At 63.0% G+C, this 56,587-nt stretch carries 51 protein-coding genes, 1 tRNA gene and 1 pseudogene (1 of these 53 cut by a window edge); 22 read left to right on the top strand and 31 right to left on the bottom strand.

All coding sequences use genetic code 11. The features are described 5' to 3' along the window. Positions 1-924, bottom strand: a pseudogene (locus APH28_RS29445) (cache domain-containing protein) (its annotated part extends 93 nt beyond the left edge of the window); the annotation flags it as partial. 166 nt (positions 925-1,090) lie between these two features. Here APH28_RS29445 and APH28_RS08380 point away from each other — a divergent pair. Further along, entirely contained in the window at positions 1,091-2,566 is a 1,476-nt protein-coding gene (locus APH28_RS08380; RefSeq protein ID WP_060508486.1) for a helicase HerA-like domain-containing protein, read from the top strand. A 58-nt stretch (positions 2,567-2,624) separates the two neighbouring features. Here the strand turns inward: APH28_RS08380 and APH28_RS08375 are convergent, their stop codons facing one another. Then, the gene (locus APH28_RS08375; RefSeq protein ID WP_060508485.1) at positions 2,625-4,097 is read right to left on the bottom strand and encodes an inorganic phosphate transporter; all 1,473 of its coding nucleotides are present in this window, start codon (positions 4,095-4,097) and stop codon (positions 2,625-2,627) included. A gap of 57 nt (positions 4,098-4,154) precedes the next feature. Here APH28_RS08375 and APH28_RS28580 point away from each other — a divergent pair, with 57 nt between their 5' ends. Next, positions 4,155-4,316: a hypothetical protein gene (locus APH28_RS28580; protein WP_156340874.1), complete on the top strand. Its 162-nt coding sequence runs from the start codon at positions 4,155-4,157 to the stop codon at positions 4,314-4,316. A 96-nt stretch (positions 4,317-4,412) separates the two neighbouring features. Here APH28_RS28580 and APH28_RS08370 read toward each other — a convergent pair whose 3' ends face one another. Then, positions 4,413-4,613: a hypothetical protein gene (locus APH28_RS08370; protein WP_060508484.1), complete on the bottom strand. Its 201-nt coding sequence runs from the start codon at positions 4,611-4,613 to the stop codon at positions 4,413-4,415. Between the two features lie 454 nt (positions 4,614-5,067). Between APH28_RS08370 and pcaR the strand changes: the two genes are divergently transcribed. The 7 genes from pcaR to pcaC all read left to right on the top strand — a co-directional run bounded on the left by pcaR (position 5,068) and on the right by pcaC (position 12,986). Then, positions 5,068-5,943: a pca regulon transcriptional regulator PcaR gene (gene pcaR / locus APH28_RS08365; RefSeq protein WP_027917929.1), complete on the top strand. Its 876-nt coding sequence runs from the start codon at positions 5,068-5,070 to the stop codon at positions 5,941-5,943. Between the two features lie 294 nt (positions 5,944-6,237). Then, positions 6,238-7,581 carry an MFS transporter gene (locus tag APH28_RS08360; protein WP_060508483.1) on the top strand — a complete coding sequence of 448 codons (1,344 nt, stop codon included), beginning with the start codon at positions 6,238-6,240 and terminating at the stop codon, positions 7,579-7,581. Between the two features lie 153 nt (positions 7,582-7,734). Next, positions 7,735-8,940: a 3-oxoadipyl-CoA thiolase gene (gene pcaF, locus APH28_RS08355; protein WP_177334245.1), complete on the top strand. Its 1,206-nt coding sequence runs from the start codon at positions 7,735-7,737 to the stop codon at positions 8,938-8,940. Between the two features lie 188 nt (positions 8,941-9,128). Further along, complete coding sequence (locus APH28_RS08350) at positions 9,129-10,418, top strand: MFS family transporter (protein ID WP_060508481.1); 1,290 nt, start codon at positions 9,129-9,131, stop codon at positions 10,416-10,418. 9 nt (positions 10,419-10,427) lie between these two features. Beyond that, positions 10,428-11,780, top strand: a complete 1,353-nt coding sequence (locus tag APH28_RS08345; protein WP_060508480.1) for a 3-carboxy-cis,cis-muconate cycloisomerase — start codon at positions 10,428-10,430, stop codon at positions 11,778-11,780. A gap of 11 nt (positions 11,781-11,791) precedes the next feature. Further along, on the top strand, positions 11,792-12,583 hold the full coding sequence (gene pcaD, locus APH28_RS08340; RefSeq protein WP_060508479.1) for a 3-oxoadipate enol-lactonase: 792 nt from the start codon (positions 11,792-11,794) through the stop codon (positions 12,581-12,583). Positions 12,584-12,593: 10 nt separating this feature from the next. Continuing rightward, positions 12,594-12,986 carry a 4-carboxymuconolactone decarboxylase gene (gene pcaC, locus APH28_RS08335; protein WP_060508478.1) on the top strand — a complete coding sequence of 131 codons (393 nt, stop codon included), beginning with the start codon at positions 12,594-12,596 and terminating at the stop codon, positions 12,984-12,986. Here pcaC and APH28_RS08330 read toward each other — a convergent pair. From APH28_RS08330 to ttgA, 6 genes are all read right to left on the bottom strand, one after another. Beyond that, positions 12,983-13,495, bottom strand: coding sequence for a DUF962 domain-containing protein (locus APH28_RS08330; RefSeq protein WP_060508477.1), 513 nt, complete (start codon positions 13,493-13,495; stop codon positions 12,983-12,985). The genes pcaC and APH28_RS08330 overlap by 4 nt on opposite strands. Positions 13,496-13,566: 71 nt before the next feature. Next, positions 13,567-14,490 carry a LysR family transcriptional regulator gene (locus tag APH28_RS08325; RefSeq protein ID WP_060508476.1) on the bottom strand — a complete coding sequence of 308 codons (924 nt, stop codon included), beginning with the start codon at positions 14,488-14,490 and terminating at the stop codon, positions 13,567-13,569. 209 nt (positions 14,491-14,699) lie between these two features. Next, a complete protein-coding gene (locus APH28_RS08320) occupies positions 14,700-15,956 on the bottom strand; it encodes an OprD family porin (protein WP_060508475.1) in 1,257 nt (418 codons plus the stop codon). A 238-nt stretch (positions 15,957-16,194) separates the two neighbouring features. After that, positions 16,195-17,649 carry an AdeC/AdeK/OprM family multidrug efflux complex outer membrane factor gene (locus APH28_RS08315; protein WP_060508474.1) on the bottom strand — a complete coding sequence of 485 codons (1,455 nt, stop codon included), beginning with the start codon at positions 17,647-17,649 and terminating at the stop codon, positions 16,195-16,197. Then, a complete protein-coding gene (ttgB, locus tag APH28_RS08310; protein WP_060508473.1) occupies positions 17,646-20,798 on the bottom strand; it encodes a multidrug efflux RND transporter permease subunit TtgB in 3,153 nt (1,050 codons plus the stop codon). The genes APH28_RS08315 and ttgB overlap by 4 nt, the downstream gene beginning before the upstream one ends. Positions 20,799-20,801: 3 nt before the next feature. Next, positions 20,802-21,956 carry a toluene efflux RND transporter periplasmic adaptor subunit TtgA gene (gene ttgA, locus APH28_RS08305; RefSeq protein WP_060508472.1) on the bottom strand — a complete coding sequence of 385 codons (1,155 nt, stop codon included), beginning with the start codon at positions 21,954-21,956 and terminating at the stop codon, positions 20,802-20,804. A 254-nt stretch (positions 21,957-22,210) separates the two neighbouring features. Here ttgA and ttgR point away from each other — a divergent pair, with 254 nt between their 5' ends. Beyond that, positions 22,211-22,843, top strand: coding sequence for an efflux transport transcriptional regulator TtgR (gene ttgR, locus APH28_RS08300; protein WP_060508471.1), 633 nt, complete (start codon positions 22,211-22,213; stop codon positions 22,841-22,843). A gap of 77 nt (positions 22,844-22,920) precedes the next feature. Here the strand turns inward: ttgR and APH28_RS08295 are convergent, their stop codons facing one another. Next, positions 22,921-24,372 carry an MDR family MFS transporter gene (locus APH28_RS08295; protein WP_060508470.1) on the bottom strand — a complete coding sequence of 484 codons (1,452 nt, stop codon included), beginning with the start codon at positions 24,370-24,372 and terminating at the stop codon, positions 22,921-22,923. Positions 24,373-24,725: 353 nt separating this feature from the next. On the opposite strand from APH28_RS08295, the gene APH28_RS08290 reads away from it, so the two are divergent. Then, a complete protein-coding gene (locus tag APH28_RS08290; protein ID WP_060508469.1) occupies positions 24,726-25,595 on the top strand; it encodes an oxaloacetate decarboxylase in 870 nt (289 codons plus the stop codon). 19 nt (positions 25,596-25,614) lie between these two features. On the opposite strand, the gene APH28_RS28840 is transcribed toward APH28_RS08290, so the two are convergent. Next, positions 25,615-25,788 carry a hypothetical protein gene (locus APH28_RS28840; protein ID WP_177334243.1) on the bottom strand — a complete coding sequence of 58 codons (174 nt, stop codon included), beginning with the start codon at positions 25,786-25,788 and terminating at the stop codon, positions 25,615-25,617. Positions 25,789-25,833: 45 nt separating this feature from the next. Beyond that, entirely contained in the window at positions 25,834-26,742 is a 909-nt protein-coding gene (locus APH28_RS08285) for a LysR family transcriptional regulator (RefSeq protein ID WP_060508468.1), read from the bottom strand. A gap of 108 nt (positions 26,743-26,850) precedes the next feature. Here APH28_RS08285 and APH28_RS08280 point away from each other — a divergent pair, with 108 nt between their 5' ends. Next, positions 26,851-27,465, top strand: coding sequence for an NAD(P)-dependent oxidoreductase (locus APH28_RS08280; RefSeq protein ID WP_060508467.1), 615 nt, complete (start codon positions 26,851-26,853; stop codon positions 27,463-27,465). 12 nt (positions 27,466-27,477) lie between these two features. Here APH28_RS08280 and APH28_RS08275 read toward each other — a convergent pair whose 3' ends face one another. Then, positions 27,478-28,353 carry a LysR substrate-binding domain-containing protein gene (locus tag APH28_RS08275; protein WP_060508466.1) on the bottom strand — a complete coding sequence of 292 codons (876 nt, stop codon included), beginning with the start codon at positions 28,351-28,353 and terminating at the stop codon, positions 27,478-27,480. Positions 28,354-28,467: 114 nt separating this feature from the next. Between APH28_RS08275 and APH28_RS08270 the strand changes: the two genes are divergently transcribed. Beyond that, entirely contained in the window at positions 28,468-30,105 is a 1,638-nt protein-coding gene (locus APH28_RS08270; RefSeq protein ID WP_060508465.1) for a 5-guanidino-2-oxopentanoate decarboxylase, read from the top strand. A 2-nt stretch (positions 30,106-30,107) separates the two neighbouring features. Here the strand turns inward: APH28_RS08270 and APH28_RS08265 are convergent, their stop codons facing one another. Then, positions 30,108-31,028 (bottom strand): AraC family transcriptional regulator, encoded by a 921-nt coding sequence (locus tag APH28_RS08265; protein ID WP_060508464.1) that lies wholly within the window; start codon positions 31,026-31,028, stop codon positions 30,108-30,110. A gap of 202 nt (positions 31,029-31,230) precedes the next feature. Here APH28_RS08265 and APH28_RS08260 point away from each other — a divergent pair, with 202 nt between their 5' ends. Both APH28_RS08260 and APH28_RS08255 read left to right on the top strand, forming a co-directional pair. Continuing rightward, positions 31,231-31,524: a putative quinol monooxygenase gene (locus APH28_RS08260; RefSeq protein ID WP_060508463.1), complete on the top strand. Its 294-nt coding sequence runs from the start codon at positions 31,231-31,233 to the stop codon at positions 31,522-31,524. Between the two features lie 11 nt (positions 31,525-31,535). Then, a complete protein-coding gene (locus tag APH28_RS08255; protein ID WP_060508462.1) occupies positions 31,536-31,802 on the top strand; it encodes a hypothetical protein in 267 nt (88 codons plus the stop codon). Here APH28_RS08255 and APH28_RS08250 read toward each other — a convergent pair whose 3' ends face one another. Both APH28_RS08250 and APH28_RS08245 read right to left on the bottom strand, forming a co-directional pair. Next, positions 31,803-32,408 (bottom strand): flavin reductase family protein, encoded by a 606-nt coding sequence (locus APH28_RS08250; RefSeq protein ID WP_060508461.1) that lies wholly within the window; start codon positions 32,406-32,408, stop codon positions 31,803-31,805. Positions 32,409-32,509: 101 nt separating this feature from the next. Next, complete coding sequence (locus APH28_RS08245; protein WP_060508460.1) at positions 32,510-32,797, bottom strand: hypothetical protein; 288 nt, start codon at positions 32,795-32,797, stop codon at positions 32,510-32,512. 354 nt (positions 32,798-33,151) lie between these two features. Here APH28_RS08245 and APH28_RS08240 point away from each other — a divergent pair, with 354 nt between their 5' ends. Continuing rightward, on the top strand, positions 33,152-33,904 hold the full coding sequence (locus APH28_RS08240; RefSeq protein ID WP_060508459.1) for a hypothetical protein: 753 nt from the start codon (positions 33,152-33,154) through the stop codon (positions 33,902-33,904). Positions 33,905-33,975: 71 nt separating this feature from the next. Here APH28_RS08240 and APH28_RS08235 read toward each other — a convergent pair whose 3' ends face one another. The 4 genes from APH28_RS08235 to bglX form a co-directional block, all read right to left on the bottom strand. Next, entirely contained in the window at positions 33,976-35,295 is a 1,320-nt protein-coding gene (locus APH28_RS08235; protein WP_060508458.1) for an MFS transporter, read from the bottom strand. A gap of 221 nt (positions 35,296-35,516) precedes the next feature. Continuing rightward, positions 35,517-36,845 (bottom strand): sigma-54 dependent transcriptional regulator, encoded by a 1,329-nt coding sequence (locus APH28_RS08230; RefSeq protein WP_060508457.1) that lies wholly within the window; start codon positions 36,843-36,845, stop codon positions 35,517-35,519. Then, complete coding sequence (locus APH28_RS08225) at positions 36,839-38,596, bottom strand: ATP-binding protein (protein WP_060508456.1); 1,758 nt, start codon at positions 38,594-38,596, stop codon at positions 36,839-36,841. Before APH28_RS08225 ends, APH28_RS08230 begins: the two co-directional genes overlap by 7 nt. 146 nt (positions 38,597-38,742) lie before the next feature. Next, the gene (gene bglX, locus APH28_RS08220) at positions 38,743-41,034 is read right to left on the bottom strand and encodes a beta-glucosidase BglX (protein ID WP_060508455.1); all 2,292 of its coding nucleotides are present in this window, start codon (positions 41,032-41,034) and stop codon (positions 38,743-38,745) included. Between the two features lie 178 nt (positions 41,035-41,212). Between bglX and APH28_RS08215 the strand changes: the two genes are divergently transcribed. The 4 genes from APH28_RS08215 (at position 41,213) to APH28_RS08205 (ending at position 44,049) form a co-directional block, all read left to right on the top strand. Next, a complete protein-coding gene (locus APH28_RS08215; protein WP_060508454.1) occupies positions 41,213-41,830 on the top strand; it encodes a TPM domain-containing protein in 618 nt (205 codons plus the stop codon). Positions 41,831-41,902: 72 nt separating this feature from the next. After that, a complete protein-coding gene (locus APH28_RS08210; protein WP_060508453.1) occupies positions 41,903-43,117 on the top strand; it encodes an SAM-dependent methyltransferase in 1,215 nt (404 codons plus the stop codon). A gap of 177 nt (positions 43,118-43,294) precedes the next feature. Then, a complete protein-coding gene (locus tag APH28_RS29110) occupies positions 43,295-43,558 on the top strand; it encodes a hypothetical protein (RefSeq protein WP_082432276.1) in 264 nt (87 codons plus the stop codon). Between the two features lie 2 nt (positions 43,559-43,560). Beyond that, complete coding sequence (locus tag APH28_RS08205) at positions 43,561-44,049, top strand: AlpA family transcriptional regulator (protein WP_060508452.1); 489 nt, start codon at positions 43,561-43,563, stop codon at positions 44,047-44,049. 21 nt (positions 44,050-44,070) lie between these two features. On the opposite strand, the gene APH28_RS08200 is transcribed toward APH28_RS08205, so the two are convergent. The 7 genes from APH28_RS08200 to APH28_RS08170 all read right to left on the bottom strand — a co-directional run bounded on the left by APH28_RS08200 (position 44,071) and on the right by APH28_RS08170 (position 50,938). Then, positions 44,071-45,081, bottom strand: coding sequence for a DUF4917 family protein (locus APH28_RS08200; protein ID WP_060508451.1), 1,011 nt, complete (start codon positions 45,079-45,081; stop codon positions 44,071-44,073). 109 nt (positions 45,082-45,190) lie between these two features. Next, complete coding sequence (locus APH28_RS08195) at positions 45,191-46,891, bottom strand: SulP family inorganic anion transporter (protein ID WP_060508450.1); 1,701 nt, start codon at positions 46,889-46,891, stop codon at positions 45,191-45,193. A gap of 201 nt (positions 46,892-47,092) precedes the next feature. Next, a tRNA-Gly gene (locus tag APH28_RS08190) sits at positions 47,093-47,166 on the bottom strand. Positions 47,167-47,277: 111 nt separating this feature from the next. Next, positions 47,278-48,168, bottom strand: a complete 891-nt coding sequence (locus APH28_RS08185) for an alpha/beta fold hydrolase (protein ID WP_060508449.1) — start codon at positions 48,166-48,168, stop codon at positions 47,278-47,280. A 332-nt stretch (positions 48,169-48,500) separates the two neighbouring features. Then, complete coding sequence (locus APH28_RS08180) at positions 48,501-49,193, bottom strand: pseudouridine synthase (RefSeq protein WP_060508448.1); 693 nt, start codon at positions 49,191-49,193, stop codon at positions 48,501-48,503. Positions 49,194-49,224: 31 nt separating this feature from the next. Next, positions 49,225-49,455 carry a cysteine-rich CWC family protein gene (locus APH28_RS08175; protein ID WP_060508447.1) on the bottom strand — a complete coding sequence of 77 codons (231 nt, stop codon included), beginning with the start codon at positions 49,453-49,455 and terminating at the stop codon, positions 49,225-49,227. After that, positions 49,448-50,938, bottom strand: coding sequence for a sensor domain-containing diguanylate cyclase (locus tag APH28_RS08170; RefSeq protein WP_060508446.1), 1,491 nt, complete (start codon positions 50,936-50,938; stop codon positions 49,448-49,450). The genes APH28_RS08175 and APH28_RS08170 overlap by 8 nt, the downstream gene beginning before the upstream one ends. 212 nt (positions 50,939-51,150) lie before the next feature. On the opposite strand from APH28_RS08170, the gene APH28_RS08165 reads away from it, so the two are divergent. Next, entirely contained in the window at positions 51,151-51,591 is a 441-nt protein-coding gene (locus APH28_RS08165) for a hypothetical protein (RefSeq protein ID WP_060508445.1), read from the top strand. Positions 51,592-51,596: 5 nt separating this feature from the next. Here the strand turns inward: APH28_RS08165 and APH28_RS08160 are convergent, their stop codons facing one another. Beyond that, positions 51,597-52,706 (bottom strand): enoyl-CoA hydratase/isomerase family protein, encoded by a 1,110-nt coding sequence (locus tag APH28_RS08160; RefSeq protein ID WP_060508444.1) that lies wholly within the window; start codon positions 52,704-52,706, stop codon positions 51,597-51,599. A gap of 126 nt (positions 52,707-52,832) precedes the next feature. On the opposite strand from APH28_RS08160, the gene ung reads away from it, so the two are divergent. Beyond that, a complete protein-coding gene (ung, locus tag APH28_RS08155; RefSeq protein ID WP_060508443.1) occupies positions 52,833-53,525 on the top strand; it encodes a uracil-DNA glycosylase in 693 nt (230 codons plus the stop codon). A 28-nt stretch (positions 53,526-53,553) separates the two neighbouring features. Here the strand turns inward: ung and APH28_RS08150 are convergent, their stop codons facing one another. The 3 genes from APH28_RS08150 to APH28_RS08140 are packed head-to-tail and all read right to left on the bottom strand — an operon-like array spanning position 53,554 to position 56,554. Continuing rightward, positions 53,554-54,585, bottom strand: coding sequence for an AbrB family transcriptional regulator (locus APH28_RS08150; protein WP_060508442.1), 1,032 nt, complete (start codon positions 54,583-54,585; stop codon positions 53,554-53,556). Further along, complete coding sequence (locus APH28_RS08145) at positions 54,578-56,092, bottom strand: tripartite tricarboxylate transporter permease (RefSeq protein ID WP_060508441.1); 1,515 nt, start codon at positions 56,090-56,092, stop codon at positions 54,578-54,580. Before APH28_RS08145 ends, APH28_RS08150 begins: the two co-directional genes overlap by 8 nt. A 3-nt stretch (positions 56,093-56,095) precedes the next feature. After that, positions 56,096-56,554: a tripartite tricarboxylate transporter TctB family protein gene (locus tag APH28_RS08140; RefSeq protein ID WP_060508440.1), complete on the bottom strand. Its 459-nt coding sequence runs from the start codon at positions 56,552-56,554 to the stop codon at positions 56,096-56,098. Positions 56,555-56,587 lie beyond the last annotated feature (33 nt).

The following is a 56,587-nucleotide window of genomic DNA, read 5'->3' as shown; positions in this document are numbered from 1 at the left end:
GTCTTCCATGGCGCGGGTCATGGTGTGCAGCGGCTGCATCAGCACGCGGATCAGCAGGCCGAGCAGGCCGATGATGATCACCACGGCCACCAGGGTGGCGATTACTGCCGAGGTGCGGAAGGTGCTGAGCATGGCGAAGGCTTTGTCTTTATCCACCGACAGGCCAATGTACCAGTTGGCCGAGGGCAGGCCCTTGATCGGGGTGAAAGTCAGCAGGCGGGCCTGGCCGTTGGCATCGACTTCGGTCAGCTCACCGGACAGTTTCGGCGTGTGCTGCGGGAACAGGTCCGGCAGCGACTTCATCACCAGGTCCTGGTCCGGGTGAACCAGGATCTTGCCTTGGTCGTTGACCAGGAAGGCATAGCCCATGCCGCCGAAGTTCAGCGAATTGATGATCTGCACCAGGCCATCGAGTGCCAGGTCGCCACCGACCACGCCGACGCTGCTGGACACCTTGCTGAGGATGCCGATGACCATCTTGTTGGTGGTCAGGTCGATATAGGGCTCGGTAAGAATCGCACCCTGGGCGTTCATGCCGTCCTTGTACCAGGGGCGGGTGCGCGGGTCATAGCCCTCTGGCATCTTGGCGTCCGGACGCACGCTGAAGCCACCATCGACCTTGCCCAGGTAGACTGTGAGGAAGCTCGAGATCAGGGCATTCTGGCCCATCAGTGTTTCGGCGTTGGCGGGTTGCTGGGCAATGTTCTGCGCCAGGTTTTCCACCAGCTTGATACGGCCATCGAACAGGTTGCGGATGTTGGTCGAAGTGGATTCGCCCATTTCAGCCAGATAATTCTCCAGATCCTCGCGGATCGCATTACGCTGGAGGTAATCGTTGTAAAGGGTGAACAGGCTGAAGGCGAGTATCACGATCAATGACGCAGCCAAAAGGATCTTGTGGCTGAAACGCAGGTTTTTGTTCATGGCGTAATCGGTTCCGCTAAGGTTTTTATCGGGCGTTCGCACGGTATCGCTGCAAACAGTGCAACATCCCGAAAAATCCTTTTTCGGTTGCTCCTGTCTATTAAGGCGAATATCACCCAAAGGTATCGGCCGAATTAAGCTAAAGCTTGAGCGGGGGAATAAAGAGATGTCGGAAACTTCGACCATAGTTGTAGGCGCTGATCCGAGCGGGCAGCCCGTTCAGCAGGCCATGCGCCTTGCCAATCGTCACGGCCTGGTTGCCGGGGCTACCGGTACCGGCAAGACCGTGACCTTGCAGCACCTGGCGGAGGTGTTCAGCGATGCGGGTGTGGCGGTGTTCGCAGCGGACGTCAAAGGCGACCTGTGCGGCCTGGGTGCAGCCGGTGCACCACAAGGCAAGGTGGCCGAGCGCATCGCTGGCATGCCTTGGCTGGGGCATACGCCAAAAGCCTATCCGGTGACGCTCTGGGATGTGGCGGGGCAGTCCGGCCATCCGTTGCGTACCACCCTGAGCGAAATGGGCCCGTTGCTGCTCGGTAACCTGCTGGAGTTGACCGACAGCCAGCAGGCGGCGTTGTATGCGGCGTTCAAGGTGGCGGACCGCGAAGGTTTGCTGCTGCTTGACCTGAAAGACCTCAAGGCGCTGTTGGCGCACCTGAAGGACAACCCGCAACTGCTCGGCGAAGACAGCGCGCTGATGACCACTGGCTCGACCCAGGCCCTGCTGCGTCGGCTGGCAACCTTGGAGCAGCAAGGCGCTGAAGCGTTGTTTGGCGAGCCGGCGCTGCAACTGGAAGACCTGTTGCGGCCAGATAGCGATGGCCGTGGGCGTATTCACCTGCTCGACGCCAGCCGGCTGGTGCACGAGGCGCCGAAGGTCTATGCCACGTTCTTGTTGTGGCTGCTGGCTGAGCTGTTCGAGCAGTTGCCGGAGCGTGGTGATGCCGATAAACCGGTGTTGGCGCTATTTTTCGATGAGGCGCACCTGTTGTTCAACGGCACGCCGAAAGCGCTGCAGGACCGTCTGGAGCAGGTGGTGCGGTTGATCCGTTCCAAGGGGGTTGGCGTATATTTCGTCACCCAGTCGCCGAGCGATCTGCCTGACAGCGTGCTCGCCCAATTGGGCTTGCGCATCCAGCACGGCCTTCGCGCCTTCACCGCTAAAGAGCAGAAGTCGCTAAGGGCCGTGGCTGATGGTTTCCGCCCGAACCCGGCATTCGACAGCCTGGCGGTGCTGACCGAGCTGGGGATTGGCGAGGCGCTGGTCGGCACCTTGGAAGACAAAGGTACGCCGGCGATGGTCCAACGGGTGCTGATCGCGCCACCGCAGTCGCGGATCGGGCCGTTGAGTGCGGCCGAACGCAGTGCGTTGATTGCGGCTTCGCCTTTGCTGGGGCGGTATGACAAGGCGATCGACCGGGAATCGGCCTATGAAATGCTGACCCAGCGCAAAGGTGAGCCGGTGGAGCCAGCACCGGTACCGAAGGCGGACGAAGAGAGTTTCGCTGACAAGGCAGGGGAATTTTTGCAGAGCGCGGCGGGGCAGGCGATCAAGTCGGCGGTGCGTCAGGCGGCCAATCAGCTCGGGCGGCAGCTGGTGCGTGGATTGATGGGGTCGTTGCTGGGTGGCAAGAAGAAGTGACTGCTTTCGCCCACGAAAAAGGCGCCCGAGGGCGCCTTTTTCAGTGCAGCTGTATCGCTCAGGCCAGTGCCTTGGAGGCCAGCCAGAACAGGCCGGCCGCCAGGCCCATCGAAGCGGGCAGGGTCAGAACCCAAGCCAACAGAATGGTCTTCACGGTGCCGCCTTGCAGGCCGCTCTTGTTGGCGACCATGGTGCCGGCAACGCCGGAAGACAGCACGTGGGTGGTCGACACCGGCAGGGCAAACACGTTGGCCATGCCGATGGCGCAAGCCGCGGTGATCTGCGCCGACATGCCCTGGGCATAGGTCATGCCCTGCTTGCCAATCTTCTCGCCGACGGTCAGGACCACGCGCTTCCAGCCGACCATGGTGCCCAGGCCCAGGGCCAGGGCGACGGCCACGATCACCCAGAACGGGGCGTATTCGGTGGTCGCGGTCAGGTCCTTGCGCAGCTTCTCGAGGTCGGCCTTTTCGCGTGCGTCCAGGCCAGGCAGTTTGCCTACCTTCTTCGCAGTGTCATCCAGGCACAGTAGGTAGCGGCGCACTTCGACACGCTTTTCGGCATCCAGCGCGTGGTAATCGGTCACACCTTGCAGCGAGGCCTGCAGGGCAGCGATGGTCGGTTCGGTCTGCTGCGGGTTGCAGCTGAACTTCTCTGGCAGGTCGGTCGACTTGGCCTTGCCCAGTGCCAGGAACTCGCCCAAGGTGGCGGCGTTGCGCTGATAGAACTGGCTCATGTGCAGGGTGGCGTCGCGGGTGCGCTCGATCTGGTAGGTAGTGCTGTTCAGGTCGAGGACGAACTTGGCCGGAACGATACCAATCAGCACCAGCATGATCAGGCCGATGCCCTTCTGGCCATCGTTGGAACCGTGCACGAAGCTCACGCCCATGGCCGAAATCACCAGGACCAAGCGGTTCCAGAACGGTGGGTGCTTCTTGTCGTCGAGCTTGCGGCGCTGCTCCGGGGTTTTATGCATCTTCGACAGCGGGCGCCACCATTTCAGGCCGATCAGTACCAGTGCCGCGACGGCGAAGCCGGCAATCGGCGAGACCACCAGCGACATGGCGATGTCGATCGCCTTTTGCCAGTTGACGCCATCGCCCAGCGGGATGTCGTTGATCAGTGCGTTGGCCAGGCCCACGCCGAGGATCGAGCCAATCAGGGTATGCGAGCTGGAAGCGGGAATGCCGAAGTACCAGGTGCCGAGGTTCCAGGTAATGGCAGCGGCCAGCAGCGAGAAGACCATGGCCAGGCCATGCCCGGTATTCACATTGATCAGCAGCTCGACCGGCAGCAGGTGCACGATGGCGTAGGCCACCCCGACACCGCCGAGCAGAACGCCGAGGAAGTTGAACACCCCGGAGAAGAACACGGCCAGGTGTGGTGGCATGGCTTTGGTATAGATGACGGTGGCTACCGCGTTGGCGGTGTCATGAAAGCCATTGATGAACTCGAATGCGAGCACGAAGGTCAGGGCGAGCAGCAGGCTCACCAATACCCAGGCATCCAGTCCGCTGAATAAATCGATCATGAAGGTTGTCTGGCGGTCATAGGGGGGCGGGATTATGCCAGAAAACCTTGGCAATCGATGCACCCACTGCTGACCGATGGCAGCTTTGTGAGCGCCCTCTCTGCCGAGAAGGTGGCGCGATCTGGCGGCAAAACTTCCGATAAAAATCAAGAAATTGCCAAAAATTCGTTAAATTTCTGGAAAAATCTGCGCGGTGCGACGCTTCAAACGATCGTATGAAATTTGTGTAATTCCATTTCATCCTCGGCCATCCAGTAAAGATCGGCCGCGTCGAGGGCGCCAGGCCCGCGACGCAATGGCAGTGCAAGAGGCCGGTCAGGGCTCCTCGCTGCGCAGTTCCTTTTCCATTTTTTCCAGTTCCTGGCTGAAGGCCTGATCCTGGACGGTGGCACGTTTGCGCCAAGGCTTGCGTTCCGGCTCCGGTTGAGCGGCGTAAGTGGTGACTTCACCACCGTAAACTTCCTTGTAACGTTCAGCCTGGCGCTCGAGTTCAGCGCGCAGTTCATCTTTCGTCACAGTAATACCTGAATGAGTAGTAGTGGCTGGTGTTGCATGCAGGTGCAAGTTGCCCATGCACACGAGCGCTGGTTTGCGGATGAAGGCCTAGCCAGTATTCCACGCCGGAGTCTCGATCCGGGCCAGCGGAATCGATTATAGCAATCGGTAAATCGCCAAACAGGGTTATTTATGCAACAGCGAGCAAAGTTTCGAGCCATCAGTGGCTTGTACAAACTTTGAGCAAACAGCAATCGAATAGTTCGCTGTCATGTTGCCGTATAGCAGAAATAAAACGGCCCCGCACGAGGCGAGGCCGTTGCCTGGGGACTTCTACGGTGGGTACCTGACCAGTCTCTCCAAAGAAGCCACATGTGGCAGGAGAAAGGTATAAGTAAATTTGTCAGCGGTCAATTGCGATTATCGGCCGTTCGTTCGATAATCGCACGAGCCAGCGATTTTTTTGAGGTGAGCGATGAGCGACGAAACCACGGCCAACGAATCTGCCAACCCAGAGGCGTCCCGCCCGAGCGCGCCTGCGCTGGCGCCGCCGATCGTGGCCTCACCGGCCAAGCGAATTCAGGCGTTTACCGGCGACCCTGACTTCATGACCTCCCTCGCCCGTGGCCTGGCGGTGATACAGGCCTTCCAGGAGCGCAAGCGCCACCTGACCATCGCCCAGATCAGTCATCGCACCGAAATCCCCAGAGCCGCCGTGCGCCGCTGCCTGCACACCCTGATCAAACTGGGTTACGCCACCACCGACGGGCGCACCTATTCGCTGCTGCCGAAAGTGCTGACCCTGGGCCACGCCTACCTGTCGTCGACGCCGCTGGCGGTGTCGGCCCAGCCTTATCTGGACCGCATCAGCGACCAGTTGCACGAGGCGGCCAACATGGCCACCCTCGAAGGCGACGACATTCTTTATATAGCCCGTTCGGCCACGGTGGAGCGGCTGATCTCGGTCGACCTGTCGGTCGGTGGACGGTTGCCGGCCTATTGCACGTCCATGGGGCGCATCCTGCTGGCGGCCATGGATGACACCAGCCTGCGCGAGTACCTGGACCGCGCCGATCTCAAGGCACGCACCAGCCGTACCCTGAACGACCCCGAATCGTTGTTCGCCTGCATTCAGCAGGTGCGCGAGCAGGGCTGGTGCGTGGTCGACCAGGAACTTGAGCAGGGGCTGCGCTCGATCGCTGTGCCTATCTATGACGCGTCCGGGCAAGTGCTGGCGGCGTTGAACGTGAGCACCCATGTCGGGCGGGTGACGCGCAGCGAGCTGGAGCAGCGCTTCCTGCCGATCCTGCTGGCGGCCAGCCGCGACCTTTGCCATCAGTTGTTCGGTTGACGGCGTTGGCGACACAGTTTCCTGTTCGATAAACGCACAGTGTCGCTTCGGGTGAATTGCGCCACCCCCCGGTCGCTGATTAATGTCTCTCGCAACGGTCGGCTCTGCCGACCGATACAACAAAAACATAAGAGGCGCATCCCATGACCACTGTCACTCGACTGCTGCGGCCGCACCCGCACGCAGTACCGTTGTATCCAGGCTGATTCAGGCCGCACTTCATCGAATATTCAAGCCCTGTGCTCTTGACCTAAGTGCAGTGGCCGACCGTGCCCCCCTTTCTGGATAACAACAATGAACCAACCACAGTCTGTCGGGAACAATCTCGACGTCCAGTCGTTCATCAATGAACAGCCACTGTCGCGCTATCAATGGCGCGTGGTGATTCTCTGCTTCCTGATCGTCTTTCTCGATGGCCTCGATACCGCGGCCATGGGCTTCATCGCGCCGGCCTTGTCGCAGGAATGGGGCATCGACCGCGCCAGCCTCGGCCCGGTGATGAGTGCCGCGTTGATCGGTATGGTGTTCGGTGCCCTGGGTTCCGGGCCGCTGGCCGACCGTTTCGGGCGCAAGGGAGTGCTGGTCGGGGCGGTGCTGGTATTCGGTGGCTTCAGCCTGGCCTCGGCCTATGCCGGCAACGTCGACCAGCTGCTGGTGCTGCGCTTCCTGACCGGCCTGGGGCTTGGAGCGGGGATGCCCAACGCCACCACGTTGCTGTCGGAATACACCCCGGAGCGCCTCAAATCGCTGCTGGTGACCAGCATGTTCTGTGGCTTCAACCTCGGCATGGCCGGTGGCGGTTTCATTTCCGCGAAGATGATCCCGGCCTATGGCTGGCATAGCCTGCTGGTGATCGGTGGCGTGCTGCCGTTGCTGCTGGCCGTGGTGCTGATGGTCTGGCTGCCGGAGTCGGCGCGCTTCCTGGTGGTGCGCAACCGCGGTAACGACAAGGTGCGCAAGACCCTGGCGCCCATCGCTCCGGCGGTGGTGGCGCAGGCGGCCAGCTTCAGCGTGCCAGAGCAGAAGGCCGTGGCGACGCGCAACGTGTTTGCGGTGATCTTCTCCGGGACCTACGGCCTTGGCACGGTGCTGCTGTGGCTGACCTACTTCATGGGCCTGGTGATCGTCTACCTGCTGACCAGCTGGCTGCCGACGCTGATGCGCGACAGCGGCGCCAGCATGGAACAAGCCGCGTTCATCGGAGCGCTGTTCCAGTTCGGCGGTGTGCTCAGCGCGGTGCTGGTGGGGTGGGCCATGGATCGCTTCAATCCGCACAAGGTCATCGGCATCTTCTACTTCCTGGCCGGAGTGTTTGCCTACGCCGTGGGCCAGAGCCTGGGCAACATCACCGTACTTGCCACCCTGGTGCTGGTCGCCGGCATGTGCGTCAACGGCGCGCAATCGGCCATGCCGTCGCTGGCCGCACGCTTCTACCCGACCCAAGGGCGCGCCACAGGCGTATCGTGGATGCTGGGTATCGGCCGCTTCGGCGCGATCCTCGGGGCCTGGAGTGGCGCGACGCTGCTGGGCCTGGGCTGGAGCTTCGAGCAGGTGCTGACCGCATTGCTGGTACCGGCGGCGCTGGCCACACTCGCCGTGATCGTCAAAGGCTTGGTGAGTCACGCCGACGCGACCTGACCCGGTGAGGAACTGCGCCGTGGCCCCTGATCGTAGAGGGATAGCAGGGCAACATTTTGTTCGATAATCGCACGGATAGTCGATTATCGAATTGTAAGCGACCCCTCTGTCTCCTTAATCTGGGCTCAACGTAGCACCCCTGGCAGGAGAAGCCTGATGCGTGAAGTATTTATCTGTGACGCCATCCGCACCCCGATCGGCCGCTTTGGCGGCGCCCTGGCCGGCGTGCGTGCCGACGACCTGGCGGCCGTGCCGCTGAAGGCGCTGATCGAACGCAACCCGTCGGTACAGTGGGACCAGCTCGACGAAGTGTTCTTCGGCTGCGCCAACCAGGCCGGTGAAGACAACCGCAACGTCGCGCGCATGGCCCTGCTGCTGGCCGGCCTGCCAGAGAGCGTACCGGGTGTGACCCTGAACCGCCTGTGTGCTTCGGGCATGGACGCCATCGGCACGGCCTTCCGCGCCATTGCCAGCGGCGAGATGGAGTTCGTGATTGCCGGCGGCGTCGAGTCGATGTCGCGTGCGCCGTTCGTCATGGGCAAGGCCGAAAGCGGCTATTCGCGCAACATGAAGCTCGAAGACACCACCATCGGCTGGCGTTTCGTCAACCCGCTGATGAAGAGCCAGTACGGGGTCGACGCCATGCCAGAGACTGCCGATAACGTGGCTGACGACTACAACGTTTCCCGTGCTGACCAGGACGCTTTCGCCCTGCGCAGCCAGCAGAAGGCTGCTGCGGCCCAGGCTGCGGGCTTCTTCGCCGAAGAGATCGTGCCCGTGCGTATCGCCCACAAGAAGGGCGAAACCCTCGTCGAGCGTGACGAGCACCTGCGCCCTGAGACCACGCTGGAAGCCCTGACCAAACTCAAGCCGGTCAACGGCCCGGACAAGACGGTTACCGCTGGCAACGCCTCGGGCGTCAACGACGGTGCTGCGGCACTGATCCTGGCTTCGGCCGAGGCGGTGAAGAAGCATGGCCTGACCCCACGGGCCCGCGTACTGGGCATGGCCAGCGCCGGTGTTGCCCCGCGTGTCATGGGCATCGGCCCGGTGCCGGCGGTGCGCAAGCTGACCGAGCGCCTGGGTGTGGCAGTGAATGATTTCGATGTGATCGAGCTCAACGAAGCCTTCGCCAGCCAAGGCCTGGCGGTGCTGCGCGAGCTGGGTGTGGCCGACGATGCGCCGCAGGTGAACCCCAACGGCGGCGCGATCGCCCTGGGCCACCCGCTGGGCATGAGCGGTGCGCGCCTGGTGCTGACAGCGCTTCACCAGCTGGAGAAGAGCGGCGGCCGCAAGGGCCTGGCAACCATGTGTGTGGGCGTCGGCCAGGGCCTGGCGTTGGCCATCGAGCGGGTTTGACCTGTACCGGCCTCTTCGCGGGTAAACCCGCTCCCACAGGGGGAACCACGCCTCCCTCTGTAGGAGCGGGTTTACCCGCGAAGAGGCCGGCACTTACGGCATAAGGCCAATTGCTACCCGGCAAGCGGAACGTGTGTGTTACTGGGTATGTCTAGACTTACCTGTGACACTTCTGGAGTAAACACACCATGACCTCAAGCTATTACACCGGTGAAGAGCGCAGCAAACGCATCTTCGCCATCGTTGGTGCCTCTTCGGGCAACCTGGTGGAATGGTTCGACTTCTACGTCTATGCCTTCAGCGCGATCTACTTCGCCGCGTCTTTCTTCCCCTCTGACGACCCCACCGTGCAGCTGCTCAACACCGCCGGTGTATTCGCTGCAGGCTTCCTGATGCGCCCGATCGGTGGCTGGCTCTTCGGCCGCCTGGCTGACCGCCATGGTCGCAAGAATTCCCTGATGATCTCGGTGCTGATGATGTGCTTCGGCTCGCTGATGATCGCCTGCTTGCCAACCTATTCGAGCATCGGTGCCTGGGCTCCGGCGCTGCTGTTGCTGGCACGGCTGATCCAGGGCCTGTCGGTGGGCGGCGAGTACGGCACCACCGCGACCTACATGAGTGAAGTGGCCCTGCGCGGCCAGCGCGGCTTCTTCGCGTCGTTCCAGTACGTGACCCTGATCGGTGGCCAGTTGCTGGCGGTGCTGGTGGTCGTAATCATGCAACAGCTGCTGACCGAGGAAGAACTGCGCGCCTGGGGCTGGCGCATTCCGTTCGTGGTCGGTGCCATCGCCGCGCTGATTTCGCTGATGCTGCGCCGCTCGCTGCACGAGACCAGCAGCGCCGAAACCCGCAAGGACAAGGACGCCGGTACCATCAAAGGGCTGTTCCGCAACCACACCGCAGCGTTCATCACCGTGCTGGGCTACACCGCTGGTGGTTCGCTGATCTTCTACACCTTCACCACCTACATGCAGAAGTACCTGGTCAATACGGCAGGCATGCCGGCGAAGACCGCCAGTTTCGTGATGACCGGCGCGCTGTTCCTGTACATGGTGATGCAGCCGTTCTTCGGCATGCTCTCCGACCGCATCGGCCGGCGTAACTCGATGCTGCTGTTCGGTGCATTGGGCACGATCTTCACCGTCCCGCTGCTGATGGCGCTGAAGACAGTGAGCAGCCCGTTCATGGCCTTCGTGCTGATCACCCTGGCCCTGTGCATCGTCAGCTTCTACACCTCGATCAGTGGCCTGGTGAAAGCCGAGATGTTCCCGCCGCAGGTGCGTGCGCTGGGGGTGGGCCTGGCTTACGCGGTGGCCAACGCAGCGTTCGGTGGTTCCGCTGAATACGTGGCCCTGGGCCTGAAGACCATGGGCATGGAAAACACCTTCTACTGGTACGTGACGGCCATGATGGCAATTGCCTTCCTGTTCAGCCTGCGCCTGCCGAAGCAGGCGGAGTACCTGCACCACGATGATTAAGGACGTTGCATGAGCAACCAACTGTTCGACGCCTACTTCACCGCGCCAGCCATGCGCGACGTGTTCTCCGACCGTGGCCGCCTGCAGGGCATGCTCGACTTCGAGGCCGCACTGGCACGTGCCGAGGCCGCTGCTGGCCTGGTGCCGCACAGCGCCGTGGCGGCCATTGAGGCGGCCTGCCAGGCCGAACGCTATGACGTGCGTGCCCTGGCCGACGCCATCGCCACCGCTGGCAACTCGGCAATCCCGCTGGTCAAGGCGCTGGGCAAGGTGATCGCCAGTGGTGTGCCCGAAGCCGAACGCTATGTGCATCTGGGCGCTACCAGCCAGGACGCGATGGATACCGGGCTGGTCCTGCAGTTGCGCGATGCACTGGACCTGATCGAAGCCGATCTCGCCAAGCTGGCCGAGACCCTGGCCCGCCAGGCCTTGCAGCATGCCGACACGCCGCTGGTCGGCCGAACCTGGCTGCAACATGCCACGCCCGTGACTCTGGGCATGAAGCTGGCCGGTGTACTCGGCGCCTTGACCCGCCATCGCCAGCGCCTGCAGGAACTGCGCCCGCGCTTGCTGGTGCTGCAGTTCGGCGGTGCCTCCGGCAGCCTGGCGGCGCTGGGTAGCAAAGCCATGCCGGTGGCAGAAGCCCTGGCCGAACAGCTCAAGCTGACCTTGCCCGAACAGCCTTGGCACACCCAGCGTGATCGCCTGGTGGAGTTCGCCTCGGTACTGGGCCTGGTTGCCGGCAGCCTGGGCAAGTTCGGCCGCGATGTCAGCCTGCTGATGCAGACCGAAGCCGGTGAGGTGTTCGAGCCTTCCGCGCCGGGCAAGGGCGGTTCGTCGACCATGCCGCACAAGCGCAACCCGGTCGGCGCGGCGGTGCTGATCGGCGCCGCTACCCGTGTTCCCGGCTTGCTTTCGACCCTGTTCGCCGCCATGCCCCAGGAGCACGAGCGCAGCCTCGGCCTGTGGCATGCCGAATGGGAAACCTTGCCGGACATCTGTTGCCTGGTCTCTGGCGCCCTGCGCCAGGCCCAGGTGATCGCCGAAGGCATGGAAGTGGATGCCGAGCGCATGCGCCGCAACCTCGACCTGACCCAAGGCCTGGTACTGGCCGAAGCGGTGAGCATCGTGCTCGCCCAGCGCCTGGGCCGTGACCGTGCCCACCACCTGCTGGAGCAATGCTGCCAGCGTGCCGTGGCCCAACAGCGCCACCTGCGCGCCGTGTTGGGTGACGAGCCACAGGTCAGCGCCGAACTGAGCGCGGAAGAACTTGATCGCCTGCTCGACCCTGCCCATTACCTCGGCCAGGCCCGCGTCTGGGTGGCGCGCGCCGTGGCTGAACATCAACGTTTGACTGCCTGAAGGAGACCGCTGTGGCGCACTTGCAACTGGCCGATGGCGTACTGAACTACCAACTCGATGGCCCGGCCGATGCTCCGGTGCTGGTCCTGTCCAACTCGCTGGGTACTGACCTCGGCATGTGGGACAGCCAGATTCCGCTGTGGAGCGAACACTTCCGCGTGTTGCGCTACGACACCCGTGGCCACGGCGCTTCACAGGTCACTGAAGGCCCCTACAGCGTTGAGCAACTGGGCCGGGATGTGCTGGCACTGCTCGACGCCCTGGACATCCAGCACGCGCACTTTGTCGGCCTGTCCATGGGCGGCCTGATCGGCCAGTGGCTGGGTATCCATGCCGGCGCGCGCCTGCACAGCCTGACCCTGTGCAACACCGCCGCCAAGATCGCCAACGACGAGGTGTGGAACACCCGTATCGACACCGTGCTCAAGGGCGGCCAGCAGGCCATGGTCAACTTGCGCGATGCCTCCATCGCCCGCTGGTTCACGCCGGCATTTGCCGAGCAGCAGCCGCAAGAGGCCCAGCGCATCTGCCAGATGCTGGCGCAGACCAGCCCCGAGGGTTATGCCGCCAACTGCGCGGCCGTGCGCGACGCCGACTTCCGTGAGCAACTGGGCCGCATCCAGGTGGCGACGCTGATCGTCGCCGGTACCGAAGACGTGGTGACCACCCCAGAGCATGGTCGCATCATGCAGGCCGGTATCATTGGTGCCACTTACGCCGAGTTCCCGGCGGCGCACCTCTCCAACGTCGAGATCGGCGAGGCGTTCAGCCGCCGCGTGCTCGACTTCCTGCTGGCTCGCTGAGGGATTGGCCATGGATGAGAAACAACGTTACGACGCCGGCATGCAGGTTCGCCGCGCAGTGCTGGGCGATGCCCACGTGGACCGCAGCCTGGAGAAGCTCAACGACTTCAATGGCGAGTTCCAGGAAATGATCACCCGGCATGCCTGGGGCGACATCTGGACTCGCCCGGGCCTGCCGCGCCACACCCGCAGCCTGATCACCATTGCCATGCTGATCGGCATGAACCGCAACGACGAGCTCAAGCTGCACCTGCGCGCGGCGGCCAACAACGGCGTGACCCGCGAAGAGATCAAGGAAGTGCTGATGCAGAGCGCGATCTATTGCGGCATACCGGCTGCCAATGCCACCTTCCACATGGCCGAGTCGGTGTGGGATGAGTTGGGTGTGGAGTCGCGGGGTTAAACCCCGCGCACGGCCACCGGCCCGGCATTGGCTTCCACGGCCTGCTTCAGGGCCGGGCACAGGCCCAACATGAACGCCGCTTCAGCCACCACGAACAGCGGGCCGATGATCAGCCCGCTGATATCGTCGACGAACGCCGGCTTGCGGCCTTCGTAATGGTGCCCGACGAACTGAATTATCCAGCCCACCACGAACGCACCCAGCCCGGCGCTGAGCCACAGGCCGGTGGATTGCGTGGCCAGTGCCTGGCCGGTCCACAGGCACAGCCCCAGCAGCAGGCCCATGACCAGGCCGAAACGCAGGTCCAGGCGTAGATAGAAGCGCACGGCAGCGGCGGCGGCGAGCAGGGCGGGGGATAGCCAGATGCCGGCAACCTCCCAGCCGGGCCGCGATAGCAGCACCGTGACGGCTACCACGATCAGCGGAATGCCGACGAAGTGGGTGGCGATGTTGCGTGGGTCGCGGTGGTAGTTGGCGTACTGGCTCAGGTGTTCGACGAGGTTTTTCATTGTTGTGCCTCCCTGGGTGGCCGATGCCTCGATATAGCTGAGGATAGCCCGCAGCCACCACCATCATCAGTTCAGCGAATGGCAGCAGCGCGCATTGGCGCATCCAGCCCCACCAAGGTTTCGATCATTGCCCGTGCCGCCGGCGACAGCCGGTAACCGCTGCGGCTGACCACCCCGCAGCGTACGCTCAGCACCTCCAGTGCCGGTGGCAGGTTGCGCCAGTGCAGGCGCACCAGTCGCCCGCTGGCCAGGTCGTCGGCCACGGCCTCTTCGCTGGCTGTGCCCACGGCATCGCTGGCCAGCACCACGCTGCGCAACACCGCCAGGTGCTCGGTCTGCAGGTGCGGAATGAAGTCGCTGCGCCCGCTCAGGTTGGCCAGGCGCTTGCGCACGCCAGGGGCGAGCAGGGCACTGGCCAGGGGGTAGGCGAACAGGTCGTTGGTCGACAGGCTGTCCTTGGCCAGCAGCGGGTGACCGGGGCGGCAGAAGAATAGCCCAGGGCGCGGGGTGAGCGGTTCGGTGTGGAAATTGGGGTCGGCTTCGAAGGGGCGAATGTCGTCGACGAAAAACTCGATCTGTTCGCGGCGCAGGGCCTGGCCCAGGCGCTCGGCGTTGTCTACCACGAGGGCCGTACGGATGCCGGGGTGGTTAGCGATGAAATGCTGCAGTGCTTGCGGGACCAGGCGCACGGCCAGGGCCGGGCCGCTGCCGAAATGCAGTTCGCCAGCGTCCAGCTTGGTCATCTGCAGCACTTCGTTGCTCAGTTGAGTGGCGCCCTGCACCAGGCGGCGGGCGTGCTGCAGTACCACCAGACCCTCGGGTGTCGGGGGCAAGGCTTTGCTGGCGCGGTCGACCAGGGGGCAGCCGAAGGTTTGTTCGAGGCCTTGGATGGCCCGGCTGAAGGCAGGTTGGGTGATGCCCATGGCTTCAGCGGCGCGGACGAAACTGCGGTATTCGGTGAGGGCGATGAAGTAACGCAGTTGGCGAAGGTCCATTTCGAGGCTCTGAGGCGGAACAAGGCTCGATTTAAGCGATTGTTTTTTATGTCGTCAAAGAAGGTTTTTTGATTTGTTTATGCTTATCGGTTATTTGATGAGGCATCTGGCCTATTCGCGGCTAAAGCCGCTCCTACAGGTATCGCACAGGTTCTGAAAACGGTGCGGCAGCTGTAGGAGCGGCTTTAGCCGCGAAGAAGCCAGTGCATTCAAAGCAGATCCAGGGGGTAGCTCACGATCAACCGGTTCTCATCGAACGCGTTGGTGCTGAAGTCTCGGCGCATGGTGGAGTTGCGCCATTTCACCGACAGGTCCTTGAAGGTGCCCGACTGGATCACATAGGCCAGCTCGCTCTCACGCGCCCATTCCTTGCCGTCGGTCACGCCACCGGCGGTGACATTGTCGCCCTTGATGTAGCGGTTCATCAGGGTCAGGCCGGGAATGCCGACGCTGACGAAGTTGAAGTCGTGGCGTACCTGCCACGAGCGCTCCTTGGCGTTGTCGAAGCTCGAGTTATAGCTGTCGTTGGCCAGGGTGCCGCCGCTGGTGCCGTTGACCCGCAGCCAGGCGTTGTCGCCGCTGACCTTCTGCAGGCCGACGTAGAACGTGTTGCCCTTGTAGCGCGCCGACAGCATCGCCGAAGCGGTTTTGTTATCCAGCTGGCCTGCGCGTTCCGCGCCATCTTCCTTGCCCCAGAAGTAGCCCAGGTTGGCACCCAGGGTCCATTCGCCCAACGGCTGGCTGTGCACCAGGTTCAGGTACTGCTGACGGTAGATGTCTTTGAGCTGGGCATCCCACAAACCGATCATGGTGCGCTTGTCATTGAAGGTGTATTCACCGCCGCCGAAGTTGAAGCGGTCGGAGGTGAAAGCCGCGCGGCCGTTGAGCGACATGTCTTCCATGCTGGCGTCGTTGCGTGGGCTGTTGCCGCGGAACTGGCCGGCGTACAGGGTCAGCCCTTCGATTTCCTTCGAAGTGAGCTGACCACCGCGGAAGGTCTGCGGCAGCGAACGGCCGTCGTCCGAGCGCAGGATCGGCAGTACCGGCATCCATTCGCCGACCTTAAGTTCCGTCTCGGAGAGTTTGGCTTTAAAGGCCACGCCCAGGCGGCCGAAGTCGTCGGCAGGGCGGCCGTCATCATGCACTGGCAGCAGCTGGGTGTTGGCGGTGCCTTTACCGCCATCGAGCTTGATCGAATACAGGCCCAATACGTCCACGCCGAAGCCAACGGTGCCCTGGGTGAAACCGGAGCGGGCATCGAGGATGAAGCTCTGGGTCCATTCTTCGGCCTTGCCTTGCGGGTAGGCCGGGTCGACGAAGTTGCGGTTGATGTAGAAGTTGCGCAGGTTGAGGCTGGCCTTGGCGTCCTCCATGAACCCGCCATTGTCGGCGGCGCATACAGGCAGGGCGCAGGAAATGGCCAACAGGCCGGGCAGCAGCTGGCGTGCGGGTTGCGAAGTGCTCATCTGTCGTAAATCTCTTGTTTTTATGGTCGAGCCGGAACGCTGCAGGATGCGGCCTGCAGGTGCGGGTCTTTTGATGAACTTGCGAAGTGTTGCGTGAGGGATGGTGCGGGGCAGGGCGGGGGTGAGGCAATTCGCCGCAAACGGTATTGGGCGATAATCGAACGCTATGTTCCGGCTGGTTAATTTGGCCCAAGAAAAAGCCCAGCGCGAGGCTGGGCTTGAGGCTGTTGCCGGTCGATCAGCGCTTCGGTATGTCCACCGAAGCCTGCTGGTTGGCCTGGCCAGTCTGCTCGTACCAGCCACCGCCGAGTGCCTTGTACAGGTTGACCTCGCTGGTCAGCTGCGAGAGGCGGTCGGTGATCAGCGACTGCTGGGACGAGTACAGGTTGCGCTGGGCATCGAGGAAGGTCAGGTTGCTGTCGATACCGATGCGGTAGCGGCGTTCGGCCAGGCGGTAGTAGTCCTGGTTCGCCTGCACCAGGTCGCGTTGCGCCTGCAGCTGCTCTTCGAAGGTCTTGCGCGCCGCCAGGCCATCGGAGACTTCCTGGAAGGCCGTCTGGATGGTCTTTTCGTACTTGGCGACGTTGATGTCCTTCTGGATCTTCGAGTAATCCAGGCTCGCCTTCAGGCTGCCGGCGTTGAAGATCGGCAGGTTGATCTGCGGCTGGAACAGCCAGGTGCCCTGGCCGCCGGCGAACAGGTGACCCATGTCCGGGCTCAGGCTGCCGGCATTGGCGGTCAGGCTGATGCTCGGGAAGAACGCTGCACGGGCCGCACCGATGTTGGCATTGGCGGCCTTGAGCAGGTGCTCGGCTTCCTGGATGTCCGGCCGACGCTGGAGGATCTCGGACGGCAGGCCAGCCGGTACTTCGGCCAGTTGGTCAGCATTGAGCTCAAGCGGCTTGGCCATGTCGGCCGGAATGCCGGTGCCCAGCAGCACGGTCAGGCTGTTGACGTCCTGGGCGACCAGGCGCTGGTACTGCGAGTACTTGACCCGTGCACCTTCCACGGCAGTGCGCGACTGGCTGACGTCGAGCGCCGAGGCCACACCCACTTCATTGCTGCGGCGGGTCAGGTTGTAGCTTTGCTCGTAGGTTTTGAGCGTCTCTTCGGTGAGCTTGAGCAGGGCCTGGTCGGCCTGCCAGGTGTAGTAGGCGTTGGCCACGCTGGCCACCAGGGCGATCTGCGTGGAACGGCGCGCCTGCTCGCTGGACAGGTAGGTTTCCAAGGCCTGCTCGGTCAGGCTGCGGACGCGGCCGAACAGGTCCAGCTCATAGGCGCTGACGCCCAAGGTGGCCGAGTACTGGCTGGTGATGCCGGATTCACCGGTTTGCGACATGTTCGCCGGCACGCGCTGGCGGCTGCCGCTGGCGGTGGCCGAAACCGCCGGGAACAGGTCGGCACGCTGGATGCGGTACTGGGCGCGGTAGGCGTCGATGTTCAACGCGGCCACACGCAGGTCGCGGTTGTTGACCAGCGAGGTCTGGATCAGCTGCTGCAGTGCCGGGTCGTGGAAGAACTGGCGCCAGCCCTGTTCGGCGGCGGCGACTTCGGCCGATTGCGTCGGCGAGTACGCAGGGCCTTGCGGCCACTGCGCAGCCACCGGCGATTCCGGGGTCTGGTAGTCAGGGATCAGCGAGCAGCCGCCCAGAATGAAAGCGGTTACCGCCAGGGACAACAAAGACTTGGTCATTGCCCAGCCTCATAACGTGGAGTTTCAGGGGTGTCGTGTTTTTCCGGCTCTTTGCTGCCGAACAGCGACGACACTGCGACGAAGAATAGCGGTACCCAGAAGATTGCCAGCACGGTCGCACTGATCATGCCGCCGATCACACCGGTACCGATGGCGTGTTGGCTGCCGGCGCCGGCGCCGCTGGCGATGGTCAACGGTACCACGCCGAGGATGAACGCCAGCGAGGTCATGATGATCGGGCGCAGACGCATGCGGCACGCTTCGATGGCCGCGTCATACAGGCTGCGGCCCTGCTCGTGCAGTTCCTTGGCGAATTCGACGATCAGGATCGCGTTCTTCGCCGCCAGGCCGATGGTGGTCAACAGGCCGACCAGGAAGTACACATCGTTGGACAAGCCGCGAAGGCTGGTGGCGATCAGTGCACCGATGATCCCCAGTGGCACTACCAGCACGACCGCGATCGGAATCGACCAGCTCTCGTACAGCGCAGCCAGGCAGAGGAACACGAACAGTACCGAAAGGGCGAACAGCGCCGGCATCTGCGAGCCGGAGAGTTTTTCCTCGTAGGACATGCCGGTCCAGGAGAAGCCAATACCCGCTGGCAGTTCGCCGGCAATGCGCTCGACTTCGGCCATGGCCTCACCGGTACTGTAGCCCGGAGCCGGGGCACCGAGGATTTCCATCGCTTCTACGCCGTTGTAACGCGACAGCTTCGGCGAACCGTAGGTCCATTCACCCTTGGCGAAGGATGAGAACGGCACCATCTCGCCGGCGCCGTTGCGCACGTACCACTTCTGCAGGTCTTCCGGGCTCATCCGCGAGTTGGGTTCACCCTGGATGTACACCTTCTTGACCCGGCCACGGTCGATAAAGTCGTTGACGTAGCTGGCACCCAAGGCAATCGACAGGGTGTTGTTGATGTCGGCGATGGTCACGCCCAAGGCGCTGGCACGTTCGTCATCGATGGTCAGCTGGTATTGCGGCTCGTCGTTCAGGCCGTTCGGGCGCACGGCGCTGAGGATCTTGCTCTGTGCGGCCTTGGCCAGGAACTGGTTGCGCGCTTCCATCAGCTTGGCATGGCCGACGCCGCCGCGGTCCTGCAGGAACACGTCGAAACCGGTGGCGTTACCCAGCTCCAGTACCGCAGGCGGTGCGAAGGCGAACACCATCGCGTCACGGAAGGTAAAGAAGTGCTGCTGGGCGCGCTGGGCCAGGCCGAACACGCTGTTCTCCTTGGAGCGTTCATCCCACGGCTTGAGCATGATGAACGCCATGCCCGAGCTCTGGCCGCGGCCGGCGAAGTTGAAGCCGTTCACGGTGAAGACCGAGGATACGGTGTCGGCTTCGTCTTTGAGCAGGTACTCACGCATCTGGTCGACCACCACCTGGGTGCGCTCGGCACTGGAGCCAGCCGGGGTCTGCACCTGGGCGAAAAGAACACCCTGGTCTTCTTCAGGCAGGAACGCGGTCGGGATGCGGGCGAACAGCCAGATCATGCCGACCACGATCAGCGCATAGGCCAGCAGGAACGGCACCTTGTTGCGCAGGATCGCGCCAACACTGCGCTCGTAACCGTTGACGCTGTGGTCGAAGTTGCGGTTGAACCAGCCGAAGAAGCCACCTTTGGCGGTGTGGTGCTCGCCTTTCTTCAGCGGCTTGAGCATGGTTGCGCACAAGGCCGGGGTGAAGATCAGCGCCACCAGCACCGACAGGCCCATGGCCGAGACGATGGTAATGGAGAACTGCCGGTAGATCACACCGGTGGAGCCGCCGAAGAACGCCATAGGCAGCAGTACCGCCGACAGCACCAGGGCGATACCCACCAGGGCGCCCTGGATCTGCTCCATGGAGCGCTTGGTGGCCTCCTTGGGCGGCAGGCCTTCCTCGGACATCACCCGTTCGACGTTCTCCACCACGACGATGGCGTCGTCCACCAGCAAGCCGATAGCCAGGACCATGGCGAACATGGTCAGGGTGTTGATGCTGAAGCCCGCGGCAGCAAGGATGCCGAAGGTACCCAGCAACACCACCGGGACGGTCATGGTGGTGATGATGGTGGCGCGGAAGTTCTGCAAGAACAGGTACATCACCAGGAACACCAGGACCACGGCTTCGATCAGGGTGTGGATCACACCGCTGATCGATTCGGTGACCACCGGGGTGGTGTCATACGGGAATACCGCTTTCACCCCAGGCGGGAAGAACGGTTCCAGGTCGGAAATGGTCTTGCGCAGGGCCTTGGCAGTGTCCAGGGCATTGGCGCCGGTGGCCAGTTTTACCGCCAGGCCGGAAGCCGGCTTGCCGTTGAACTGTGCGCTGACCGCGTAGTTTTCACCGCCCAGGCCGACCTGGGCAACATCACCCAGCCGCACCTGCGAACCGTCGGTGTTGACCTTGAGCAGGATCTTCTCGAACTGCTCGGCGGTCTGCAGGCGGGTCTTGCCGATGATGGTGGCGTTCAACTGGGTACCCGGCATGGCCGGCAGGCCGCCGAGCTGGCCGGAGGACACCTGCACGTTCTGCGCGGCAACCGCGGTCTTGACGTCGACCGGGGTCAGCTGGAACTTGTTCAGCTTGGCCGGATCGAGCCAGATACGCATGGCGTACTGTGCACCGAACACCTGGAAGTCACCCACACCGGCAGTCCGCGAAATCGGGTCCTGCATGTTTGAAACGATGTAGTTGGCCAGGTCGTCCTTGGTCATGCTGCCGTCTTCGGACACCAGGCCGATCACCAGCAGGAAGTTCTTCACTGCCTTGGTGACGCGGATACCTTGCTGCTGCACTTCCTGCGGCAGCAGCGGGGTAGCCAGGTTCAGCTTGTTCTGAACCTGGACCTGGGCGGTGTCAGGGTTGGTGCCCTGCTCGAAGGTGGCGGTAATGGTCATGCTGCCATCGGAGTTACTTTCCGACGACACATAACGCAGGTTGTCGATACCGTTGAGCTGTTGCTCGATGACCTGCACCACGGTGTCCTGCACGGTTTGCGCCGATGCGCCCGGGTAGGTCACGGCAATGGCGATGGCCGGCGGCGCGATGCTCGGGTACTGGTTGATCGGCAGCTTCAGGATCGACAAGGCGCCGACCAGCATGATCACCAAGGCGATCACCCAGGCGAAGATCGGGCGATCGATAAAGAACTTCGACATGGTTTACTCCGCTTTGGCGTCTGCTTTGGCTGCTTTGGCCTGATCAGGGCTGTCTGGCTTCTTGACGTTGGTGGCGTCGCTGACCTTGACCTCGACGCCTGGGCGTACGTACTGCAGGCCTTCGGTGATCAGGCGGTCGCCCGGGTTCAAGCCTTCCTCGATCAGCCAGTCGCTGCCCAAGGTACGGCTGGCCTTGAGCTGGCGCAGTTCGACCTTGTTCTCCTGGTTGACCACCAATGCGGTCGGCGCGCCCTTGAGGTCGCGGGTCACGCCCTGCTGCGGGGCCAGGATGGCGTTGGCGTTGACCCCGGCCTTGAGCCGCGCGTGCACGAACATGCCAGGCAGCAAGGTGTGATCAGGGTTGGGGAACAGCGCACGCAGGGTCACCGAGCCGGTGGTCTCGTCGACCGCGACTTCGGAAAACTCCAGGCGGCCTTCCTGTTTCAGCAGGCTGCCGTCTTCCAGCACCAGTTGCACCGAGGCGGCGTTGTCGCCGGCCTTCTGCAGCTGGCCGCTTTCCAGGTCACGGCGCAGCTTGAGCAGCTCGGCAGTGGACTGGGTGACGTCGACGTAGATCGGGTCGAGTTGCTGGATGGTGGCCATGGCGTTGGTCTGGCCATTGCTCACCAGGGCGCCTTCGGTGAACGAGGAGCGGCCGATACGGCCACTGATCGGGGCGAGGACCTTGGTGTAGCGCAGGTCGATCTGCGCGCTTTTCAGCGAAGCTTCGGCCTGCAATCGTTTGGCACTGGCATCGTCGTATTCCTGCTTCGATACCGCCTGTTCGTTGACCAGCTGCTTGTAGCGCTCGGCCAGCGACTTGGTCGACTGGAGGTTGGCCTGGGCATTGGCCAGGGTGGCTTCGTACACGGCTGGGTCGATCTGGTACAGCTGCTGGCCTTCCTTGACGTCGCTGCCTTCTTTGAACAGGCGCTTGAGGATGATGCCATTGACCTGCGGTCGCACTTCGGCGACGCGGAAGGCCGTGGTACGCCCTGGCAGTTCCGAGGTCAGGGTGAAGGCTTGCGGCTGGATGGTAACGACGCCGACCTGAGGAGCCTGCGCTGCGGGCGCGGCTTCTTCTTTCTTACAGCCACTTAGCAGGGTTGCCAGGGCGACGGCGGAAACCAGAGCGGTAACGGCTGGCTTGAATTGCATGAGGATCCTCGGGTCGCAAGAGCAGGGAGACGCTCAAGAGTAATGGAAGAGTCTTGTCAGAAAAAAACTATCCGGTGGATAAATAGCTTGCTAAGGAATATACTTACATTCATGGTTGTTTGTAAATACCGCTGGGTAGTACTTGGCTACTACCGCAGCCTTTGATTAGCCCATCCGGGAGGCACCCTGCAGAGGTGACCCCGGCGGATTCCCCGCGAGCGCAGCGCAGCGGGCCCAGATGAGGTTGTACTGCCATGGTCCGTCGAACCAAAGAGGAAGCCCAGGAGACTCGCGCCCAGATCATCGAGGCAGCGGAAAAGGCCTTCTACAAACGCGGGGTTGCGCGAACCACCCTGGCCGACATCGCCGAGCTGGCGGGCGTGACCCGAGGTGCGATCTACTGGCATTTCAACAACAAGGCGGAGCTCGTGCAGGCGCTGCTCGACAGCCTGCATGAAACCCATGACCATCTGGCGCGAGCCAGTGAAAGCGAGGACGAACTGGACCCGCTCGGCTGCATGCGCAAGCTGTTGCTGCAGGTGCTCAACGAGCTGGTGCTGGACGCTCGTACCCGGCGTATCAATGAAATCCTGCATCACAAGTGCGAGTTCACCGATGACATGTGTGAAATTCGCCAGCAACGCCAGGGTGCGGTGCTGGACTGTCATGTCGGCATCGACTTGGCCTTGGCCAATGCCGTGCGCCGCGGGCAGTTGCCAGCGGAGCTGGATGTCGAGCGTGCATCCGTGGCCCTGTTCGCCTATGTCGATGGCTTGATCGGGCGCTGGTTGCTGCTGCCGGACAGTTTCGATCTGCTGCGCGACGTGGAAAAATGGGTCGACACAGGGCTGGATATGCTGCGCTTGAGCCCTGCATTGCGCAAATGACACTTTGTTAAGGATTGTGAGGAAGTGTTTCCCTCGTCTATTAAGTGAGCATTAATAGCTTTCGGCAAGAGTAGCCTTCAACGGCCGCGCAATTGCCGGTCCGGCAGTGCCAGAGCTGCCAGTAGCCCCAGCAGCGCAATCCCCGCACTGCCCAGCAGCAGGTGACGGAACGTCTCCAGCAGCCTCATCTGCGTGTGCGGATCCGCCTCGCCTGCCTTCAGGCTCCCCAGCAACGGGTTGCCCAACAACTCGAAACCACCCTGTTGCAGCAGTGCCAGCAGCAGGCTGGACATGCACGCCACGCCCATGGCTCCGCCCAGCGAGCGGAACAGGTTGGTGGTGCTGGTGGCCACGCCGATGTCCTTGCTTTCCACGGCGCTCTGCGTACCCACCAGCGAGGTCGGAAACTGCAGGCCACAGGCGATACCGGTCAGCAGCATGAACACAGCACTGAGCATAGCTGACTGCGGCGGGGTGATGGCCATGGCGAAGATCGCCACGGGCATCAGTACGGCGCCTGCCAGGATCTGTGGCTTGAAGCGCCCGGAGCGACTGGTCATGCGGCCACCGGTAAAGGCACCCATGGGCAGGCCCATGGCCAGCGGCAGCAGGTGCAGCGCGGCGCTGTCGGCACCGGCGCCGGTGATGCCCTGGTAGCGCAGCGGCATCAGCATGGTCAGCGAGATCGACTGGAAGCTGGCAAAGAAGATCACTGCCCAGCACAGCACGGCGACCCGGTTGCCGAACAGGCCCATGGGCAGCAGCGGTTCCTGGCAACGCCGCTCGTGGCCGATGAACAAGGCCAGGCCAAGCACCGCGCAGGCGAACAAGGCCAGCACGGGCGGTGCAGTCCAGGGCTGGCCCTGGCCGACCAGGGTGATGCCCAGCAGCAGGCTGCCCAGACCGAGGATCATCAGTACCGCACCCAGGTAATCGACCCGGGCCTGACGATGCTGTACCGGCATGCCGGCCAGAGCGCGGCGGATCGCCCACAGCGCGACCAGGCCCAATGGCAGGTTGATCCAGAATACCCAGCGCCAGGACAGGTACTCGGTCAGCCAGCCGCCGAGCACCGGGCCGGCCACGCTGGCCACGGCATACATGCTGCTGAAGTAGCCTTGGTAACGGCCGCGTTCACGCGGTGGCACGAAATCGCCGATGATTGCCTGGCTGACCGACACCATGCCGCCAGCGCCGATGCCTTGCAGCACGCGCGCCATGACCAGCTGCTGCATGTCCTGAGCCAAGGCGCAAGCGATCGAGGCCAGGGTGAACAGGCTTATGCCGGTGAGGATCATGCGCCGCCGGCCATACAGGTCGCCGAGCTTGCCGTAGATCGGCACCGCGACGGTCATCGCCACCATGTAGCCGGAAATCACCCAGGCCAGCAGGCCGACGTCGTTGAATTGCGCCGAGATGGCCGGCATGGACACGGCGACGATGGTCTGGTCGAGGGCGCCGAGGAAGATCGCCAGCATCAGAGCGGTCAACACGTTACGCAGAACGGTCGGGGGCAGGGCAGCGGTCACGGGTATACCTTGTCTGGGAGGGTGACGCGGATAGCGGGATTGTAACCCGAGTTAGGTAGCTTCCTATGTACTATTTGCATCCCCTATGCAAGATCGGCATTGGCGCATTCATCCAGCGCTGCATGGCCGCGTGATATCGTTGGTATGCCACAGAGGCTGAAAGCCGCGGCCCGCACCAGCTTGGTGCAGCATTTTGCCGCAGGGCTGCACGCCGCTGTCTCCCACACCTTTTATTCCTCTGCCTGCATGTCGAGCATGACCGCCCAGATGGCGACGGTTGGAACAGGTCAGGTAGACCCGATTCAGGGGTCGGTAGCAACCGTTCAATTTCTACATATATAAGCGGAGTGATCATGCCCAAGGCTTCCCACCAAGATCTGCGTTTTGCCTTCCGCGAGCTGCTCGCTTCAGGTTCCTGCTACCACACCGCCTCCGTGTTCGACCCGATGTCGGCACGCATCGCTGCCGACCTGGGTTTTGAAGTCGGCATCCTTGGCGGTTCGGTGGCTTCGTTGCAGGTGCTGGCGGCACCGGACTTCGCCTTGATCACCTTGAGTGAGTTCGTCGAGCAGGCCACCCGGATTGGCCGCGTGGCGCAACTGCCGGTGCTGGCCGATGCCGACCACGGTTATGGCAATGCGCTCAACGTCATGCGCACAGTCATCGAGCTGGAGCGCGCCGGCGTGGCTGCGCTGACCATCGAAGACACCCTCTTGCCTGCCCAATTCGGGCGCAAGTCCACCGACCTGATCTCGGTCGAGGAGGGCGTGGGCAAGATTCGAGCGGCCCTGGAAGCGCGCGTCGACTCGTCGCTGTCGATCATCGCCCGCACCAACGCCGGCGTGCTCACTACCGAGGAAATCATCGTTCGTACCCAGAGCTACCAGAAGGCCGGTGCCGACGGTATCTGCATGGTCGGGGTAAAGGATTTCGAGCAGCTGGAGCAGATTGCCGAGCACCTGACCGTGCCGCTGATGCTGGTGACCTACGCCAACCCTAACCTGCGTGACGACGAGCGCCTCGCTCGCCTGGGCGTGCGTATCGTGGTCGACGGCCATGCCGCCTATTTCGCCGCGATCAAAGCCACCTATGACTGCCTGCGCCTGCAGCGCGGCCGGCAGAACAAGTCGGAAAACCTCAGCGCTACCGAGCTCTCGCACACCTACACCCAGCCCGAGGACTATATCCGCTGGGCCAAGGAGTACATGAGCGTCGAAGAGTGAGCGGCGTGGCGCCGTTCAACTAACGGACGGCACTCAAGGTTGCGGTGTGTGGCACGCAGTGCTCATGCTCGCAACTGTTGGCTGCACTGGGCTGGCTGCGAAGCAGCTCGGCGCGCCAGCAGGCCGAGCCGTACAGCGCTGCGACCGCGGTCAGGGCCATGACCAAGGCGACTCTTCTGGACTTGATGCCCATGGTGCTCACCTCCTGTTACTGCGACAGGTGACGCTGTAAGCATAGTCAATACAAATCCCGGTCCCACTCCGGTTCGTCCTTGAACCGTTGCACCAGAAAATCCAGCATGCTGCGCAAGGTCGCCGGCATATGCTTGCGCGAGGTGTAGACCGCGTTCAGGTTCAGCTTCCGTGGCCGCGCTTCGGGCAGCAGACGCACCAGGGCGCCACTGCGCAGCGCCGTGGCGGCCTGGTAGGTCGGCAGCATGGCAATGCCGGCACCTGCCAGCGTCGCGTTCTGAAGGGTCATGACCTCGTTGGCGCTGATGTTGCCTTGCACCGGCACGGCGATCTGCTGGCCGCTCACCTCGAAATGCCACAGGCTGTGGCCGAAATAGGTATGGGTCAGGCAGTTGTGCTGGCTCAGCTGCTCGACCCGTTGCGGTGTGCCGTGCTCGCGCAGATAGGCGGGCGTTGCACAGATGACCGAGCGGCACACGGTCAGGCGCCTGGCGATCAGGTTAGGGTCCAGATCATTGCTGGTGCGGATCGCCAGGTCGATACGCTCATCCACCAGGTTGACCGTGCGATCAAGCATCTGCAGTTCAACCTTCACGCCTGGGTAGCGCCGTACATAATCGGCTACGGCACCCACCAGCTGCGCCTGCCCAAACGAGGTACTGACACTGATACGCAGGGCGCCCTTTGGCGCATCTTGCGGTTGTTGCACGGCGGCCTGCAGGTCGCCGGCCAGTTCCAGCAGCTGACGGCAGCGGGGCAGGGTTTCCTGGCCGGCGGCCGTCAGGCTGAGCTTGCGCGTGGTGCGCTGCATCAGCCGTGCGCCCACCCAGTCCTCCAGCTCGGCCAGGTAGCGCGACACCACAGGCCGCGACAGCTGCAGGTGGTCTGCTGCTGCCGATTGGCTGCCGAGGTCGACGACAGTGACGAAAACGCGCATGGCGTTGAGACGGTCCATGATTTGCCCGATTTCAGAAACAAACTATGTCTGAGCATCGCATTTTTTGTCACGTATCGGGCAACTAAGCTGTGTGCATCCGTTGTTCAACTGCTGGAGAACCAACCCATGAGCAAGATCGCAATCATCGGTGCCACCGGCCGTGCCGGCAGCCAATTGCTGGAAGAAGCCCTGCGCCGTGGCCACAGCGTGGTGGCCATCGCCCGAGACCCCTCGAAGCTGCAAGGGCGTGATGGCGTGACCATCCGGGCGCTGGATGCCAAGGACAGTGCCGCCCTGCAGCAGGCGGTCGCGGGTGTCGATGCGGTGTTGAGTGCCGCGCACTTCTCCACCCTCGAACCCCACGCCATCATCGAGCCGGTCAAGCGCGCCGGAGTCAAGCGCCTGCTGGTGGTCGGCGGTGCGGGCAGCCTGCTATTGCCTTCCGAGCACCGGGTGATCGACAGCCCGGACTTCCCTGAAGCCTACAAGGCAGAAGCCACTGCCGGCGTGCGTTTTCTCGACGTGCTGCACCAGGAGCCGACGCTGGACTGGGCCTTCCTGTCGCCGTCGGCGGAGTTCGTCGAAGGTGAGCGCAGTGGGCACTACAAACTCGGCAAGGACCACCTGCTGATTGGTGAGGATGGCAAAAGCTGGATCACCTTCGCCGACTTCGCCATTGCCATGCTCGATGAGCTGGAAAACCCTGCGCACTCGCGCCAGCGCTTCACGGTCGGTTACTGAGGCGACTGCTGCTCATGGACTGGCCTGGCTTTCCAGCCAGTCCATGAGCTCTACCAGCCCCTGCGGCAGGCTCTTCGCCTGGCTCACCAGGTAGTACCCTTTGCCGGTCTGTACCTTCAGTGCAAACGGCATGCACAGCCGCCCCCCACGCAAGTCATCACCGATCAGCGCCCAGTCACCAATCGCCACGCCAGTCCCTTGGGAGGCCATGGCCATTGCCATGTCCAGCGTTTCAAAATGCTGCTTCGGCCCTTGAGCCCCCAGCAACACGCCTGCTGCTTGCAGCCACAGCCGCCAGTCATGTTCATCCCGGGACGGGTGCAACAGCATATGGCGCCCCAGGTCCTGGATCTGTTGCAGCGGAACCGGCCCATTCAACAGCGAAGGCGCGCACACTGGCGTCAGTTGCTCGTCGAACAACTTGCGCACCCGCAGCCCGTGGTTCGGTGCATCGCCATAGACCACGGCGGCATCGAAACCCTCACGGCGAAAGTCTACCCCATGCTGCACCGTCGTGGTCAGCTCGACCGGCACGTCGGGCCGCAGCGCCTGCCATTCCATCAGCCGCGGCAGCAGCCAGCGCATCACGCAGGTCGGGGCCTTGAGCTGCAAGGTGGCGCTGCGCCCGCCCACTTCGCGCACACCTTGTTCGATCAGGCCGAAGATCTGCTGGACCCGTGGCAACCAATCCTGCCCTTCGCGGGTCAGGCTCAGGCCGCGGGCCTGGCGCTGGAACAAGGCGTAGCCCAGGTGTTCCTCGAGCCCAGCGATCTGCCGGCTGACGGCGCCCTGAGTTATGTGCAGCTGTTGCGCTGCACGGGTGAAGTTGCAGTGCTGGGCGGTGACCAGAAACGTATGCAGGGCGGGCAAGGGTGGTAGCCGTTTCATTGCGCTGAGCCATGATTGCAGGACATGGCTAGTATGTGTTTTTTTGCATTGTGGCGGTAGCGCTGCCTTGGGTCCAATGGGCGCAGATTCCAACAAAATCCAAGGTGAAATCCGATGGCAACCTGCGGCGAAGTACTGGTCAAACTCCTTGAAGGCTATGGTGTGGACCATGTCTTCGGCATCCCCGGCGTACATACCGTGGAGCTCTACCGAGGCCTGGCAGGCTCGTCGATCCGCCATATCACCCCTCGCCACGAGCAGGGCGCGGGGTTCATGGCTGATGGGTATGCGCGTACCCGTGGCAAACCAGGCGTGTGCTTCATCATCACCGGCCCGGGCATGACCAACATCACCACCGCCATGGGCCAGGCCTATGCCGATTCGATCCCGATGCTGGTGATCTCCAGCGTGCAGTCGCGCGATCAACTGGGCGGTGGCCGCGGCAAGCTGCATGAGCTGCCGAATCAGGCGGCACTGGTATCGGGTGTGGCGGCATTCTCGCAGACGCTGATGAGCGCTGATGACCTGCCACAGGTGCTGGCGCGCGCCTTTGCCGTGTTCGACGGCGCGCGCCCGCGCCCGGTGCACATCGAGATCCCGCTGGACGTGCTGGTAGAGCCCGCCGATCATCTGCTGCCTGGCCGCCCTGTGCGCAGTGCCCGCGCCGGCGCTGCACCGCAGGCGGTGGCCGCCATGGCCGAGCGCCTGGCCAAGGCACGCCAGCCGCTGATCCTGGCCGGTGGCGGTGCACTGGCGGCAGGTGCGCCGCTGGCACTGCTGGCCGAGCACCTGCAGGCGCCGGTGGCGCTGACCATCAATGCAAAAGGCCTGTTGCCGGCCAGCCACCCGTTGCAGATCGGTTCGACCCAGTCGCTGGTAGCCACCCGTGAGCTGGTTGAAGAGGCCGATGTAGTGTTGGCGATCGGCACTGAACTGGCTGAGACCGACTACGACGTGACCTTCAAGGGTGGCTTCAAGATTCCAGGTAGTTTGCTGCGCATCGACATCGACCCGGACCAGACCGTGCGCAACTACCTGCCTGAGCTTGCGCTGGTCGCGGATGCCAAGCTTGCCGCCCAGGCCGTGCTTGATGCCTTGCGGCAGCTGCCGGCGCCGGTGCATGTCGAGGGCTGGGGCGTTGCCCGTGCGCAGCGTTTGCGCGAGGCGTTGGCGGCGAGCTGGGATCAGCCGACGCTGAGCCAGACGCGCTTGTTGACTGGCATTCTGGAGCGGCTGCCCGACGCCATCCTGGTCGGTGATTCGACCCAGCCGGTGTACACCGGCAACCTGACCCTGGACATGCAGACGCCCCGCCGTTGGTTCAATGCGTCAACCGGCTACGGCACCTTGGGTTACGCCCTGCCTGCTGCGATGGGCGCCTGGTTGGGCTGCGCGGAAAAAATCAGTGAGCGCGCACCGGCAGTTTGCCTGATTGGTGATGGCGGCATGCAGTTCACCCTGCCGGAACTGGCCAGCGCAGTGGAGGCGCAGGTACCGCTGATCGTCCTGCTGTGGAATAACCAGGGCTACGAGGAGATCAAGAAGTACATGGTCAACCGGGCCATCGAGCCGGTCGGTGTCGACATCCATACCCCCGACTTCATCGGTGTGGCGCGGGCGTTGGGCGCCGAGGCCGAACATGTGGCCGATGTCGAGCAACTGCAGGCTGCGCTGGGAAGGGCAGTGGAGCGCAAGGGGCCGACGCTGATCGAGGTTGACCAGAACCAGTGGCAGGCCGCGGTCGCGGGCTGATATCAACCCGCGCTGGCGCGCAGCCTCGCCACATCTCGGATCGGTGGCGCGCCATACAGCCGGCTGTACTCGCGGCTGAACTGCGACGGGCTTTCATACCCCACCCGATAGCCCGCCACCGCCGCTTCCAGGCCATCGTTGAGCATCAGCCGGCGCGCCTCCTGCAGGCGCAGTTGCTTTTGGTACTGCAGCGGGCTCATCGAAGTCACGGCCTTGAAGCGGTGGTGCAAGGTCGAGGTGCTGAGGTTGACCTCGCGCGCCAGATCCTCGATGCGCAGCGGTTGCTGGAAGTTCTGGTTAAGCCAGGTGATGGCCTGGCACACCCGGTGGGTCTGGCTGTTGGCCAGGGCGATTTCGTACAGGCGATAACCCTGCGGCCCACGTAGCAGGCGGTAGAGAATTTCGCGACGAATCAGCGGTGCCAGCATGCCGATGTCGCGCGGTGAATCAAGCAGGCGGATCAGCCGCAGCAGCGCGTCGAGCAGCTGCGGATCGGTGCGTTCCACATACAGGCCGCGGCCGGAGGGCAGGTTGGGCACCAGCATCGGGCCGCTCTCTGCGATCAGCTGGCTGATTTCGGCCGGGTCGAGGTCCATGCGGATGCCAAGGCTGGGGTTTTCCGGGCTGGCGTCCAGCCTCACGCCGCTCAGCGGCAAGGTCACCGATACCACCATGTAGTGCAACGGGTCATAAGCGTACTGTTCGTCGCCGAGGAACAGGCTTTTGCTGCCTTGTGCCAGGATGCACAGGGCGGGCTGGGCCAAAGTCGGCACCGAACGGACGTTCTCGGTGTAGCGCACCAGGTACAGGTCGTCGATGGCCGAGGCGGGGCCATGGGGCTCACCGGCATGCTTGCGAATCAGCTCGGCCAGTTCCTGGCGTTGTACTTCCAGAGTAGGGTCGATGGACGGGGCGGTGGTCATGATGGCTTTCCTCTGCTGACCGACGCAGCATAGGTTTGGGCAATGACGGGCGCTAGTCGAAAGCTGCACGTCGATTGCCTGATCCTGCCGCGCTGCAGGATCAGGCAATCGGTGAGCAGAAATGGCCTAACGCGCCGCGCGCGCCAGCCCCTAACCTTGGCAGCCTGGTTTTTCCGCCCGCTTGCTTCAAGGAGATCGTGCAATGACCCAACGACAACCGGTCACTCATCTGGCTTTCATCCGTGCCAGCAGCGGTCGATCCGCTGAACTAGGCGCCCGCCTGCGCGACCTGCAGGAGCCGTCCTTGCGTACCCCGGGCTGCCTCAGCTTCACCGTGCAGCGCTCCCAGGCCGACACCGACCTTTGGCTGCTCAGCGGCAGCTGGCAGGATCAGCAGGCGATGAGTGGCTACTTCGCCTCGCCCACCCTCAATGTGTTCGGCGAGCTGGTACAGGCGCAGGTCGTCAGCAGTCTCGACTTGCATACCTTCGATTGAACACGGTTAGAATGCCGCCCCTCGATCAACAGGCGGATGGCAGCATGGCACGTAGAGAATTCCCGCATTTCGAAGCGGTTTCGGCGATGGTCCCGGTGGAAGGCGGTGGCTATAACGCCGCCATCGCGGTCAAGGCCCTGGGCATGGGCGGCGCACCGCGCTTTCACAAGGTACTCGACGAGCAAGTGTTCAAAAGCGCCATGGCGGCCGATGAGGCCGCCTGCGCCGAACTTGCACGCCTGCAGGGCGTGGGCGAGGAAGGCGAACTGATCTGGTGATCAGGCCTGTGGGCGAGCCATCTTGAACAGGTTGCCCAATTCGAAGTAGTCCGCCGGGCCACCGCCACGCAGGATCGGTTCGGCGGCAGCGGTATCGTAGATACCGTTCTTCAGCAGGTGCTCGGCAATATGCACTGCCACCACTTCACCCAGGATCAGCCAGCTCGGTACCAGCTCCTGGTCGGCACGCTTGAGCTGGACGATCTGGGTCACCTTGCATTCGAAGGCCACCGGTGTTTCGCCCACACGTGGCACCTTGACGATATTCGATGGCACCGCTGTCAGGCCGCTCAGTTCGAACTCGTTGACATCGGCGGCGACGGCCGCGCAGCTCTGGTTCATCTGCTCGGCCAGTGGCCGGGTAGCCAGGTTCCAGACGAATTCACCGGTCTGCTCTATGTTGTTCAGGCTATCTTTGCGCCCGACGCTGCAGAAACCGATGATCGGTGGAATGTAGTTGAAGGCGTTGAAGAAGCTGTACGGCGCGAGGTTCAGTTGGCCGTCCTGGCTTTGCGAGGAGATCCAGCCGATCGGGCGCGGGCCGACGATGGCGTTGAACGGGTCGTGGGGCAGGCCGTGGCCTTTGGCGGGTTCGTAGTAATACATCTGGCTAGATCCTGAGAGCGAGGCGCCTAGTGTGCCAAGCCTTGGTCCGCCTGGAAATGATCAAGCCCGGCCAAGGCCGGGCTGGTAGCGCGCAACAGCGATCAGCTGAGGCGGTGAGCGTTGGTGCGGTCGAAGCCGTCTTCGGCGAAGCGTTGGGCACCGGTGTGATCGAAACCGTCTTCAGCAAAGCGTTGGCCGCCCGTGCGGTCGAAACCATCTTCAGCGAAGCGTTGTGCGCCAGTGTGGTCGAAGCCGTCTTCAGCGTAGCTGGCCGATTGGGTCTGTGCGGCGGCGAAGCTGTGGGCGTCGGTGCGGTCGAAACCATCTTCGGCGAATGCGCCAGCAGCGAATACCGAGAGGGCCAGGGTAAGGATCAGTTTGCTTTTCATGGTCGTTGCTCCTTTGAGGGCGAGAGGTTGTTTGTTTCTATGGGTTTGATAGTACGCCGATTAATTTGATTAAAAAGCGCAAAAAATTGGGTTTAAAGATCGAATAAGTAGATGTGTATGACCGTAGGCGGAGTTAATCAGGGGTGCTGCTGCCACCTACTTGGGGGTTTCAAACACAAGGCGAGTGCAATGCTTCGCCAGCGATTGCAGAGTGAGGGAGTGGGATTAATCGAGAGTTAAGAACGAAAAATCTTAATTTGTAACAGCGTATGACGCTTTTTTCATATATCGCCAACCGATTTTTCAGGCGCTGCTCAGCACCATCGCCCACACCTAATTCCGGAGCGGTGAACAATGAACAAACTTCCGCAAATCACTCTGGCCTTCTGGGTCATGAAGATCTGCGCCACCACCCTTGGCGAAACAGCTGGTGATCTGCTGTCGATGACCCTCAACGTTGGCTATGCGGTCAGCTCGATGGTGCTGATCAGCGTGTTCCTCGTCACGTTGCTCGGTCAGCTGTTTTCGCGCCGCTATCACCCGATGCTGTATTGGCTGGTGATCCTGTCCACGAGCACGGCCGGCACCACCATGTCGGACTTCATGGATCGCACCCTGGGCCTGGGCTATGCCGCGGGCTCGGCGATTCTCATCGGCATCCTGCTGCTGACCTTCCTGGTCTGGCGCTTGAGCGGCAACCCGCTTGACGTCACCCGCATCAAGAACCGCACCGGTGAGATCTACTACTGGGTCGCTATCCTGTTCTCCAACACCCTGGGTACCGCGCTGGGTGACTACCTGGCGGATGACTCGGGGCTGGGCTTCGCCGGTGGCGCACTTTTGGTCGGCAGCGCCATCGCCCTGGTGGTGTTGGCCCGCTACTGGACGCGCATCCCGGGCGTGGTGCTGTTCTGGGTGGCCTTCGTGCTGACCCGTCCGTTCGGCGCAACCCTTGGCGACGTCCTGACCAAGCCGCACGAGAAGGGCGGGCTGGACTTCGGCACCATCGGTTCTTCTGCGGTGCTGGGTGGCGTGCTGCTGGTGCTGGTGCTGATGGCGACCTGGTACCAGAAGCGAGAACCGCGTCAGGTGTTGGAGATGTCCTGATCCCGGTTTTTTTTAAAACAAACGAAAAGGGCGCCCTTGAGAGGGCGCCCTTTTTCGTTACGCAATTACATTTAGTCAGTGGTGATTCGCGAATGCTGCTTGGTGTCCTTCATGGTCGCATACACCAGCAGCGAGCAGGCGATGCACGCCGTGACGTACCAGTAGAAGCCGCTTTCCATGCCGACGCTCTTGAACCAAAGGGCCACGTACTCAGCGGTGCCGCCGAAGATCGACACGGTCAGTGCGTATGGCAGGCCAACGCCCAGGGCGCGGATTTCGGTTGGGAACAGCTCGGCCTTCACCACCGCGTTGATCGAGGTGTAGCCGCTGACGATGATCAGCGCCGCCATGATCAGGAAGAACGCGCCCCACCAGGTCTGGATGGTGTGCAGGGTGCTGAGGATCGGCACCGTGAACAGGGTGCCGAGTACGCCGAAGGCGATCAGGATCGGACGACGGCCGATCTTGTCGGACAGACCACCGATCACCGGCTGCAAGCACATGAACAGAAACAGCGTGGCTGCCGAGATGGTGGTCGAATCGCTGATGCTCATGCCCACCGTGTTGACCAGGTACTTCTGCATGTAGGTGGTATAGGTGTAGAAGGCCAGGGTGCCGCCCATGGTCAGGCCGACCACGGTCATCAGCTCTTTGGGGTGGCGCATGAGGGTGCGCATCAGGCTTTCCTTGGCCTTTTCCTTCTTGGTGAAGGAGGCGGTTTCTTCCATGCCGCGGCGCAGGTACAGGGCAACCACCGCGCACAGTGCGCCGATCACGAAGGGTACACGCCAGCCCCAGGCATACAGCTGCTCGGTGGTCAGGGTCTGTTGCAGGATGATCAGTACCGCCAAGGCAATAAGCTGGCCGGAGATCAGCGTCACGTACTGGAAGCTGGAGAAAAAGCCACGGCGCTCTTTGCTGGCCATCTCGCTCAGGTAAGTGGCCGAGGTGCCGTATTCACCACCCACCGACAGGCCCTGCAGCAGGCGTGCGATGACCAGCAGGATTGGCGCCGCGACGCCGATCGTTTCATAGCCTGGGGTCAGGGCGATGACCAGAGAGCCGGCGCACATCAGCAGTACCGAAGCCATCAGTGCGGCCTTGCGCCCCTTGCGGTCGGCGTACAGGCCCATGAGCCAGCCACCGATCGGGCGCATCAGGAAGCCCACGGCGAAGATCGCGGCGGTGTTGAGCAGTTGGGCGGTGGAGTCGCCAGCGGGGAAGAAGGCCTTGGCGAAGTACAGCGAGAACGCAGCGTAGACGTACCAGTCGTACCATTCGACCATATTGCCGATGGAGCCACTGAAGATCGACTTGAGGCGGCTGGCGGTGGTTTTTTCAGCGGCGGGCGCGACGGCCGCCCCGGCTGGCAGGGAGGTGGCGTTATCCATCAGGGATACCTTCTCGTTGTTTTTGTGGAGCGCGCCGAAGCGCAGCTTGCCAGGGCATTTGCAGAAGGTGTGCCAAATGGGTGCGTGACGATCCAAATGGGGGCGTGAGGCCGGTGGGACCTGGCTTGGCGGCAACGGGGTGGGAAGCAGTCCCAGCCGTTATCCACGGTTGAATGAGCGGATTTCCGCTTACTAGAGGTGGCTCATAGGCGATAAACCGCTTATGGAAGAAAGTCTTCCCGCACCAACCCGTGTCGCTGCATCTTCTCGTTCAGCGTGCGTCTTGGCAGCTGCAGCGCTTCCATAACCGCCTTGATCTCGCCCCCATGCTGTCGCAACGCTGCACGCAGGCACTGCGCCTCGAACGCTTCCATCTGATCGCCCAGCGACTGCCCTGCAGGTGCCACCTCGATGTTCGGCGAGCCCAACCCCAGTGCATGCCGCTCTGCCGCATTGGCCAGTTCACGCACATTGCCTGGCCAGTCATGCGACAGCAGTTGCGCCAGTTGCGTACTGCTCAACGGCGGCGCCACACGCCCAAGCTTTTCGGCAGCCGCGCGGGCGAAATGCTCGAACAGCAGCGGGATGTCCTCACGACGTTCACGCAGCGGCGCGAGGCGCAGTTCCGCCACGTTCAGGCGATAGGCCAGGTCCTCGCGAAACCGCCCGGCGCGTGCTTCTTCGAGCAAATCGGGCTTGGTGGCAGCAATAATCCGCAGGTCGACGCTGATGCTCTGGTTGGCCCCCAGCCGCTCCAGCTTCTGCTCCTGGATTACCCGCAACAGCTTGGCCTGCTGGGCCAGCGGCATGCTCTCGATCTCGTCGAGGAATACGGTGCCGCCGTTGGCATACTCCAGCTTGCCGATGCGTTTGCCCTGGGCGCCGGTGAATGCACCGCTCTCGTGACCAAACAATTCTGCTTCGAACAGCGATTCGGGGATGGCTGCGCAGTTGAGCGCGACGAACGGTTTATCAGCACGCGGGCCGAAGTCGTGCAGGCAACGCGCCACGCGTTCCTTGCCGCTGCCGGTTTCGCCGCGGATCAGCACATTGACCGGCAGGCTGGCCAGGTCCAGCACCTGCCGACGTAGCTGCTGCAAGCCTTGCGACATGCCCAACAGGGTCGTTTCCAGGCGCGTCTTGAGGTCGGCTTGTTCATGCAGGCGGCGGTTTTCCAGGACCAGCTGACGTTTCTCCAGTGCGCGGCGCAGGCTGCCCAGCAGGTGCTGTGGGGTGAAGGGCTTTTCGAGGAAGTCGTAGGCGCCGTTGCGCATCGCTTCGACCGCCATCGGTACGTCGCCATGGCCGGTCAACAGGATCACCGGCAGGTCCGGGTCATCCACCTGCAAGCGTTCGAGCAGCTGCAGGCCACCCATGCCCGGCATGCGGACGTCGCTGATGATCACCCCGGCAAAGTGCGCGGGCAGTTGGGCCAGGCAGTCTTCGGCGCGGGCGAACAGCTGCACGCTGAAGCCCGACAGGCTCAGCCACTGCTCGACGGCCGTGCGGATGCTGGCTTCATCATCGACGACGATCACCGAATTCAACATACAGGCTCCAGGTCACGGGGCAGGGTCAGGCTCAGCCGGGCACCGCCCGGCAGGTTCTCGGCGTGCAGCTGGCCGCCGGCTTCGACGATGATGCCATAGGAAATCGCCAGGCCCAGCCCCAGGCCTTCGCCCACCGGTTTGGTGGTGAAGAACGGGTCGAAGACCTTGGCCAGGTCCGTTTCGGCAATGCCGCCACCGGAATCAAGTACGCTCAGGCGCCACTGTTCGTGGTCCGGTTCGATGCGGACTTCCAGGCGCTTGTAGCGTTTGTCGGCCATGGCGTCGAGGGCGTTGCGCAGCAGGTTGATCAATACCTGTTCGAGGCGGATCGCATCGCCCCGCACCCAGGCCGGGCGGGCCAGGTACAGGGCCACTTCGACTTCCTCGCTGCGTATGCGGGTGTCCAGCAGGTGCAGCGCCTGGTCGACCACCGTGGCCAGGTCGAGGCGTTCGCGCAGGCCGACCGGGCTGTTGCGGGCAAAGGTTTTCAGGTGGCTGGTCAGCGCAGCCATGCGCGTGAGCATCTGCTCCAGCGGCTCGAGTGCCTTGCGCGCATCGTCATAGCGGCCGTGGTCGAGCAGCAGGCGCAAGGTTTCCAGCTGCATGCGCTGGGTGGTCAGCGGCTGGTTGATTTCGTGGGCCATGGCTGCGGACATCTGCCCTAATGCGGCCAGCTTGGCCGACTGTACCAAGCCTTCCTGGGCGGTGCGCAGCTCGCGGGTGCGTTCCTCGACCTGGCGCTTGAGCTCTTCGCGGCTGCGCTGGCGCAGGCGGGCCAGGCGCAGGCGCTGGCTGACGAACAGCGCGGCGAACACCAGGCTCAGCCACACGGCGGCGGCGCCCAGTGCAGCATTGCGGCCAGCCGCTTCGACCTGTGGCTTGCGCAGCAGGTGCAAAGTCCAGCCTTCGCCTTCCAGCGGCAGGCTCTCCCAGAGGAATTCGGCGCTGCCGTCGGGGCTCTGCACGCGGCTCAGATGGCTGTTGCTGGCAAAGCGAGTCAGTACCTGATGAGCAAGCGGCACCAGCGGTTGCTTGTCGTACTGGCGGGTTTCGGCCAGCTCGGCGCGGTCGGCACCACTGAGCGGCTTGAGCTCGCGGTAGCGCCAGCCTTCCTGGTTGGCGATGAAGGTAATGCCGCGGGCGTCACTGACCAGCAGGATGTCACTGCCTTGGCGCCATTCGCGTTCGAGCTCAGGGAACTCCAGCTTGACCACCATCGCGCCGAGGAAGCGTCCCTGTTCATCGCTGACTGCACTGGCCAGGAAGTAGCCCGGCACGCCGCTGGTCACGCCAACCGCGTAGAAGCGGCCACTGCCTTGGTTGCGGGTCTGCTTGAAATAGGGGCGGAAGCCATAGTTGGAGCCAACGTAGGTGGTCGGCAGGCGCCAATTGCTGGCAGCCACGGCAAGCCCGGTGCGATCGAGCAGCTCCAGCGTCGAGGAGTTGGCGGCACCGTTGATGCGTTCGAGTTTGAGGTTGAGCGCGTGTTGCGTTTGTTCACTGACCGGGCCGCGCAGGGCCTCGATCAGCTCCGGGTCCAGCGCAAGCACGGCGGGCAGGGCGCGGTAGCGATCAATCAGGGTGTGCAGGCCGTTGGCATACAGCCCAAGTTGCTGGCTGGCGCGACGGGCGTCGTCTTCCATTGCCTGACGTTTGGCCTTGTGCATGGCCCAGCCGGCGCTGAGCACGGTGCCGAGCACGATTGACAGGGTGATCAGCCCCAGCCGCAGGGCGCGAAAGGAAAAGGGCATGGGGCGGATCCAGATTCAGGGATATCAGGTCCGGCCTCTTCGCGGGGCAAGCCCGCTCCTACAGGTTTTGTGCAAGCCGCTTGCATGCACGTTACCTGTAGGAGCGGGCTTGCCCCGTGAAGAGGCCGGCACAGGCGAGCAACCCGTTACAGCAGTTCGAAGCTCTTTTGTTGCACTGCTTCGGAATCCAGCCCGACCTGGACGTTGAACTCGCCAGGCTCGGCCACCCGCTGCAGTTGGCCATTGTAGAACTTCAGGTCGTCCTCGCTGATGCGGAAGGTCAAGGTTCGCGATTCGCCGGCCTTGAGCATCAGTTTCTGGAAGTTCTTAAGCTCCTTGACCGGGCGGCTCATCGATGCCGAAACGTCCTGCAGGTACAGCTGCACTACGGTTTCGCCCTCAAGCTTGCCGGTGTTCTTCACCGTCACCTTGGCCTCCAGGGTGTCGCCACGCTTGAGGTCCTTGTTCGACAGGGTCAGGCCCGACAGCTCGAAGCTGCTGTAGCTCAGGCCATAGCCGAACGGGTACAGCGGGCCATTGGGCTCTTCGAAGTATTGCGAGGTGTAGTTGCCGGGCTTGCCTGGGGTGAACGGCCGGCCGATACGCGTGTGGTTGTAGTACATCGGGATCTGCCCGACCGAACGCGGGAAGGTAATGGCCAGCTTGCCCGACGGGTTGTAGTCGCCGAACAGCACGTCGGCGATGGCGTTGCCGCCTTCGGTGCCGGAGAACCAGGTTTCGAGGATGGCGTCGGCCTGTTCACGCTCCCAGCCGATCGACAGTGGGCGGCCGTTCATCAGCACCAGTACCAGCGGCTTGCCGGTGGCCTTCAGGGCCTTGATCAGCTCGCGCTGGCTGGCCGGAATTTCCAGGGTGGTGCGACTCGATGACTCGTGGGACATGCCACGCGACTCACCCACCACGGCCACCACCACATCGGACTGCTGTGCAGCCTTGACCGCTTCATCAATCAACACAGCCGCTGGGCGTGGGTCATCGACGATTTCCGGGGCGTCGAAGTTGAGGAAGTTGAGGTAATCGAGGATCGCCTTGTCGCCGGTGACGTTGGAGCCTTTGGCGTACACCAGCTTGGCCTTGCCCTCGACAGCGCGGCGCAGGCCTTCGCGCACGGTGACCGAGTGCATCGGCTTGCCGTCGGCGGCCCAGCTGCCCATCATGTCGATCGGGGCATCGGCCAGCGGGCCGACCAGGGCGATGGTGCCGGCCTTTTTCAGCGGCAGGGTCTGGTTGCGGTTTTCCAGCAGCACCAGGCTGCGGCGCGCCACGTCGCGGGCGGCGTCGCGGTGCAGGCGGTTGTCGGCGTAGTAGTCTTTGAGGTCGGTTTCGGCCTTGCCGATACGCACGTACGGATCCTTGAACAGGCCCATGTCGTACTTGGCGCCGAGTACCTCGCGCACGGCCTGGTTCAACTCGTGCTCGGTCACTTCGCCGGACTTCAGCAGCCCGGGCAGCTCTTGGCCATACAGGGTGTCGTTCATGCTCATGTCGATGCCGGCCTTGATTGCCAGCTTGGCGGCTTCACGGCCGTCGCGGGCGACACCGTGGCGGATCAGCTCCTGGATGGCACCGTGGTCGCTGATGGTCACGCCCTTGAAGCCCCACTCTTTGCGCAACAGGTCGTTCATCAGCCAGGTGTTGGAGGTGGCCGGCACGCCGTTAATCGAGTTGAGCGCCACCATCACCCCGCCGGCACCGGCGTCGAGCGCGGCACGGTAGGGCGGCAGGTAGTCGTTGTACATCTTCGGCAGGCTCATATCGACCGTGTTGTAGTCGCGCCCGCCTTCTACTGCGCCATACAGCGCGAAGTGCTTGACGATGGCCATGATGCTGTCGGGGTTGGCCGGGCTGCTGCCCTGGAATGAGCGGACCATCACCTGGCCGATCTTCGAGGTCAGGTAGGTGTCTTCGCCGAAGCCTTCACTGGTGCGGCCCCAGCGTGGGTCGCGGGCGACGTCGACCATTGGCGCGAAGGTCATGTCCAAGGCGTCGGCCGAGGCTTCGATGGCCGAGGTGCGGCCGACCTTGGCGATAGCGTCCATGTCCCAGCTGGCAGCCAGGCCCAGGCCGATCGGGAAGATGGTGCGCTCGCCGTGGATGGTGTCGTAGGCGAAGAACATCGGGATCTTCAGGCGGCTGCGCATGGCGGCATCCTGCATTGGCCGGTTTTCGGGGGCGGTGCGCGAGTTGAAGGTGCCGCCAATGCGGCCGGCGGCGATTTCTTCGCGGATCTTGTCGCGGGGCATTTCCGGGCCGATGCTGATCAGGCGCAGCTGGCCGATCTTTTCGGCTTCGGTCATCTGGCTGATCAGATGGTCGATGAAGGCCGCCTTGTCCTGCAGGGGCGGGGCGGTAGGGGCGGCAAGGGCCGCCTGGCTGGCCAGGCCCATGGCCAGGCCCAGCAAAGACAGTTTCATCATCAATTCCGTTGTCGGGGCCCTTGCCGTATCCACGGTGATACGCGCGCGGCCGAAGTTTTCAGGCGGCTATTGTTGTACGATTCGCCGGTAATTCATCCAGCGGCCGATTATGCCTGAATATGTCAGCCGCGGATGAAGACCCGAATGCCGGGACAACAACTATAAAGAGACCGAAGGCATGACGCTCCTCAACGAATACGAACGCCGCCAGGTGGCCGAAGCCATCGCCCGGGTGGAGCGGCGCACCGACGCGCAACTGGTGACCGTGCTGGCGCGCCGCGCCGATGATTACGCTTACCTGCCACTGATCTGGGCTGCCGTACTGGCGCTGGCCCTGCCTGGCCTGCTGCACTGGCTGCTGGGCTGGCCCGGGATTCGTGGGCTGCTGGTGGCCAACGTGCTGCTGTTCATCGGTCTGTGCCTGTTGCTGCGCAGCCCGCGCGTGACCGCCTGGCTAATCCCGCCCGCATTGCGCCGCTGGCGCGCCGCGAGCCTGGCACGGCAGCAATTTCGTGAGCAGAACCTAAAGGGCACGGAGGGTGCCACGGGGGTGCTGATCTTTGTCGCTGAGGCCGAGCGGCATGTGGAAATCCTGGTCGATCAGGGCGTCGATCAGCACCTCGATGCCGAGGCCCGCGCCGTGATGGTTGCGCGCTTCACCGAGCAGGTGCGTCAAGGGCGAACCTTGCAAGGGTTTGTCGACTGCATCGAGGCGTGCGGCGAGCTGTTGTGCAAACACGTGCCACGCACCCACGCGCGCAACGAATTGCCCAACCGTCTGGTGATTCTCGACTGAAGCGGCGGCTGCAGGGTGTAGAATGCGCGGTATTGCGCAACGCGCCCCTGTTATCCGAGGCACCCGCTTTCCATGTCCGCCAGTACTTCTGCTTCCCCCGCGCCGGATGCGCGCGCCCAGTTCCTCGACCTGCTCAGCGCTGCCTTGCACGGCAACACCCTGGTCAAGCTGGTGCTGGCGCGCCATGTCGGTGCCGACCAGACCTTGCAGCGCATCATCGCCAAACCGCTGCTGGTGAAGGGTGAGGCCCAGCTGTCGCTGGTCTACCGCCACCAGACCCGCGACATCACCCGCAACGTGCCGCTGGACCAGGCTCAGGCGTTGGTCGCCGAGCTGCTGCCGGAGAGCTTCCGCAATGCCCACCTGTTCGACGCCGAGGGCGAAGTGCAGTTGACCTTCAGCAAGAAGGGCAAGCCGATGCTCCAGCGCCACGGCGCGCAGGCGCCACGCGAGGCCGTTACCAATACCGGCCATGACCGCGAGAAGAAGCGCTACCTGGAACTGTCGCGGCCATTCCTGCGTGATCTGGGCGTGACCGATGCTCAGGGTGCATTGATTCCATCGATGTCGCGCAAGTGGAAGCAGATCAACAAGTTCATCGAAGTCTTCGACCACGCCCTGGCCAAAGCCCCGGTGCCGGCCGAGCAGCCGCTGCGTGTCGCCGACTTCGGCTCGGGCAAGGGCTACCTGACCTTCGCCATGCATGACTACCTGCGCAACACATTGGCGCGCCAGGCGCAGGTGACCGGGGTGGAATTGCGCCAGGACATGGTCGACCTGTGCAACGCCGCCGCCCAGCGCCTGGAACACTCGGGCCTGGAATTCCAGTGTGGCGACGTGCGCAGTGTGGTGCCTGAGGCCATCGAGGTGATGATTGCCCTGCATGCCTGCGACATCGCCACCGACTACGCCATCCACACCGGCATCCGCTGCAACGCCGCGATCATCATGTGCTCGCCGTGCTGCCACAAGCAGATCCGGCCGCAACTGCACAGCCCGGGGCTGCTGCAGCCGATGCTGCAATATGGGTTGCACCTGGGGCAGCAGGCCGAGATGCTCACCGACAGCTTGCGCGCGCTGTATCTGGAAGCCTGTGGCTACGAGACCAAGGTGTTCGAGTTCATCTCGCTGGAGCACACCAACAAGAACAAGATGATTCTTGCGGTGAAACGCCGACAGGCGGGGGATAACGCGGCATTGCTGGAGAAAATCGGGGAGCTCAAGGCGTTTTATGGGGTGCAGGAGCATTGCCTGGAGACGTTGTTGCGGGCGGATAAGCTGATCTGATTAGGCAAGATGAAGTGCGTTGAAGCTCTGCTCCTGCATTTATGTAGGAATATTCCCAAGAGATATCAGTGGCCGTTTTGATCCTCAAGAAATCTGTAGTGTGGTGTGATCATTCGTCAAGTCACTAGGTTGTCAATTGACAACTCAATGGTCGTGAGCCCACACTGGAGAAAGCTGATGTCGCGCCCCAGTCATGCCAGGAAAGAGGTCGAGCAGGCTTTGAGGCACGCTGAATCACAGGGATGGAGAGTGCTTGTGGGCGGCGGGCATTGCTGGGGAAAGTTGTATTGCCCCCGCAATGATGCTGATTGCCGCTGCGGGGAGTTTTGCATTACCAGCGTCTGGAGCACCCCGAAGAATCCTGGCAACTTCGCCCGTCAGCTGAGACGCGTCGTGGACAACTGCACCAGCAGCGTGACCAAAGCTGGTGATGAGAGGTAGCAGTGGAATACGAATTCACCCTTAAATACCAACTGATCGAAGACGAAAACGTCGATGCGATGCTTGAACGTCTGGTCGAAGCAGGCTGTGATGATGCATTGGTTGGTGTTGGGCAGCCAGGTCGCCTGGCATTGGCATTTGTGCGTGAAGCGCCCTCTGCCATGGAGGCCATTGACAGTGCGCTGAGCGATGTACGCAATGCAGTGCCCAGTGCCCGTCTGATCGAAGCAACCCCCGACTTGGTAGGGCTCACCGACGTAGCTGAAATCATCGGTGTTTCACGGCAAAACATGCGAAAGTTGATGCTTTCGCATATGTACAGTTTCCCGGCGCCCATTCATGAGGGCAGTACATCGCTTTGGCATCTTGCCGAAGTTCTGATCTGGCTGCAGGCGCGGGGAAGCTACGCCATCGCTCAAGACATAGTGGATCTGGCTCGGGTAGCAATGTCAGTCAATGTATCCCGAGCGCATGAGCGCGTTTTTGGTTGAGCTTCAAAGCCGACTCGATGTTTAGCGACGCGCTGGCGGCACCTCGATCGCCAACTCTTCCCTCCCTAACGGATGCGTGCTGGCGTCAAAGAAGTACAACGGCGTCCCGGCCATATCCCCAAACCGCTCGACAAAGTGCTGCTTCTGGTTGAGCACCGATGCCTCGCTCAACGGTCGTATGGCGATCGACAGGTGCGCCGGCCGCGCCTGGCGAATGGCTTCGGCCAGGTGTTGGTCAGTGGTGTCCAGATGCTGCCCGAACAGGCATACGCCCTGGCTTTCCTGTGCCAGCTGCCCCAACCCCCAGGCCAGGTAGTCCGAGTTGCGGATGGCGCGCAGCTTCTCGTCGCTGCGTTCTTCGTTGACGAACAGTGGCACTTCACCGGGTATGTTCACGGCAAAGCCGTCCAGCAGTTCGGCGCTCTCGGCACTGCGCTGGCGGGTGCTGCCGTCGGGCAGCTTGAGCAGGTGCAGGCCGCCGTGCAGGTGCAGCACGCGGGTGCCTTCGCTGCGGGTGCGGCGTATATCGAAGAAACCCTGCTCGTCGAACAGCGTGGTGAAGCCTTGCGGGTCTTGTTGAAGGGCCCAGGGCAAAATCAGGTCATAGTTGCTGGTGTAGACGCTGCGGTACTCGCGCAAGGCCTGGTTGACCGACGCCAGGGTGGCGGCGGGTATCAGCGCCCAGGGCAGATGCAGGGTGCGGATGGCGTGGATCAGGCCTTCCTTGATCGAGTAGTAGCGGTTCAGCGGCGCGGTGGAGTTGATGGCCAGGGCGGCGTTGGCGCGCACGGTGTGGTTGAGGGTGCTCAGTACCGGCTCGAACAGCTCGGTGCCCAGCGACTTGAACAAGGCCTGGTCGCTGATCGCCAGGCCTTTCTTGCGCCCGGCGCGCTGGGCTTCCTCGTACAGCGAGAAATAGCCGAACGGTTTCCACAGCGCGCGACTGGCGCCATTGCCCAGCAGCAGGGCTGTGCAGGGGTGGCGCTGGTTGAGGTCTGGCCAAGAGGCGAGGCGGGCGTCGAGAGCTGGCATGTGCGGTCCGTTCGGTGGTGCGGGAAACGGCGGGGACTTTAGCATGTCATGCAAGGTGCACAAGCCCGCAGGATGAAAGAGGACTCCGGCTCCGCTGTAGTCCGATTCCTTATTTGGCCACTGGCTCCCTGCGACTCCTGTTGCGCCACACCCGATAAGCCCGTATCCCTGCCCGCACCGAGCCGAACAGCAACTTGTCTTCCATCTCCCGCGCCATCCCCGAGCGCACCAGCATGCGCAGGAAGGTGCCGCGGGCGCGGGCGATAGCGAAGTGAATGCCCTGTGCGGCGAGGGTGTCGCGTACTTCGCGCAGGGCGGCGATGCCGCTGACGTCGATGCTGCTCACCGCTTCTGCATCGAACAGCACCACCTGGGGCTGGGCCTGGCTCTGCACGGCTTCGAGCAGGCGCATCTTGAAGTAGTCGGCGTTGAAGAACAGGATCGCGTCGTCGAAGCGGTACACCACCAGGCCCGGCACGGTGCGGGCGTCCTTGTACTTGCGGATGTCGACCTGGCCTTCGGTGCCCGGCAGCCAGCCGAGCACGGCGTCGGTGGGTTGGTAGATGGTGTAGAGCAGGCGCAGGATCGCCAGGGTCACGGCAAACACGATGCCCGGCAACACGCCCAGGCCGAGCACGCCGACCGTGGTCAGCAGACACAGCCAGAACTCGAAGCGGCTCAGGCGTTTTATGGCGCCCAGTGACTTGATGTCGATCAGCCCCCAACCGGCCATCAGCAGCACCGCACCCAGCACCGCCTGCGGGATCCACGCCATCGGGGCGGTGAAGAACAGCAGGATCAGGGCGATCACCAGTGCCGCAATGATGCCGACCAGCTGGCTCTTGCCACCCACCATGTCATTGACCGCCGTGCGCGAGTCAGCGCCGCTGATGGCAAAGCCTTGGGAGATACCGGCGGCCAGGTTACTCACGCCGAGGGCGACGAACTCATGGTTGGCGTTGATCGCATAGCCGTGCCGCGCGGCAAAGCTGCGCGCGGTGAGCATGGCGCTGCAGAAACTCACGGTGGCGATACCCAGGGCGTCGCGCAGCAGGCTTTTGGTTTCGCCCAGGTTGCTGTGCGGCCAGGCGAGCTTGGGAATGCCGGACGGCACCGGCCCGAGAATGGCGACGCCAAAACGGTCCAGGCCGAGCAGACCGGCCAGCACGGTGAACACTGCGACGGTCACCAAGGCCGCCGGCAGGCGCGGGTAACGGCGCGGCAGCCAGATCAGCAGCGCCAGCCCGGCCAGGCCGATGGTCAGGGACATCCAGTGGATTTCGTTGAGGCGCTGGAAGAAATTCACCACGCTGAGAATGAACCCGTCACCCTCGATCTTGAACCCCACCACCTTGGACAGTTGCCCGGCAATCAGGCTCAGGCCGATGCCGTTCAGGTACCCGATCAGGATCGGCCGCGAGAAGAAGCTGGCGATGAATCCGGCGCGTGCCAGGCCGGCGACAATCAGCATTACCCCGACCAGCACGGTGACGATCACCGAGAGCTCTGCGATGCGATGCGGGTCGCCCATGGCCAGTGGTGCCACGGCACCGGCAATCATTGCGCACGTTGCTGCGTCCGGGCCAACCATCAACTGGCGCGAGCTGCCGATCAGGGCATACACCATCATCGGCAATACACAGGCGTACAGGCCGTACTGCGGCGGCAGGCCGACGATCTGCGCATAGGCGATGGCGATGGGAATCTGGATCGCCGCCACCGAAAGCCCTGCCTGCAAGTCGGCCTGGAACCATTCGCGGCGGTAGTGCAACAGGTTGGCAAGGCCGGGGAGCCAGCGGGAGAGAAACATGCGTCGTCCTTTCGAAATGTTTCACGGATCCATGAAGCATATGCGCCCCGAGCCGGTTCGCTTGCAAGCGGATTGAAGCGCAAAGCATCGAGTGCGGCCATGGGCCATATCAATGAAAGGAGCAGAAACGAAAAAAGGAGCCCTGGGCTCCTTTTGACAGCGATGACGTTGCTGGAACGCCATGCGGAGGAATGCGTTGTGTGGAGCGGGTAGAGGGAATCGAACCCTCAACTAAAGCTTGGGAAGCTTTCGTTTTGCCACTAAACTATACCCGCGTCTGCGCTGGACTTTTTACCAGAACCCTCCTCGAAATAGAAGCCCAAGTTATAAAAAAGCTTGTCGGCGACCCATAACCTGCGGGTGAGGGCTACGGGACGCCGATGCGCTCACATGGCAACTGCATGCTGGCCCTGCTGGGCGAATTGATACGGTTGCGGGCGTGGCTGGCGCACGGTCGGCTTCAGGAAGCCGAGCATGACGCTGCGCGTATCTTCACTGGCGGCCTTGTGTTCCATATCGAGGAAGTGGCCAGCGTCGCGAATCACGCTGAACTGGCTGTTACCGACGTGCTTGCTGAAGTGGCGGGCGTCTTCGACGGTGGTGTATTCATCGCGGTCGCCGTTGATGAACAGTACCGGTATGTCGATATTGCGCGCGCCGTTCAGTGCCCGCTCCAGGTCGTGCTGCAGCACCTGGTTGATGTGGAAGTGCATCTGCTCGTATTCGTGACGGTCCAGGCTGCTCACGTGGCGATAGTTGAAACGCTTGAACAGTGATGGCAGGTGTTTGCCGATGGTGTCGTTGACCAGATTGCCCACCTGGTAACGGTCACACGCGGCAAGGTACCGGCAGCCCCGGTCGAGGTAATCACGCATCGGCTCGTTGATGATCGGCGAAAATGAACTGACCACCGCCTTCTTCACCAGCCTTGGCTGGTGCGCCAGCGCCAGCAGGGTGCAGGCACCACCCCAGGAAAAGGACATGACGTGGTCGCACTGGAACCGCTCGATCAGTTCGAGAAGGATATGTGCCTCGTCTTCCTTGCTGATCAGCCGTTGCTGGCCATTGTGCGGCTTGGACTTGCCGGCATACGGCTGGTCGTAAAGCACGACGTTGAATTGCGGGTGCAGGTTGCGCACCGTCTGAGCGAACGAGGCCGTGGTGGCCAGCGACCCATTGATCAGGATGATCGTCTTCTCGGCCGCATCCGCGCGATAGAACTCCGTGTAAACCCGATACTGACCTTGGATATCAAGTACAGCGATTTCTGGCCTCATGTCATCGACTCCTGGCGCAAAAAGGGTAATCGCGTCACCTAGGGTGCACGTTCTTTATGACAGGTAGGCATTCGCCTGAATAAATCGGGGGGCCCTGTGTCGATCCTTGGCACATGTGTCGACGATATTGTTGTGGCGGGCAATCTGCCGTGCCCCAAGGCATCTGGGCTTTGGGTGGCCAGCAAAAAGTGTCTGAGCTGCGGGCGTGACCGACTGGTCACGTGCGGACTGACAAGTTGAGAGTCAAGCAGCGGGCCGGGGATCACGCAAGTGCCGTTTGCGCAAATTTGTGACTCGGGCTGCTCAGCGGTCGTATGCCTGTATTACGGCATTCAGACCGAGGCGATCTCCTGCGCCGTCAGGGCCCTGAATTGGCCGGGCTGCAGGCCCGGATCGAGGTGGATCGCACCCATGCTTTCGCGATGCAGGCCGACTACCTTGTTGTCGAAATGGCCGAACATGCGCTTGACCTGGTGATAGCGCCCTTCGACGATTGCCAGCCGTGCCTGACGCGGGCCGAGGATGTCGAGCTGAGCGGGGAGGGTGGTCAGGTCTTCGAAGGCAAAATAGAAACCTTCTTGGAACTTGGCCACATAGTGCACGCCGATCTCGTCCTCGGTTTCCACCAGGTAGTGCTTGGGCAGCTTGGTGGCCGGCTGGGTCAGGCGCCGCGACCATTGGCCATCGTTGGTCAGGATCATCAGGCCGGTTGTGTTGAAGTCCAGGCGTCCGGCGATGTGCAGGTCGTCGCGCAGTTCGTCGGGCAGCAGGTCGAGCACAGTGCGGTGCTGTGGGTCTTGCGTCGCGCTGACGCGGCCGGTGGGTTTGTGCAGCATCAGGTAGCGTGCGGGGCGGCCGGCCTGCAGCAGCTGCTCGTCGACTTCGACGCGGCTGAATTCGCGGACCTCGGCTTTGGGGTCGCTGACCACTTCGCCGTCTAGGCGCACACGGCGCTGCACCAGCAGCAAGCGCACTTGCTGACGGTTGTAGCAGGGCAGGTTGGCGAGGAAGCGATCTAGGCGCATGGCGGCAAGGCAGTCGAAGGAGGCGCGCAGTCTAGCGGTTTTTACCGATGATCGCGGTTGTATCCCCCGCAAGCTGGTCTTCCACGGCCGCGCAGCGCGGGCACAGGCAGGCCTTGTCGCGCAGTTCGGCAGGCAGGGCGTTGAGCACGGCGGGGTCGATGCTCACGCCGTAGCACCAGCAGGCCTGGGTGGCGCTGCGTGGGTCGGCCAGGCTGCACTGGTTAAGGGCACCACAGGCGGGGCAGTGCTGGCTGTCATTCATGTCCGGTTCCGGGTGTTTCACTGCAGACACGGTTGCGGCCGGCCTGCTTGGCACGATAGAGGGCACGATCGGCGCGAGTCAGCAGGGCGTGCAGGGTGTCGCCAGGCTGCATGGCGCTCAGGCCGATACTGGTGGTCAGGCGCAACGGTTCATCTTCGTAGCTGAAGGTCAGTTGCTCGGTACGACGGCGAATCTTCTGCGCCACCTCGATGGCCTGCCGGCCTTCGGCTTCGCGTAGCAGCACGATGAATTCCTCACCGCCCCAGCGGCAGAGTATATCCGACTGTCGCAGGCTGCCCTGCAGCACGTTGGCAAACTGTCGCAGCACTTCGTCGCCTGCCAGATGGCCATGGGTATCGTTGAGCACCTTGAAATGGTCGAGGTCGATCAGCAAGGCGACCAGGGGCGCGCAATCGCGCTGGGCCTCCTGCAGGGCTTGGGCGGCCAGCAGGTCGAAGCTGCGCCGGTTGGGCAGCCCGGTCAGGCTGTCGAGGGTCGCCAGCGCCTCGGTACTGGCCCGATGGCGCCTGAGCATGCCATTGAGCAGTGACAGCACCACCAGGGTGATCATCGCGCAGATCGCCAGGTTCAGGTACAGCGAGTGGCGAATGTGGTCCAGGGCGCCGGTCTCACGTTTGTCGACGAACAGGTACCAGCCCAGTTCCGGCAGTTGCCGCACGTTGAGGAAGTGGCTGTGGCCTTTGCTGTCCTTGTACTCGTGGCTGCCCTCGGTCGGTGTCGGGCGCTGCGCCAGTACATCACTCAGGTCGGCATTGTCGGTCAACGGTTGCCCGACCTTGAGGCCATGGGGGGCGCCATCGGAACCTGTCAGAATGACCTTGCCTTTGGCGTCGGTGAAGAACACCGAGCGCTGGTAACGGCGCTGGTATTTGTCGATCAGCTTGATCACCGCGTCCACACTCAGGCCAACCCCGGCGGCTCCGATGAAGCGCTGCTCATAGTCCAGCACCCGGTAGTTGATGAACACGGTCAGGCTGTCCTGATTAGCCATGTCCAGATCAACGTTGATCTCGTACGGCGCTTTCATGTCGCGCAGGCGGAAGTACCAGGCATCGCGCCAGGTGTTCGGCACCACGTGCTTGAGCACGCCCTTGGCCTGATAGTAGGTGAGGCTGCGGTCGGAAACGAAGAACGAGGTGAAGGTAGCCTGCTTGCCCATCACCTCGCCGAGAAAGCGGGTGATGCGCTGAGTATCCTGTTCGCCCGCCAGCACCCAGTCGCGCAGGAAGGTGTCCTGGGCCATCATCGAGGCGATCAGCACCGGGCGGATCAGGTCTTTCTGGATTTCCGAATAGACGGTATCGGAGGTCAGCGGCAACTCGGTATTGACGATGCCGTCGCGGATCGCGCTGCGCGAGGCGAAATAGCTGATCAGCGAAGTGGCGAGGAAGCCACAGGCCAGCAACAGCAGCAGGGTGAGGATCAGCGAGCGCTGTGAAAACAGGGCGGAGCGTGAAGGCATGATCTTCCCGTCAGGTGTGCCGAGGCGCTCATTCTAGTGAGATGACAGGCAAATGACTGCATGTTTTTCAGGGTTATTTCGACCTGTATCAATTTGTTGCTGAAATGGCACTGCACCTCGGCGCAGTTGTCTGATTCATTGTCGATGAACGCTTTTCCGTCGACGCTCGCCAGCGCCGCTGTTCGGGCACCTCAGCGGTCCAGGAGGCCGCCATGTCCTATCGAATTCTGTTGATCGCCCTGCTGGGTCTGATGACGTCCGCCTGCGCGCCCTACTATGAGGGTGGCGGCTATTCCCGTTCTGAATACTATTCGACAGATCGCTACGTAACGCCGGGGTATTACCGCTATGACCGCTACTATGTGACGCCGCAGCCGCGCTACTACTACCAGCCGGCGCCCCGTTACTACCGGCCGGCACCTGCGCCCTATTACCGGCCAGGTCCACAGCCGGGGATGAACCAGTGGCATGGCAACCCGCGCTACGACTATGGCAACCGTCAGCGCAATGACTATGGCCGCGATCGTGACCGCAATGACTATCGCGATGGCAGCCAGCGTTACCAGCATGATCGCTGGCATTCAGGCAACCGCGGGGACAACGATCGCCAGTCCGATCGTGGGCGGGGAGGGGACCACAACTGGCAGCGCTGACCCGCTCATGACCCTAGGTCGGCCAATGGATGCCGCCCCTCCCACACCTTGGCGAAATGCGCCTCGACCACCGCTGCTGGCACTTGCGCCACATCCGGCCAGTGCCAGTGCGGTTGGTTGTCCTTGTCCAGCAGGCGGGCACGCACGCCTTCACTGAACTCCGGGTGTCGGCAGCAATTGAGGCTCATGCTGTATTCCATCTGGAACACCTGGGCCAGTGACAGGTGCCGGGCACGGTGGATCTGCTCCCAGACCAGATGCGCCGTCAGCGGGCAGCCTTCATGCAGCCGTTGGCCGGCCTCGGCCAGTAGCGGATCGGCGTGATGCTTGAGCCCTTCCAGCGCCCGCCAGGCTGCCGCCGGGTCGGCTACATCCAGCAGCTCATCGATCACCTGGCGCCGCGGCAGCCATTGTGCGGCCGGCAATTCGGCCCAGGCGCGATGCTGTTCGGCCTTGAGCAGGCTGTTCAGTTGCAGGTCGGTCTGCTCCTGCCAGTTCAGTTGCAGCAGTTCTTCGAGCAATGCCTCTTGCTGTTCTTCGCCGAAGAAACGATCGGCCAGGTCCAGGTCGAGGGCATCACGCGCATTGATCGGTGCTCCGGTCAGCCCGAGGAACAAGCCGAGCTTGCCGGGCAGGCGGGCGAGGAACCAACTGGCACCAACGTCCGGGTAAAGGCCGATGCTGATTTCCGGCATGGCCAGGCGACTGCTTGGGGTGACGATGCGCACCCCGGCGCCCTGCAGCAGCCCCATGCCGCCGCCCAGCACATGCCCGTGGCCCCAGCACAGCAGTGGCTTGGGGTAGGTGTGCAAGAGGTAGTCGAGGCGGTACTCGGCGGCAAAAAAGGTGGCGGCCAGCGGTGGCACGCTGCCGGGGTGGGCCAGGCAGGCCTGGGCCAGCGCTCGCACATCGCCGCCGGCGCAGAAGGCCTTGGCACCGTTGCCACGCAGCAGCACGCAGACCACCCCTGGGTCGCTGGCCCAGCTGTGCAGCTGTTCGCCGAGCACTTCGATCATCGGCAGGTTGAGGGCATTGAGCGCCTTGGGAGCATCGAGCGTGGCGATGCCGATTCGGGCGCCATCGGCGCCGGTGAGTACCTCGCAATGAATGGCCATGGACTACCTCGCGCAAGTCATCCCCCAAGTATGGCCCCCATGGCCGATCATGCCGGTCGTCGGTCGGATCGATTGACAAGGGCAGGTGGCTTACCTAGTGTCGCGCCATTGTTTACGGATGGCCCCATGACTGAAGACGATCGCATCAAACTCGAACCCGGCTGGAAGGCTGCATTGCGCGCCGAGTTCGACCAGCCCTATATGCACCAGTTGCGTGAGTTCCTGCGCCAGGAGCACGCGGCCGGCAAGGAAATCTACCCGCCGGGGCCGCTGATCTTCAATGCGCTCAATTCCACGCCGCTGCAGCAGGTGAAGGTGGTGATCCTCGGCCAGGACCCGTATCACGGCCCGGGTCAGGCCCATGGCCTGTGCTTCTCGGTGCAACCGGGCGTGCCGGCGCCGCCGTCGCTGGTCAATATCTATAAAGAGCTGCAGCGCGACTTGAACATCCCGATCGCCAGCCACGGCTACCTGCAGAGCTGGGCCGAGCAGGGCGTGCTGCTGCTCAACACGACCATGACCGTCGAGCGTGCCAATGCCGCTTCGCATGCCAAGAAAGGTTGGGAGTTCTTTACCGACCGGATCATCCAGGTGGTCAGCGAGCAGTGCCCGAATGTGGTGTTCCTGCTGTGGGGGGCGCATGCGCAGAGCAAGCAGAAGCTGATCGACGGCACCAAGCACCTGGTGCTCAAATCGGTGCACCCGTCGCCGCTGTCGGCGTATCGCGGGTTCCTTGGTTGCGGGCACTTCAGCCGTACCAACAGCTTCCTCGAGCAGCGTGGCATGGCACCGATAAATTGGGCATTGCCGCCACTCTGAAGCTGCCCAAGGGGCTGCAGGGCAGCCCCTAGTCCTGAGCCTTGACCCAATAGCGGAACAATGGCTCCGCCAGAAACAGTACCAGGATCAGCCGCACCACCTGCAGGGCGGTCACCAGCGGCACCGACAGTTGCAAGGTTTCGGCCGTCAGGCTCATCTCGGCTATCCCGCCAGGCATCATCCCCAGCGTCAGCGAGCGCAGGTCCAGTTCGGTCATCACGCTCAACCCCCACGCCGCGCTGCCGGCAATTGCCATGCACAGCCCCGTGGCCACCAACGTGCGCCCCAGGAAAGACGGCGCACGGCGGAAAAACGCACGGTTGAAGTGGCAGGCCAGGCCACTGCCGATCAGCCACTGGCCGATCTGGCTGGCCCCGTTGGGCAAGGCAATCTGCAGGTTGCCCGCCAGGCTCACCGACGCGGCCACCAACAAGGGCCCGAACAGCCAAGGGTTAGGCTGGCGCAAGCGCTGCCAGACAAACCCCACCGCCACGCCCAGCGGCACGATCAGCGCCATCCAGCCCCAACTGACGCTGCCGGCGTGATTCAGTGGCACGCCGTCACCGAGCAGAAACTTGAACAGGGCCGGCACACACAGCACCACGGCCAGCACGCGCAGGCTCTGCGCCGCCGCCACCTGGCTGAGTACCGCGCCGTTGCGTGCTCCAAGGTTGACCATCTCCCCCGAGCCACCGGGCATGCTGGCGAAGAACGCCGTGGCGCGGTCTTCACCGGTGCGCCGCAGCAACCACACGCTGATCACGCTGGAAAGGGTAGTGAACAGCGCGCCAAAGAAGATCAGTGCGAAGTGGCTGGCGACCTGCTCGATCACCGCCGGGGTGAAGTGCAGGCCGATACCGATGCCGATGATGCACTGGCCGCACTTGCGGCCATTGGGGATTTCCGACAGCTGCCAGGGCGTCAGGCAGCGCACCAGAATGATCGCCAGCAACGAGCCGACCATCCATGGCAAAGGCCAGCCGACCTTGCTGGCGGCAAAACCGCCAGCAAGGCCGACCAGCCCGGTTGCGACAAACAGCGGCAGTGACCGGTCAGGCATCAGCCATGGCCCGGCGCTGGCGGCTGCGCTGGCGCCAGATGCGCAGCAGCGGCAGGGTCAGCATGCAGATCGTCAGCACCCATACCGACATGCTGATCGGGCTCGACCAGAGGATGCCCAGCTCGCCGTTGGAAATCGACAGCGCCCGGCGCAGGTTCTGCTCCATCAGGCCGCCGAGAATGAACCCGAGCAGAATCGGCGACAGCGGGAAGTCCAGCTTGCGCAGGATGTAGCCCATGATGCCGATGCCGACCATCAGGAACAGGTCGAAGGTGGTGGCATGCACCGCATAAACGCCGATCCCGGTGATGATCGCGATGACCGGCACCAGCGCCCAGTTAGGCACGGCGAGGATGCGGGTGAAGATGCGGATCATCGGGATGTTCAGGATCACCAGCATGATGTTGGCGATGAACAGCGAGGCGATCAGGCCCCAGACAATGTCCGGCTGCTGTTCGAACAACAGTGGGCCCGGGGTGATGTTGTACAGCGTCAGTGCGCCGATCATCACCGCCGTGGTGCCCGAACCGGGTACGCCGAGAGTCAGCATCGGCACCAGGGCGCCACAGCACGACGCGCCAATGGCCGTTTCCGGCGCCGCCAGGCCGCGGGCGTCACCTTTGCCGAAGTTGCCCTTTTCACCGGCGATGCGCTTCTCGGTCATGTAGGCCACGGCGCTGGCCAAGGTCGCGCCGGCACCCGGCAGCACGCCCATGATGAAGCCGAGCAGGCCGCAGCGGATGTTGACCACGAACACCGAGGCCGCTTCCTTGAAGTTGAACAGCATGCGGCCGGTGGCTTTCACCGCCTGGTGGCCATGGTGGGTCTTCTCCAGCAGCAGGAGGATCTCGCTGATCGAGAACAGGCCCAATACCAGCACCACGAACTGGATGCCGTCGGCCAGGTGCACGCTGTCACCGGTGAAGCGGTATACGCCGCTGTTGGCATCGATGCCGACCGCCGACAAGAACAAGCCGATCAGGGCGGCGATGAAGGTCTTCAGTGGTTTGTCGCCGGCCATGCCGCCGAGGGCGACGATGGCGAACACCATCAGCACGAAATACTCCGCCGGGCCGAAGGCAATCGCCCATTTCGCCAGCAGCGGGGCGAACAGCACCATGCCGCAGGTGGCGATGAAGGCGCCGATGAACGAGCTCCACGCCGACAGCGAGAGGGCCACGCCGGCCAAGCCCTGGCGTGCCATCGGGTAGCCGTCGAGGGTGGTCATCACGGTCGAGGCTTCACCCGGGATGTTCAGCAGGATCGAGCTGATGCGGCCGCCGTATTCGCAGCCCAGGTACACCGCAGCCAGCAGGATCAGTGCCGACTCCGGTGGCAGGCCGAGGGCGAAGGCGATCGGGATCAGCAGCGCCACGCCGTTGATCGGGCCCAGGCCCGGCAGCAGGCCGACCACGGTGCCAATCAGCGTGCCCGACAGGGCAGTGACCAGGTTATAGGGGGACAGGGCGACGCCGAAGCCCTGGCCCAGGTAGCTCATGGTATCCATGTGTCAGTTCTCCAGTACGCTCAGCAGGCCAAGGGGCAGGGGCACGTCCATGACGCGGTCGAACAGCCAGTAGAGCAGCACGCTCATGCCCACCACCACGAGGGTGCTGTGCAGCCAGCGGCCGCCGTACAGGCGGGCCATGGGGATGCCGACCAGGATGGCGCTGAGGATGAAGCCCAGGGGTTCGAACGTGCCGGCGAAGATGATCAGCAGGCCGACGCAGCCGGCAATCTTGATCAGGGTTTCGCGGTCGAGCTCCGGCTCATCGTCCTTGCGCACGATAGGCGTGGGCCGGATCGCCAGGTACAGCAGGCCCAGGCTCATCAGGCCCAGCATCAGCAACGGGTAGGCGCGTGGCCCCACCGGCTCATAGGAAAACGCGGCCTGATAGGGCCAGGCCATCACGGCCAGGGCGGCGCACACCGCCAGCAGGGCCAAGGCGAAGATGCGTTGCAGGATCATCAGAGAGTCCTCGTTGGACGCGGACCCAGTGGG

It is taken from the genome of Pseudomonas sp. NBRC 111124, from assembly GCF_001320245.1.
Classification (GTDB): domain Bacteria; phylum Pseudomonadota; class Gammaproteobacteria; order Pseudomonadales; family Pseudomonadaceae; genus Aquipseudomonas.
This window is presented reverse-complemented; position numbering and strand designations above follow the sequence as displayed.

Excerpts from the sequence above, each read along its gene's own strand:
- ttgR (WP_060508471.1), top strand. The coding sequence starts at position 22,211 with ATGGTCCGTCGAACCAAAGAGGAAGCCCAGGAGACTCGCGCCCAGATC.
- APH28_RS08255 (WP_060508462.1), top strand. The coding sequence starts at position 31,536 with ATGCCGCCCCTCGATCAACAGGCGGATGGCAGCATGGCACGTAGAGAA.
- APH28_RS08160 (WP_060508444.1), bottom strand. The coding sequence starts at position 52,706 with ATGGCCATTCATTGCGAGGTACTCACCGGCGCCGATGGCGCCCGAATC.
- APH28_RS08225 (WP_060508456.1), bottom strand. The coding sequence starts at position 38,596 with ATGCCCTTTTCCTTTCGCGCCCTGCGGCTGGGGCTGATCACCCTGTCA.
- APH28_RS08345 (WP_060508480.1), top strand. The coding sequence starts at position 10,428 with ATGAGCAACCAACTGTTCGACGCCTACTTCACCGCGCCAGCCATGCGC.
- APH28_RS08265 (WP_060508464.1), bottom strand. The coding sequence starts at position 31,028 with ATGACCACCGCCCCGTCCATCGACCCTACTCTGGAAGTACAACGCCAG.
- APH28_RS08290 (WP_060508469.1), top strand. The coding sequence starts at position 24,726 with ATGCCCAAGGCTTCCCACCAAGATCTGCGTTTTGCCTTCCGCGAGCTG.
- APH28_RS08235 (WP_060508458.1), bottom strand. The coding sequence starts at position 35,295 with ATGGATAACGCCACCTCCCTGCCAGCCGGGGCGGCCGTCGCGCCCGCC.
- APH28_RS08230 (WP_060508457.1), bottom strand. The coding sequence starts at position 36,845 with ATGTTGAATTCGGTGATCGTCGTCGATGATGAAGCCAGCATCCGCACG.
- APH28_RS08245 (WP_060508460.1), bottom strand. The coding sequence starts at position 32,797 with ATGAAAAGCAAACTGATCCTTACCCTGGCCCTCTCGGTATTCGCTGCT.
- ttgA (WP_060508472.1), bottom strand. The coding sequence starts at position 21,956 with ATGCAATTCAAGCCAGCCGTTACCGCTCTGGTTTCCGCCGTCGCCCTG.
- pcaC (WP_060508478.1), top strand. The coding sequence starts at position 12,594 with ATGGATGAGAAACAACGTTACGACGCCGGCATGCAGGTTCGCCGCGCA.
- APH28_RS08175 (WP_060508447.1), bottom strand. The coding sequence starts at position 49,455 with ATGAATGACAGCCAGCACTGCCCCGCCTGTGGTGCCCTTAACCAGTGC.
- APH28_RS08270 (WP_060508465.1), top strand. The coding sequence starts at position 28,468 with ATGGCAACCTGCGGCGAAGTACTGGTCAAACTCCTTGAAGGCTATGGT.
- APH28_RS08360 (WP_060508483.1), top strand. The coding sequence starts at position 6,238 with ATGAACCAACCACAGTCTGTCGGGAACAATCTCGACGTCCAGTCGTTC.
- ung (WP_060508443.1), top strand. The coding sequence starts at position 52,833 with ATGACTGAAGACGATCGCATCAAACTCGAACCCGGCTGGAAGGCTGCA.
- APH28_RS08210 (WP_060508453.1), top strand. The coding sequence starts at position 41,903 with ATGTCCGCCAGTACTTCTGCTTCCCCCGCGCCGGATGCGCGCGCCCAG.
- APH28_RS08285 (WP_060508468.1), bottom strand. The coding sequence starts at position 26,742 with ATGGACCGTCTCAACGCCATGCGCGTTTTCGTCACTGTCGTCGACCTC.
- APH28_RS08240 (WP_060508459.1), top strand. The coding sequence starts at position 33,152 with ATGAACAAACTTCCGCAAATCACTCTGGCCTTCTGGGTCATGAAGATC.
- APH28_RS08170 (WP_060508446.1), bottom strand. The coding sequence starts at position 50,938 with ATGCCTTCACGCTCCGCCCTGTTTTCACAGCGCTCGCTGATCCTCACC.
- APH28_RS08330 (WP_060508477.1), bottom strand. The coding sequence starts at position 13,495 with ATGAAAAACCTCGTCGAACACCTGAGCCAGTACGCCAACTACCACCGC.
- APH28_RS08260 (WP_060508463.1), top strand. The coding sequence starts at position 31,231 with ATGACCCAACGACAACCGGTCACTCATCTGGCTTTCATCCGTGCCAGC.
- APH28_RS08215 (WP_060508454.1), top strand. The coding sequence starts at position 41,213 with ATGACGCTCCTCAACGAATACGAACGCCGCCAGGTGGCCGAAGCCATC.
- APH28_RS28580 (WP_156340874.1), top strand. The coding sequence starts at position 4,155 with ATGCACCCACTGCTGACCGATGGCAGCTTTGTGAGCGCCCTCTCTGCC.
- APH28_RS08250 (WP_060508461.1), bottom strand. The coding sequence starts at position 32,408 with ATGTATTACTACGAACCCGCCAAAGGCCACGGCCTGCCCCACGACCCG.
- APH28_RS08275 (WP_060508466.1), bottom strand. The coding sequence starts at position 28,353 with ATGAAACGGCTACCACCCTTGCCCGCCCTGCATACGTTTCTGGTCACC.
- APH28_RS08325 (WP_060508476.1), bottom strand. The coding sequence starts at position 14,490 with ATGGACCTTCGCCAACTGCGTTACTTCATCGCCCTCACCGAATACCGC.
- APH28_RS08185 (WP_060508449.1), bottom strand. The coding sequence starts at position 48,168 with ATGAGGCCAGAAATCGCTGTACTTGATATCCAAGGTCAGTATCGGGTT.
- APH28_RS08150 (WP_060508442.1), bottom strand. The coding sequence starts at position 54,585 with ATGCCTGACCGGTCACTGCCGCTGTTTGTCGCAACCGGGCTGGTCGGC.
- APH28_RS08380 (WP_060508486.1), top strand. The coding sequence starts at position 1,091 with ATGTCGGAAACTTCGACCATAGTTGTAGGCGCTGATCCGAGCGGGCAG.
- APH28_RS08315 (WP_060508474.1), bottom strand. The coding sequence starts at position 17,649 with ATGACCAAGTCTTTGTTGTCCCTGGCGGTAACCGCTTTCATTCTGGGC.
- APH28_RS08140 (WP_060508440.1), bottom strand. The coding sequence starts at position 56,554 with ATGATCCTGCAACGCATCTTCGCCTTGGCCCTGCTGGCGGTGTGCGCC.
- APH28_RS08200 (WP_060508451.1), bottom strand. The coding sequence starts at position 45,081 with ATGCCAGCTCTCGACGCCCGCCTCGCCTCTTGGCCAGACCTCAACCAG.
- APH28_RS08320 (WP_060508475.1), bottom strand. The coding sequence starts at position 15,956 with ATGAGCACTTCGCAACCCGCACGCCAGCTGCTGCCCGGCCTGTTGGCC.
- APH28_RS28840 (WP_177334243.1), bottom strand. The coding sequence starts at position 25,788 with ATGGGCATCAAGTCCAGAAGAGTCGCCTTGGTCATGGCCCTGACCGCG.
- APH28_RS08145 (WP_060508441.1), bottom strand. The coding sequence starts at position 56,092 with ATGGATACCATGAGCTACCTGGGCCAGGGCTTCGGCGTCGCCCTGTCC.
- APH28_RS08195 (WP_060508450.1), bottom strand. The coding sequence starts at position 46,891 with ATGTTTCTCTCCCGCTGGCTCCCCGGCCTTGCCAACCTGTTGCACTAC.
- pcaR (WP_027917929.1), top strand. The coding sequence starts at position 5,068 with ATGAGCGACGAAACCACGGCCAACGAATCTGCCAACCCAGAGGCGTCC.
- ttgB (WP_060508473.1), bottom strand. The coding sequence starts at position 20,798 with ATGTCGAAGTTCTTTATCGATCGCCCGATCTTCGCCTGGGTGATCGCC.
- APH28_RS08375 (WP_060508485.1), bottom strand. The coding sequence starts at position 4,097 with ATGATCGATTTATTCAGCGGACTGGATGCCTGGGTATTGGTGAGCCTG.
- APH28_RS08280 (WP_060508467.1), top strand. The coding sequence starts at position 26,851 with ATGAGCAAGATCGCAATCATCGGTGCCACCGGCCGTGCCGGCAGCCAA.
- APH28_RS08350 (WP_060508481.1), top strand. The coding sequence starts at position 9,129 with ATGACCTCAAGCTATTACACCGGTGAAGAGCGCAGCAAACGCATCTTC.
- APH28_RS08180 (WP_060508448.1), bottom strand. The coding sequence starts at position 49,193 with ATGCGCCTAGATCGCTTCCTCGCCAACCTGCCCTGCTACAACCGTCAG.
- APH28_RS29110 (WP_082432276.1), top strand. The coding sequence starts at position 43,295 with ATGTCGCGCCCCAGTCATGCCAGGAAAGAGGTCGAGCAGGCTTTGAGG.
- bglX (WP_060508455.1), bottom strand. The coding sequence starts at position 41,034 with ATGATGAAACTGTCTTTGCTGGGCCTGGCCATGGGCCTGGCCAGCCAG.
- APH28_RS08165 (WP_060508445.1), top strand. The coding sequence starts at position 51,151 with ATGTCCTATCGAATTCTGTTGATCGCCCTGCTGGGTCTGATGACGTCC.